51 protein-coding genes (1 of these 51 only partly in view) are annotated in these 57,142 nt (G+C 72.3%); 8 read left to right on the top strand and 43 right to left on the bottom strand.

Annotated elements, in window-relative coordinates; translation table 11 throughout:
* Positions 1–743 carry the 5' portion of a class I SAM-dependent methyltransferase gene (locus ABEA10_RS24745; protein ID WP_345467883.1) on the bottom strand. The gene continues 94 nt to the left of window position 1, outside the view, so only the first 743 of its 837 coding nucleotides appear in the window; the start codon lies at positions 741–743; the stop codon falls past the left edge of the window.
* 33 nt (positions 744–776) lie between these two features.
* Positions 777–1,064: a YciI family protein gene (locus ABEA10_RS24740; RefSeq protein ID WP_345467881.1), complete on the bottom strand. Its 288-nt coding sequence runs from the start codon at positions 1,062–1,064 to the stop codon at positions 777–779.
* A gap of 58 nt (positions 1,065–1,122) precedes the next feature.
* On the opposite strand from ABEA10_RS24740, the gene ABEA10_RS24735 reads away from it, so the two are divergent.
* Complete coding sequence (locus tag ABEA10_RS24735; RefSeq protein ID WP_345467879.1) at positions 1,123–1,791, top strand: Crp/Fnr family transcriptional regulator; 669 nt, start codon at positions 1,123–1,125, stop codon at positions 1,789–1,791.
* A 24-nt stretch (positions 1,792–1,815) separates the two neighbouring features.
* On the opposite strand, the gene ABEA10_RS24730 is transcribed toward ABEA10_RS24735, so the two are convergent.
* Genes ABEA10_RS24730 through ABEA10_RS24720 form a run of 3 tightly spaced genes read right to left on the bottom strand, consistent with a single transcriptional unit; the run spans position 1,816 to position 3,844 of the window.
* Positions 1,816–2,745 (bottom strand): RluA family pseudouridine synthase, encoded by a 930-nt coding sequence (locus ABEA10_RS24730; RefSeq protein WP_345467877.1) that lies wholly within the window; start codon positions 2,743–2,745, stop codon positions 1,816–1,818.
* The gene (locus ABEA10_RS24725; RefSeq protein ID WP_345467875.1) at positions 2,745–3,425 is read right to left on the bottom strand and encodes a signal peptidase II; all 681 of its coding nucleotides are present in this window, start codon (positions 3,423–3,425) and stop codon (positions 2,745–2,747) included. The genes ABEA10_RS24730 and ABEA10_RS24725 overlap by 1 nt, the downstream gene beginning before the upstream one ends.
* A gap of 8 nt (positions 3,426–3,433) precedes the next feature.
* Positions 3,434–3,844, bottom strand: coding sequence for a TraR/DksA family transcriptional regulator (locus ABEA10_RS24720; RefSeq protein WP_425550960.1), 411 nt, complete (start codon positions 3,842–3,844; stop codon positions 3,434–3,436).
* Between the two features lie 686 nt (positions 3,845–4,530).
* Between ABEA10_RS24720 and ileS the strand changes: the two genes are divergently transcribed.
* The gene (gene ileS / locus ABEA10_RS24715) at positions 4,531–7,698 is read left to right on the top strand and encodes an isoleucine--tRNA ligase (RefSeq protein ID WP_345467870.1); all 3,168 of its coding nucleotides are present in this window, start codon (positions 4,531–4,533) and stop codon (positions 7,696–7,698) included.
* Positions 7,699–7,769: 71 nt separating this feature from the next.
* Here ileS and ABEA10_RS24710 read toward each other — a convergent pair whose 3' ends face one another.
* The gene (locus ABEA10_RS24710) at positions 7,770–8,483 is read right to left on the bottom strand and encodes a DUF1707 SHOCT-like domain-containing protein (RefSeq protein ID WP_345467868.1); all 714 of its coding nucleotides are present in this window, start codon (positions 8,481–8,483) and stop codon (positions 7,770–7,772) included.
* 221 nt (positions 8,484–8,704) lie between these two features.
* Here ABEA10_RS24710 and ABEA10_RS24705 point away from each other — a divergent pair, with 221 nt between their 5' ends.
* Positions 8,705–9,271, top strand: coding sequence for a nucleotidyltransferase domain-containing protein (locus ABEA10_RS24705; protein WP_345467866.1), 567 nt, complete (start codon positions 8,705–8,707; stop codon positions 9,269–9,271).
* Positions 9,272–9,373: 102 nt separating this feature from the next.
* Here ABEA10_RS24705 and ABEA10_RS24700 read toward each other — a convergent pair whose 3' ends face one another.
* From ABEA10_RS24700 to mraZ, 19 genes are all read right to left on the bottom strand, one after another.
* Entirely contained in the window at positions 9,374–9,823 is a 450-nt protein-coding gene (locus tag ABEA10_RS24700) for a nuclear transport factor 2 family protein (protein WP_345467864.1), read from the bottom strand.
* 212 nt (positions 9,824–10,035) lie between these two features.
* A complete protein-coding gene (locus ABEA10_RS24695; RefSeq protein ID WP_345467862.1) occupies positions 10,036–11,481 on the bottom strand; it encodes a hypothetical protein in 1,446 nt (481 codons plus the stop codon).
* A gap of 134 nt (positions 11,482–11,615) precedes the next feature.
* Positions 11,616–12,539: a DivIVA domain-containing protein gene (locus ABEA10_RS24690; RefSeq protein ID WP_345467860.1), complete on the bottom strand. Its 924-nt coding sequence runs from the start codon at positions 12,537–12,539 to the stop codon at positions 11,616–11,618.
* Between the two features lie 50 nt (positions 12,540–12,589).
* Positions 12,590–12,871 (bottom strand): YggT family protein, encoded by a 282-nt coding sequence (locus tag ABEA10_RS24685; RefSeq protein ID WP_285566527.1) that lies wholly within the window; start codon positions 12,869–12,871, stop codon positions 12,590–12,592.
* A gap of 21 nt (positions 12,872–12,892) precedes the next feature.
* Positions 12,893–13,414 carry a cell division protein SepF gene (locus tag ABEA10_RS24680; RefSeq protein WP_345467855.1) on the bottom strand — a complete coding sequence of 174 codons (522 nt, stop codon included), beginning with the start codon at positions 13,412–13,414 and terminating at the stop codon, positions 12,893–12,895.
* Positions 13,415–13,514: 100 nt separating this feature from the next.
* The gene (locus ABEA10_RS24675) at positions 13,515–14,228 is read right to left on the bottom strand and encodes a YggS family pyridoxal phosphate-dependent enzyme (protein WP_345467853.1); all 714 of its coding nucleotides are present in this window, start codon (positions 14,226–14,228) and stop codon (positions 13,515–13,517) included.
* Between the two features lie 188 nt (positions 14,229–14,416).
* Positions 14,417–15,883, bottom strand: a complete 1,467-nt coding sequence (gene ftsZ, locus ABEA10_RS24670) for a cell division protein FtsZ (RefSeq protein ID WP_345467851.1) — start codon at positions 15,881–15,883, stop codon at positions 14,417–14,419.
* 293 nt (positions 15,884–16,176) lie between these two features.
* The gene (locus ABEA10_RS24665; RefSeq protein WP_345467849.1) at positions 16,177–16,941 is read right to left on the bottom strand and encodes a cell division protein FtsQ/DivIB; all 765 of its coding nucleotides are present in this window, start codon (positions 16,939–16,941) and stop codon (positions 16,177–16,179) included.
* 69 nt (positions 16,942–17,010) lie between these two features.
* A complete protein-coding gene (gene murC / locus ABEA10_RS24660) occupies positions 17,011–18,408 on the bottom strand; it encodes a UDP-N-acetylmuramate--L-alanine ligase (RefSeq protein WP_345467847.1) in 1,398 nt (465 codons plus the stop codon).
* 26 nt (positions 18,409–18,434) lie between these two features.
* Positions 18,435–19,535, bottom strand: a complete 1,101-nt coding sequence (murG, locus tag ABEA10_RS24655) for an undecaprenyldiphospho-muramoylpentapeptide beta-N-acetylglucosaminyltransferase (protein ID WP_345467845.1) — start codon at positions 19,533–19,535, stop codon at positions 18,435–18,437.
* Between the two features lie 265 nt (positions 19,536–19,800).
* Positions 19,801–21,060: a putative lipid II flippase FtsW gene (gene ftsW / locus ABEA10_RS24650; RefSeq protein WP_425550953.1), complete on the bottom strand. Its 1,260-nt coding sequence runs from the start codon at positions 21,058–21,060 to the stop codon at positions 19,801–19,803.
* Positions 21,061–21,267: 207 nt separating this feature from the next.
* On the bottom strand, positions 21,268–22,680 hold the full coding sequence (gene murD, locus ABEA10_RS24645) for a UDP-N-acetylmuramoyl-L-alanine--D-glutamate ligase (RefSeq protein WP_425550952.1): 1,413 nt from the start codon (positions 22,678–22,680) through the stop codon (positions 21,268–21,270).
* Complete coding sequence (mraY, locus tag ABEA10_RS24640) at positions 22,662–23,723, bottom strand: phospho-N-acetylmuramoyl-pentapeptide-transferase (protein WP_345467840.1); 1,062 nt, start codon at positions 23,721–23,723, stop codon at positions 22,662–22,664. The genes murD and mraY overlap by 19 nt, the downstream gene beginning before the upstream one ends.
* Positions 23,720–25,123 (bottom strand): UDP-N-acetylmuramoyl-tripeptide--D-alanyl-D-alanine ligase, encoded by a 1,404-nt coding sequence (locus ABEA10_RS24635; protein ID WP_345467837.1) that lies wholly within the window; start codon positions 25,121–25,123, stop codon positions 23,720–23,722. The genes mraY and ABEA10_RS24635 overlap by 4 nt, the downstream gene beginning before the upstream one ends.
* On the bottom strand, positions 25,120–26,691 hold the full coding sequence (locus ABEA10_RS24630) for a UDP-N-acetylmuramoyl-L-alanyl-D-glutamate--2,6-diaminopimelate ligase (RefSeq protein ID WP_345468209.1): 1,572 nt from the start codon (positions 26,689–26,691) through the stop codon (positions 25,120–25,122). The genes ABEA10_RS24635 and ABEA10_RS24630 overlap by 4 nt, the downstream gene beginning before the upstream one ends.
* A 41-nt stretch (positions 26,692–26,732) precedes the next feature.
* Positions 26,733–28,475, bottom strand: coding sequence for a peptidoglycan D,D-transpeptidase FtsI family protein (locus ABEA10_RS24625; protein WP_345468206.1), 1,743 nt, complete (start codon positions 28,473–28,475; stop codon positions 26,733–26,735).
* A gap of 218 nt (positions 28,476–28,693) precedes the next feature.
* Entirely contained in the window at positions 28,694–29,620 is a 927-nt protein-coding gene (ftsL, locus tag ABEA10_RS24620; protein WP_345467835.1) for a cell division protein FtsL, read from the bottom strand.
* A complete protein-coding gene (gene rsmH / locus ABEA10_RS24615; RefSeq protein ID WP_345467833.1) occupies positions 29,617–30,684 on the bottom strand; it encodes a 16S rRNA (cytosine(1402)-N(4))-methyltransferase RsmH in 1,068 nt (355 codons plus the stop codon). The genes ftsL and rsmH overlap by 4 nt, the downstream gene beginning before the upstream one ends.
* A 325-nt stretch (positions 30,685–31,009) precedes the next feature.
* Entirely contained in the window at positions 31,010–31,441 is a 432-nt protein-coding gene (mraZ, locus tag ABEA10_RS24610; protein WP_329258285.1) for a division/cell wall cluster transcriptional repressor MraZ, read from the bottom strand.
* A 505-nt stretch (positions 31,442–31,946) separates the two neighbouring features.
* Here mraZ and ABEA10_RS24605 point away from each other — a divergent pair.
* Genes ABEA10_RS24605 through ABEA10_RS24595 form a run of 3 tightly spaced genes read left to right on the top strand, consistent with a single transcriptional unit; the run spans position 31,947 to position 36,735 of the window.
* Entirely contained in the window at positions 31,947–32,927 is a 981-nt protein-coding gene (locus ABEA10_RS24605; RefSeq protein ID WP_345467829.1) for an AAA family ATPase, read from the top strand.
* A complete protein-coding gene (locus ABEA10_RS24600) occupies positions 32,927–34,345 on the top strand; it encodes a DUF58 domain-containing protein (protein ID WP_345467827.1) in 1,419 nt (472 codons plus the stop codon). Before ABEA10_RS24605 ends, ABEA10_RS24600 begins: the two co-directional genes overlap by 1 nt.
* Positions 34,342–36,735 (top strand): transglutaminase TgpA family protein, encoded by a 2,394-nt coding sequence (locus tag ABEA10_RS24595; protein WP_345467825.1) that lies wholly within the window; start codon positions 34,342–34,344, stop codon positions 36,733–36,735. Before ABEA10_RS24600 ends, ABEA10_RS24595 begins: the two co-directional genes overlap by 4 nt.
* Positions 36,736–36,915: 180 nt before the next feature.
* Here the strand turns inward: ABEA10_RS24595 and ABEA10_RS24590 are convergent, their stop codons facing one another.
* The 7 genes from ABEA10_RS24590 to ABEA10_RS24560 form a co-directional block, all read right to left on the bottom strand.
* Positions 36,916–37,311 (bottom strand): DUF3040 domain-containing protein, encoded by a 396-nt coding sequence (locus ABEA10_RS24590; RefSeq protein ID WP_345467822.1) that lies wholly within the window; start codon positions 37,309–37,311, stop codon positions 36,916–36,918.
* 183 nt (positions 37,312–37,494) lie between these two features.
* Positions 37,495–38,766: a DNA polymerase IV gene (locus ABEA10_RS24585; protein WP_345467820.1), complete on the bottom strand. Its 1,272-nt coding sequence runs from the start codon at positions 38,764–38,766 to the stop codon at positions 37,495–37,497.
* Positions 38,767–38,988: 222 nt separating this feature from the next.
* Positions 38,989–39,732, bottom strand: a complete 744-nt coding sequence (locus tag ABEA10_RS24580) for a methyltransferase domain-containing protein (RefSeq protein ID WP_345467818.1) — start codon at positions 39,730–39,732, stop codon at positions 38,989–38,991.
* Positions 39,733–39,845: 113 nt separating this feature from the next.
* Positions 39,846–40,262 (bottom strand): transcription antitermination factor NusB, encoded by a 417-nt coding sequence (gene nusB / locus ABEA10_RS24575; protein WP_345467815.1) that lies wholly within the window; start codon positions 40,260–40,262, stop codon positions 39,846–39,848.
* A gap of 2 nt (positions 40,263–40,264) precedes the next feature.
* Positions 40,265–40,822 carry an elongation factor P gene (efp, locus tag ABEA10_RS24570; RefSeq protein WP_329258263.1) on the bottom strand — a complete coding sequence of 186 codons (558 nt, stop codon included), beginning with the start codon at positions 40,820–40,822 and terminating at the stop codon, positions 40,265–40,267.
* A 35-nt stretch (positions 40,823–40,857) separates the two neighbouring features.
* On the bottom strand, positions 40,858–41,925 hold the full coding sequence (locus ABEA10_RS24565) for a M24 family metallopeptidase (RefSeq protein ID WP_345467812.1): 1,068 nt from the start codon (positions 41,923–41,925) through the stop codon (positions 40,858–40,860).
* Positions 41,926–42,037: 112 nt separating this feature from the next.
* On the bottom strand, positions 42,038–43,084 hold the full coding sequence (locus ABEA10_RS24560) for an LLM class F420-dependent oxidoreductase (RefSeq protein ID WP_345467810.1): 1,047 nt from the start codon (positions 43,082–43,084) through the stop codon (positions 42,038–42,040).
* 133 nt (positions 43,085–43,217) lie between these two features.
* On the opposite strand from ABEA10_RS24560, the gene ABEA10_RS24555 reads away from it, so the two are divergent.
* The gene (locus tag ABEA10_RS24555; RefSeq protein WP_345467808.1) at positions 43,218–43,847 is read left to right on the top strand and encodes a nitroreductase family protein; all 630 of its coding nucleotides are present in this window, start codon (positions 43,218–43,220) and stop codon (positions 43,845–43,847) included.
* Positions 43,848–43,850: 3 nt separating this feature from the next.
* On the opposite strand, the gene ABEA10_RS24550 is transcribed toward ABEA10_RS24555, so the two are convergent.
* From ABEA10_RS24550 to ABEA10_RS24535, 4 genes are all read right to left on the bottom strand, one after another.
* The gene (locus ABEA10_RS24550; protein WP_345467807.1) at positions 43,851–44,636 is read right to left on the bottom strand and encodes an MBL fold metallo-hydrolase; all 786 of its coding nucleotides are present in this window, start codon (positions 44,634–44,636) and stop codon (positions 43,851–43,853) included.
* Between the two features lie 57 nt (positions 44,637–44,693).
* Complete coding sequence (aroQ, locus tag ABEA10_RS24545) at positions 44,694–45,152, bottom strand: type II 3-dehydroquinate dehydratase (RefSeq protein WP_329258244.1); 459 nt, start codon at positions 45,150–45,152, stop codon at positions 44,694–44,696.
* Between the two features lie 222 nt (positions 45,153–45,374).
* Entirely contained in the window at positions 45,375–46,442 is a 1,068-nt protein-coding gene (aroB, locus tag ABEA10_RS24540; RefSeq protein WP_345467804.1) for a 3-dehydroquinate synthase, read from the bottom strand.
* Entirely contained in the window at positions 46,439–46,939 is a 501-nt protein-coding gene (locus ABEA10_RS24535; protein ID WP_345467802.1) for a shikimate kinase, read from the bottom strand. Before ABEA10_RS24535 ends, aroB begins: the two co-directional genes overlap by 4 nt.
* 95 nt (positions 46,940–47,034) lie before the next feature.
* Between ABEA10_RS24535 and ABEA10_RS24530 the strand changes: the two genes are divergently transcribed.
* Positions 47,035–48,225, top strand: coding sequence for an RNA-guided endonuclease InsQ/TnpB family protein (locus ABEA10_RS24530; protein ID WP_345467799.1), 1,191 nt, complete (start codon positions 47,035–47,037; stop codon positions 48,223–48,225).
* Positions 48,226–48,268: 43 nt separating this feature from the next.
* On the opposite strand, the gene aroC is transcribed toward ABEA10_RS24530, so the two are convergent.
* The 7 genes from aroC to ABEA10_RS24495 form a co-directional block, all read right to left on the bottom strand.
* Positions 48,269–49,444 (bottom strand): chorismate synthase, encoded by a 1,176-nt coding sequence (gene aroC, locus ABEA10_RS24525; RefSeq protein WP_345467797.1) that lies wholly within the window; start codon positions 49,442–49,444, stop codon positions 48,269–48,271.
* 93 nt (positions 49,445–49,537) lie between these two features.
* Positions 49,538–49,825: a PIN domain-containing protein gene (locus ABEA10_RS24520; RefSeq protein WP_345467794.1), complete on the bottom strand. Its 288-nt coding sequence runs from the start codon at positions 49,823–49,825 to the stop codon at positions 49,538–49,540.
* 27 nt (positions 49,826–49,852) lie between these two features.
* Entirely contained in the window at positions 49,853–52,825 is a 2,973-nt protein-coding gene (locus ABEA10_RS24515) for a glycine--tRNA ligase (protein ID WP_345467792.1), read from the bottom strand.
* Positions 52,826–52,911: 86 nt separating this feature from the next.
* Positions 52,912–53,598, bottom strand: a complete 687-nt coding sequence (locus ABEA10_RS24510; protein WP_345467790.1) for an SseB family protein — start codon at positions 53,596–53,598, stop codon at positions 52,912–52,914.
* Between the two features lie 149 nt (positions 53,599–53,747).
* Complete coding sequence (bar, locus tag ABEA10_RS24505) at positions 53,748–54,854, bottom strand: barbiturase (RefSeq protein ID WP_329258226.1); 1,107 nt, start codon at positions 54,852–54,854, stop codon at positions 53,748–53,750.
* An 11-nt stretch (positions 54,855–54,865) separates the two neighbouring features.
* Positions 54,866–55,813, bottom strand: a complete 948-nt coding sequence (locus ABEA10_RS24500) for a carbamate kinase (protein ID WP_345467786.1) — start codon at positions 55,811–55,813, stop codon at positions 54,866–54,868.
* Positions 55,814–55,898: 85 nt separating this feature from the next.
* Positions 55,899–57,071, bottom strand: a complete 1,173-nt coding sequence (locus ABEA10_RS24495; protein ID WP_425550951.1) for a pyridoxal phosphate-dependent aminotransferase — start codon at positions 57,069–57,071, stop codon at positions 55,899–55,901.
* Positions 57,072–57,142: the final 71 nt, after the last annotated feature.

Below are 57,142 nucleotides of genomic sequence, written 5' to 3'. Positions count from 1 at the left end.
CGCGCCCGGGAGGCGAGGGCGGGGCCCATCTGGTCCAGGGCGAACCGTACCGGCCCCCAGGCGCCGACGAAGGCGGCCGCGTCCTCCGCGTCACGCCCCCACACCTGGGCGGCGTCGACGGGCGTGGAGGTGACGTCCGTCAGGCCGGCGCCGGTGAGGAGCCGGCGGACGTGGGCGGGGTCGGCCAGCGACTCGGGTCCGGTGTCGCCGGGCCCCGGCGCGGGCCCTGAGCGCCGCTGACCGCCCACCGCGGCGAAGACCGTCCCCAGGTCGCTGTCACGGATGTGCCGCAGGCTCAGGAAGGCCACCCGCCCGCCGGGCCGCAGCGCGCGGGCCACGTTGGCGAACGCGGCGACCGGATCGGCGAAGAACATGACGCCGAACCGGCTGACCGCCACGTCGAACGCGCCCTCGGGGAACGGGTGGACCTGGGCGTCGGCCTGCTCGAAGGTCACGTTGGCGACGCCCTCCTCGGCCGCGGTGGCGCGCGCCCGCTCCAGCATCGGCGCCGACAGGTCCACCCCGGTGGCGTGCCGGCCGCGCCGCGCGGCCAGCCGGGTGAGCTGGCCGTTGCCGCAGCCGATGTCCAGAACACGGTCGCCCGCGCCGATGGCCGCGGCCTCCAGCAGCGGCTCGTTGAAGCCGCTGTTCACGGCGTCGTAGCGGTCCTGGTTGGCGGCCCAGTGGCCCCCTTCGTACCCGTTCCACGCCTCGGCCTGCGCCGTGTTGACGATCGTCGTCATGGGACTCCCCGTCGCATCGTTATGAACAGACGTTCATGAACGTATGTTCATATACTCTCGATCGTCAAGTGCCAGAGGTGTCCAGCGGCGGTATCCGACCACGGTCACGCCGGGAGTGGAGTAGTAGGGATCAGCGGCGATGATCTCCCGCAGGCCGGGCTCGTCGGTACGGAAGATCAGCAGCGCTCCGGAGCCGTCGGCCCACGGTCCGGCCATCACCAGGGTCCCCTCGGCGTACAGGCGGGCCAGCCGCTCCCGGTGGGCCGGCCGCGCGGCGAGCCGGCGTTCGTCGTCGTCGAAGGCGAGTTCGAGTACGTACATGCGCCGCACGTTAGGGCCGCGTTGCCCGCCGGGGCTGTATCGGCCGATACTCCGATTCATGCCGGATGACGTCGCGACGCTGCGGGCCGTACCCCTCTTCGCCGGTCTCGACCGGCGGCGGCTCGCCTCGCTGCTGGGCCACTCCACCGCGCGCACCGTCGCCGCCGGCACGGTCGTCGCCCTGCGGGGCGACCCGGCCGGCCATCTCATCGTCGTGGAGGCCGGGGCGCTGACCGCGGTACGCGAGACGGCGCGGGGACGGCGGCTGCGGCTCGGGGAGTTCCCGGCGCCGTGCACGGTCGACAAGGCCGCCGTCCTGGCCGGGCGGACCCACACCGCCACGTGGCTCGCGGCGGGCCGCACGCGGATCCGGCTCGTCCCGGCGGGCGACCTGGTCACGCTCATCGACGAGGTGCCCGGCGTGCGTCACCACGTCCTGAGGCACCTGGCCGGCCGGCTGCACGAGCGCCAGGACGACCTGGTGCGGGTCGCGTTCGGCGACACGACCGCACGCGTCGCCGGCTGGCTCGCCCGCGCCGCCGTACGGCCCGGCGACCGGGTGATCCTCCCCGGGTCTCAGACCGGACTCGCCGAGAGCGTCGGGGCGTCCCGCGTGGCCGTCAACCGCGCGCTCGGCGCACTCGCCACGGCGGGGCTCCTGCGGACCGAGCCCGGCGCGGTCGTCGTCCTGGCGCCCGAGGCCCTCGCGGCGATCGCGGCCGAGTGACGAGCGCCGGTCACCGCGCGCGGGTCAGGACTCGCCGGCGGCGACGTCGAGCGCGTGGGCCAGATCGTCGGGGTAGGGGCTCTCGAACTCAACCCAGTGCCCCTCGACCGGATGGTCGAATCCCAGGCGCACCGCGTGCAGCCACTGCCGCCGCAGCCCCAGCCGCTCCGCCAGCGTCGGGTCGGCGCCGTACGCGAAGTCGCCCGCGCACGGGTGGCGTACGGCCGACATGTGCACCCGGATCTGGTGGGTGCGGCCGGTCTCGAGCTTGATGTCGAGCAGGCTGACGGCACGGAACGCCTCGATCGTGTCGTAGTGCGTCACCGAGGGCCGCCCGCCCGCGACGACGGCGAACCGGCCGTCGCCCGAGGGGTGCCGGTCGATGGGCGCGTCGATCGTGCCCCGCAGCGGATCCGGGTGCCCCTGGACCAGGGCCTGGTAACGCTTGTCGACCGTGCGCTCCTTGAAGGCGCGCTTCAGCGCGGAGTAGGCCGGCTCGCTCTTGGCCACGACCATCGCGCCGGTGGTGTTGGCGTCGAGGCGGTGGACGATGCCCTGGCGCTCGGCGGCGCCGCTGGTCGCGACCGTGTGGCCCGAGCCGAGCAGCCCCTCCAGCACGGTGGGTCCGGTCCAGCCCGGGGTCGGGTGGGCGGCGACGCCGATCGGCTTGTTCACCACGACGATGTCGGCGTCCTCGTACAGGATCGTCATGCCCGGCACCGGCTCCGGCCGCGGCTTGGGCGCGGCCGGCGGAGCGGGCAGGGTGACCTCGAGCCAGGAGCCCGCCTGCATGCGGTCGGACTTGGCGCCGGCCTGGCCGTCGACGAGCACGTCGCCGGCGGCGATCACCTCGGCGGCACGCGTGCGCGAGAGCCCGAACAACCGCGCGAGCGCCGCGTCGAGGCGCTCGCCCTCGAGCCCGTCGGGCACGGGCAGACTGCGATGCTCGCCCATCAGCGCCTGGCGTCCGGTCGGGTGCCGCCGTTCTGATCGTCACCGGCCACCGGGACGTCCTTCCGTTCCGCCACCGGCGCCTCCGCGGACGCGTCCGGCTCGGCGGATCCATCCGGGTCGGCGGGCTTGTCGGACCTGTCCGGCCCATCAGGCTCGTCGGGCTTGTCGTCTCGCTGCACCGTGCCGTCCACCTGCAGGCCCCGGGAGGCGAGCAGGACGGCCAGCACGCCGCCGCAGACGATCGACGCGTCGGCCAGGTTGAACACCGGCCAGTGCGGCAGCTCGATCCAGTCGACCACATGGCCGCGGAACACTCCGGGCGAGCGGAACAGCCGGTCGGCGAGGTTGCCCAGGGCACCCCCGAGCAGCAGGCCGAGCGTGACCGCCCACGGCAGGCTGCGCAGCCGCCGCGCGTACCGCAGGATGGCCACGACCACACCCGCCGCGATCACGGTGAACACGAGTGTCATACCGGTGCCGATGTTGAAGGCGGCACCGCTGTTGCGGATCACCCGCAGGGTCAGCAGCCCACCGAGCAGTTCGACGGGCTGCGGCCGATCGGGCAGCGTCGCCACCACGATCGCCTTGCTGATCGCGTCGAGCGCGAGCGTGGCGACCGCGATGGCGACGAGCACGCCGATACGCCGTGGCCGGGTGCCGGCGTCCTGCCCTGGGTTCATGGCGTCGCTCAGCGACGCTCCTCTCTCTGTTTGCATATCACGCATAGGGTCGCACGCGGGAAGGCCTGCAGGCGCGCCTTCCCGATGGCCTGCCCGCAGGACTCGCACACACCATAGGTGCCCTGTCCGATCCGGTCGACCGCGCGCTCATTCTGCGCGAGCAGGTCCCGTGCGTTGTAGGTGAGCGCCATCTCGTGCTCACGCTCGAACGTCTTGGCCCCCGCGTCGGCCTGGTCGTCGCCGGCCCCCTCCGTCACGTCGTTCATCCGCTCGGCGATCTGCGACTCGGCCGCGGCGATCTCCGAGCGCAAAGCCGTCATCTCCAGTTCCAGCCGGTCACGTACGTCGGCGAGCTCGCTCGCCGTCCAGTGACCTTCCCCCTGGCGGACCGGCAACCGCTTGGCGGTCGCCGGGGAGATCTTCCGTCCCGTCGCGGACGCGCGCCGTGCGCCGGTGCGTGTCGCGCGAGGCGCCTCAGCCGTGGGATTCCTATCCTTCGGGCCGGCAGTGCCGTCCATAGTCGGGCCCCCCTTGCGCCGATCATCTCTGGCAGTGCGGGAAGCATAGGTCGCGTGTCATCGAGACGGCAAATGACCAGGTCTTGTAACACGCCGCATATGTCCTAATACACGCGGTTAGCAAAGCTCGCACAGACCTGCGGCTTGCCCAATCTTGACGTGGAACGCCGGTCCAGACGCCGTCGTTCCACCGGTAAACACCCGGTTTTACGCTGATCACCGGCTGAGACACCGCCGTACGCCCGCCCGGTCCCCTCGGATCATGCCCGGCGCCAGGCCCGGTCGGGAAGAACTCATCACCCTGCGTGCGTTATCGTCCCTATCGGCAAGGCGTTGATGGGGACACCTGCCGCCGTACGCAGCCATGAGCGACCCGGAGACGGTGCGAGTCCGGGGGTGTGCCCGGCGATCTGATCACCCCGTAGCCGCCGGCAGAACGGTCACCACGACCCAGTAGATCCGGCCGCCGAGAAGAATGAGCGGGTCGCTCCCCTGTTTCCGGGGCGGCCAAGGAGGGTGGTACCGCGGGGCCCACGTGCCTCGTCCCTCCGGTCCACGTGTCCAATCCGTGTCGCCGGAGGAATCCCATGGCCGAAGAGCTACGAGCGCGCCGGATGCGCGCCCTCCCCACGCAGGTCGACCTGCCCGCGCTGGAGCGCGAGGTGCTCACGCGCTGGCGCGAGGGCAAGGTGTTCGAGCGTTCCCTCGAGCAGACCGCCGCCGGAGACCCCTGGGTGTTCTACGAGGGCCCGCCGACCGCCAACGGCATGCCCGGTGTGCACCACGTCGAAGCGCGGGTGTTCAAGGACCTGTTCCCCCGGTTCAAGACCATGAAGGGCTTCAACGTCCGCCGCAAGGCCGGCTGGGACTGCCACGGCCTGCCGGTCGAGGTGGCCGTCGAGCGCGAACTGGGCCTGACCGGCAAGAAGGACATCGAGGAGTACGGCGTCGCCGAGTTCAACGCCCGGTGCCGCGAGTCGGTGCTCCGCCACGTCGACGCGTTCGAGGCGATGACCGAGCGCATGGGCTACTGGGTGGACCTCGCGCAGGCGTACCGCACGATGGACCCCGAGTACGTCGAGTCCGTCTGGTGGTCGCTCAAGGTCATCTTCGACAAGGGCCTGCTGGTCCGCGACCACCGCATCAGCCCGTACTGCCCGCGCTGCGGCACCCCCCTGTCCGACCACGAACTCGGCCAGCCGGGCGGCTACGAGACCGTGACCGACCCGACCGTGACCGTGCGCTTCCCGCTCGCCGAAGGGCCGCTCGAGGGCGCCGACCTGCTCGTGTGGACCACGACGCCCTGGACCCTCGTCTCCAACACCGCGGTCGCCGTCCACCCGGACGTGACGTACGTGGTCGCGGCGCGCTCCGGCGAGCCCGGACGCGTGATCGTCGCCGAGCCGCTGTTCGCCCGCGTCCTCGGCGAGGGCTGGCACATCGTCTCCCGGCACACCGGATCGGAGCTGGCCGGCACCGCCTACCGGCCGCCGTTGGACCTGGTCGAGGTGCCCGACGCCCACCGGGTGCTGACCGCCGACTTCGTCACCACCGAGGACGGCACCGGCCTGGTGCACCTGGCGCCCGCGTTCGGCGCCGACGACTTCAACGCCTGCCGCGCCGCCGGGCTGCCCGTCGTGAACCCGGTCAAGCCGGACGGCCACTTCGACCTCACCGTGCCGCTCGTCGGCGGCGTGTTCTTCCGCGACGCCAACCCGCGCCTCATCGAGGAGCTGAGGGAACGCGGCCGGCTGTTCCGCGCCGAGGAGTACGAGCACAGCTACCCGCACTGCTGGCGGTGCCACACGCCGCTCCTGTACTACGCGCTGCCCGCCTGGTACATCAGGACCACCGAGATCAAGGACCGGCTGCTGGCGGAGAACGCCGCCACCAACTGGTTCCCCGAGACGATCAAGGAGGGCCGGTACGGCGAGTGGCTTCGCAACAACGTCGACTGGTCGCTGTCGCGCAGCCGCTACTGGGGCACTCCCCTGCCGGTGTGGCTGTGCGCTGCGGACCACGCGACGTGCGTGGGGTCGCTGAAGGAGCTCGGCGAGCTGGCCGGTACGGACCTGAGCACGCTCGACCCGCACCGCCCGTACGTCGACGACGTCACCTTCGCCTGCCCCGAGTGCGGCGAGGAGGCGCGGCGCGTGCCCGACGTCATCGACGCGTGGTACGACTCCGGCTCGATGCCGTTCGCCCAGTGGGGCGCCCCGCACCGGCAGAAGGAGACGTTCGAGGCGTCCTACCCCGCGCAGTACGTCTGCGAGGCGATCGACCAGACCCGCGGCTGGTTCTACTCCCTGATGGCGGTCGGCACACTGGTCTTCGACCGCTCGTCGTATGAGAACGTCGTCTGCCTCGGGCACATCCTCGCCGAGGACGGCCGCAAGATGAGCAAGCACCTCGGCAACGTCCTGGAGCCGATCCCGCTCATGGACAAGCACGGCGCCGACGCGCTGCGCTGGTACATGGCGGCGGCCGGCCAGCCGTGGGCGGCCCGGCGGGTCGGCGACGCGGCGCTGGAGGAGATCGTCCGCAAGGTGCTCCTCACGTACTGGAACACCGTCTCCTTCTTCGTGCTCTACGCGAACGCCTCGGACTGGACGCCCGAGACGCCCGCGCCGGCGCCCGCCGACCGTCCGCTGCTCGACCGCTGGGTGCTCGCCGAGCTGCACCGGACCGTGCACGAGGTGGACGAGGCGCTGGAGGGCTTCGACACCACGGCGGCCGGGCGGCGGCTCAGCGAGTTCATCGACGACCTGTCCAACTGGTACGTCCGGCGTTCCCGCCGCCGGTTCTGGGAGGGCCCGGAGGGAGCGCCGGCCAACGCCGCCGCCTTCGCGACCCTGTACGACTGCCTGGAGACCCTGACCCGGCTCATGGCGCCGATGGCCCCGTTCCTGACCGACTACGTTTGGAACGTGCTACGCCGGGACGACGCCCCGGACTCGGTGCACCTGGCGAGCTGGCCCACGGTGGACGAGTCCCTGGTCGACCCGGCGCTGAGCGAGCAGATGGCGCTCGTACGGCGGCTGGTCGAGCTGGGCCGCGCGGCGCGGGCCTCCTCCGGCGTCCGTACGCGCCAGCCGCTCGGCCGCGCCCTGGTCGGCGCGCCGGGCTGGGACACGCTGCCCGCCGAGCTTCGCGCGCATATCGCCGACGAGCTGAACGTCCAGGGGTTCGACACCCTGGCCTCGATCGGCCGCGACCTCGTCGAGTACGTCGTCAAGCCGAACTTCCGTGAGCTCGGCAAGCGGTTCGGCAAGCAGACGCCGCAGGTCGCCCAGGCCATCACGTCCGCCGAGCCCGCCGGTCTCGCCCACGCGCTGCGCGAGTCGCTCACGGCGACGGTCGAGGCGGCCGACGTCGGCAAGGTCGAGTTGGCCCCGTCCGACGTGATCGTGACCGAGCGGCCGCTGAGCGGCTGGGCGGTGGAGAGCGCCGCCGGGGAGACGATCGGGCTGGACCTGACCGTCACGCCGGAACTCCGCCGCGCCGGCCTCGTACGCGAGGTGATCCGCCTGGTCCAGGACGCCCGCAAGAACGCCGGCCTGGAGATCACCGACCGGATCGAACTGTGGTGGCGCACCACGGACGCCGACCTGGACGAGGCGCTGGCCGAACACGGCGCCGAGGTGGCGGGCGAGGTCCTCGCGAACGCCTGGCACGACGATGAGCCGGAGGAGGAGCTGCCGCCGAACCGGGACGACGCCCTGCGGCTGACCTTCTGGCTGCGCAAGGCGTCCTGACGCGTCGCGGGAGGGCGGGGTCGCTCCGGGCGGCCTCGCCCCGCCGCGCACGGCCGTCACAGCGTGGCGGTTCAGCCGCGCCGGCGGCGGCGCAGTTGGCGCTGCTGGTCGCGGAACTCGCGGTGGATCTCGCGCTGTTTCGCGCGGAACTCCCGGTGGATACGGCGCTGCTCCTCGTGGAGCGTGCGATGGTCCGGCTTGCCGGACAGGTCGGTGCCGTCGGCGGTCCGGCGCTTCACGTCCACGCCGCCGAGCAGGTTGAAGCCGGTGAGCCGGACGACCGGGGCGCTCGCGTCGACCGTGTCCTCCGGTGGCACCGACGTGCCGCCGAGGACCGCGGCGATCGAGTTCACCACGCGCACGCCCGGCGGAACGGTGATCTGCACGCCGCCCATGACGTTGACGATGTTGATCGTGACCTCACGCCGCGACAGGACCGCCTGCCGGAGATCGAGCTCGACGCCGCCGCACACCGCGACGACGTTGGTCTGGGACTCGATCAGCCAGCGTCCCCGGCGGTCGGCGCCGCTGAAGATCGCGACGATGTTCGGCGTGCCGGACTGGGGCGGGGGCAGGTCGTCACGGACGGCCGGTCCGACCTCGGGCGGGCGCACGCCGCCGGTGGCCGGCAGGTCCGCCACGATCGGGGCCAGCTCGGCGTACGTCTTCGCCTGGTAGACCGCGTCGAGGCGTTCGGCGTGTTCCTCGGCCGTCAGACGGCCCTCGGCCAGTGCCTCACGCAGCTGTTCGGCGACCCGATCACGGTCGGAGTCCGAGGCGCGCATGCGTGAGGGGTCAGGCTCGGAAGGCTTTTCTGAGAGCTCCACAGGGGCATCATTCCGCACAGGGCAGGACAAGCCAACGTGGAGACCGCGGCGACGGTCGTCGAGGGTGTTCCGCCGGCCCGGCATGGCGTGCGGGCGGCGCCTTGGGGCGGGCGCTCGCCGGGGCAGGGCTGAGATATCGGGTTGCCGCGGGCCGTCGCGGCCCGTTAGCGTCCGCGGCCGTGGACACCTCTCGCGCCGGACGGCAGCTTCGGTTGATCGCCGAGGTGCTGGCGGCGAGTGCGGGGTGCGGGGTCCCGGTGTGGCTCCGGGGCGGCTGGGCGATGGACTTCTTCCTCGGCGAGGTGACACGGGATCACCGTGACATCGACTGGTTCGCCTGGGTCGATGACGCGGAGCGCCTGGGAGCGGAGCTGGCCGGGCGCGGGTACCGGCGAGTGGCAGGCCTGCCGCCGGAGCAACAGGTCGACCTGGTCAAGGACGGAGAGGACCTGAGCTTCAACCTGCTCCGCCGCGACGCGTCGGGCCGGGTGGTGGTCGGCGGCGGCCTGTGGGCGGGCTCGCCGTGGCCGCAGGACCTGCTGGAACCCCACACCGGCCGCATCGGGGATCTCCTCTGCCCGATCATCGCGCCCCGCGCGCAGATCGAGATCAAGCGGATGATGCCGGTCTGGGTACCGGGCAGCCCGCGCCGCCCCAAGGACGCCGAGGACATCGCCCGCCTTGAAGCGGCCCTCACCCCGGACCGAACACCGGGGCTTCGAACGCTGTCGTTCGAAGATGGATAGGCGAAGGGCGGGCCGCGGTGCGGTCCCGCCGTCGGTGAGTGCCGGTCGTAGATCCTCGAGGTCTCGTCTGGATGAGCCGCTCCGTAGTGCTTCCGCTTCGGACTACGGCCGGCCGCTCCCGGGTCCTCCCCCTTTTTCCTCGCCGAAGACCATGCGGTGCCCGCGGGCCGTGTCCATGTACTCACGGACTCGGTGGATCAGCCCGTTGCGGAGTTCGAAGACGAAGCAGTAGTCGTTGGCGTAGTAGTTGCCGTTGGCGAGCGTCGCCGTCATGGTCTCCTCCACGATCACGCGCTCACCGTCGGCGTAGATCCCGTGGAAGGTGACGGTGACGTCCCGCACGAAGAAGCGGGGAAAGTCCTCGGCGAGGAAGCGCACGATCGCCTTCCCGCCGATCATGTGGCCTGAGCCTTCAAGTGCGACGGCGGTCGCGTTTCCCAGCGGCGCCAGCCACTCGGCGTCCTCGGTGAAGACTTCGGAGATCCGATCCGCATCGTGGCCGGCGAAGGCCTTCCAGGCATCCATGACGATGTCCCGGCCGTGCTGTGACATGCCCGCGATCGTAGGCGGCCGCAGTCGAGAGGGGCTGGCGGGTTCACGACATCACCGCCTGGCGCTAGGCCGTGTCTCAAAGCCCCGCTGTCCTACTGGGACTCTGAGACACGCCCTAGGACAGACGGCTGTGCCCGGCGGGTGCTGTGGCTTGGTGCCTCACGTACGCGAAAGGACCCGGCGGAACCGGGTCCTCTGCGGTGTCGGCGAGCTCAGTCGTCCGAAGAGTCCTTGTCGGGCTGGCACACCAGGCAGGGGGTGCAGCCGCGTTCCTTCGCCTCCGCGCGGGGCAGCGACTCAAGGTCGTCGGCGTCGTCCGCGATGTCCTCGATGAGGGCGCAGGTGGGGCGGTGGTAACGCTTGGTGCCGCTCAGAATGCGGACGAGCGAGTCGTCCGATGACGCGTCGGTGTCCGCGTCGGCATCGGCGTCGGCGGACTCGGCGTCGGCGGCCGGCTGCTCGGGCTCGTCCTCGTGGTCGGTCGCGGAGCCGTCCGCCTCGGCGGCTTCTTCGGCGGGCTCGTCGGTCTCGGTCTCGTCGGCCTCGTCGGAGTGGTCGGTCTCGGCCACGTCGGTCTCGGCCGGATCCTCGTCGACGGAGGCCTCGGCCGCCGGCTCGTCCTCCGTCCCGGACGGCTGTTCCGCCGTCTCGGAGTCCTCCACCGCCTCCGGCTCCTCGGCGGCCTCCGACCGCGTCGGGGTCGGCTCGGCGTCCTCGGGCTCGGCGACGGTGTCCTCGGGCTCGGCGGGCTCCTCGGAGGGGGCCGCGTCGTCCTCGGCCGGCGTCTCGTCGGTGGTCGTGGCGTCGCCCCGGTCCAGCGGCTCGAAGAACGACCGGCTGCGCGCCTGCGGTCGTTCGGCGGCCGGCTCGGCCGGGGTCTCGTCGACCTCCGGCTGCGCCTTCGCGTCGGTCTCGTGGGGGGCGTCGGCCTCGGGGGTCTCGGTGAGCTCGGCCTCCGCCGGGGACTCGGCGGCGGGCGCGGTCTCGTCGTCGTCCAGCCGGGTGACGGGCAGATCCGTGCGTGTCACCGGGGCCGGGTCGTCGTCCCTGGGGCGAGTGAGCTCGGCGGTCTCCGCCACGGTCTCCAGGGACTCGGTGGTGCGGGTGTCATCGGCGGGAGCGGGCGTCTCCGCGGTGGACTCGGCTTCCGTGACCGCCGCTCGCGCCGCCAGTGCCGTGTCGGGGAGACAGGCCGTGCAGGCGGTGAAGCCCTCCTCGCGCGCCTCGACGTAGGTGAGCTCCTCTTTGTCGCGGCCCGCCAGCTGGCGGCAGGTCTCCAGGTGGTAGCGCTTGCGGCCGGGGACCACGTAGACGCTCGTCTCAGCGGGCACGTCGACCGCGGTCGTCGGCGCCACCGCGACCGGTGCCTCCTCGCCCGCGCCCACGCGCGCCTTCGCCTTGGCCGGACGGGCGGTCTTGGACCGCGCCGCGGACTTCTTGGCGGAGGTCTCCGCATTGGCGCTGCCGAACAGCTCCTTGCGGCGCAGGAACACCCCGATGGCGAGGCAGAGGGCGGAGATGATGCTGATCCCGATCGAGACGTAGATCAGCTTCAGTCCGTCAAGCCCCGCAACCTCGTGTCCGGTGTTGCCCGTGACGATGCCCGTGACTAGGAGGGCTATCGCCAGGACGACGAGCACACCACTCAGGATGATCACGCAGGTCTCCCTCTAACCGACCGTCGTACGGAGATGCGCAGCAACGCTAGCGCAACTTCGGCCGATTCGGTCGCCTCCAACCGGCTACCACTTCGTTCGAGGCGGGACATTCGCCTCTCGTGACGCTAGCGCGGTCAGCGGCGGTCGTGCGGCGGGTTGTCGGCGGTGTGGAAACCTCCCGTGGCGTGCTGGGCGTGCTGCGGCTCGGGCTGCTGCTGCGGGAAGGGGTTCTGGCCGGTGTTGGCCGGTCCGACCGACGGCTGGCCGTTGCGCACCTCGGCGTGCTGCGGTACGGCGGGCTGTGCGGGCTGCGGGCCCGTGTTGCCCGGGCCGACACCGAACGGGGCGCCGTGGTTGGCTCCGGCCTCCAGTTCGCGCAGCTGGCCCTCGAGGTAGGCCTTCAGACGGCTGCGGTATTCACGCTCGAAGGCGTTGAGGTCGTCGACCATGCGCTCGAGCTCCTCGCGCTGCTGCACGAGGGAGCCCATCGCCTGGCGGTGGCGGTCCTGGGCGTCGCGCTCGAGGGACTCGGCGCGGGCGCGGGCCTCGCTGACGATCTGCTCGGACTGCCGCCGTGCCTTGCCGAGGATCTCCTCCGCCTCGCGGCGGGCGCGGCCCAGCGTCTCGTCGGCCTCGCGGCGGGCGTCGGCGATCGCCTGGTCGGCCGTCTGCTGCGCGAGCGCGAGCACGCGGGCGGCCGTGTCCATGTTGTCCTCACCCGGGCTGCTCACCGGGGCTGGCGGCTGCGGCGCGGCCGGGGGCATGCCAAGGCTGCCCAGCACCGGCTCCGGCTCCGGCTTGGGCTCCGGGGGCTTGGGCGGCTCGGGCATATGGGTCATCTCAGGCTTGGGCTCGACGATGGGAGCGGCCATAGCCGGAACCTTGCCACGAAGGCACTCGGCGAGCTTGGCCCGCAGCTCCTCGTTCTCCTGGATGAGCCGGTCGAGCTCCGCCTCGACCTCGTCGAGGAAAGCGTCGACCTCCTCTTCGTCGTAGCCCGGCCGAAGCCGGGTGGTACTGAACTGCTTGTTCCGCACATCCGCGGGTGTCAGCGGCATCTGGTCTCCTTGGCGCGCTTGGAGTCTGTCCCCGAACGGACGGTACCCGATCAGAGCGGCTGGACGACGATGATCAAGAACCAGACCATGAAGAAGAGGACCGTGAAGCTCAGGTCGAACGCAACGTTACCCAGCCGAACGGACGGGATGAAACGGCGTAGCAGTCTAAGGGGTGGATCGGTGACCGTGTAAGTGGTCTCCGCCAACACCAGCACCACCCCGGTAGGCCTCCACGACCGGGCGAACGCCTGAAGCGTCTCGAGTACCAGCCTGCCGATGAGGAAGAGCAGGAACAGGTAGAGCGGGATGCTCAGGTAGCTTCCAAGGTTCACGAACACTCTCGCATGTGGCTGTCAGCTCTGATTGAAGAACCCTCGTTCTGCCATACGGGCCTTGTCTTCGGCGGTCACCTCGACATTGGCTGGGGACAACAGGAACACCTTGTTCGTAACACGCTCGATGCTTCCGTGCAGGCCGAATATGAGACCAGCCGCGAAGTCGACGAGACGCTTCGCGTCGCTGTCGACCATCTCGGTGAGATTCATGATCACCGGGGTCCCTTCCCGGAAGTGCTCTCCGATCGTGCGGGCCTCGTTGTAGGTCCTGGGATGAAGCGTAGTGATACGAGCGAGGTCTGACACCGCCGACTCGGCAAGAGGCGGCCGACGCTCCGAGACGAAGGCCTTGTGATCGTCTTCGACCTGGTCCAAGGCTCCCGTGGACTGCTGCGCGGATGACTCGTCGTCCGCACGCTCCACCCGGCGACGGTCCGCGGCATCGTCGTCGTAGATGTCGTACTCGTCGTAGTCATCATCGTAGCGATCGTCCTCCACAAGGCCGAGGTAGACCGCCATCTTGCGCATCGCGCTGGCCATACGCCCCCTCCGTCGTCCACCGACAAGAGATCCCTGCGGGAAGCTTCCACTGGTCGATCGTTACGTTTGAACACGGACGCCAAGGTCCACTGTGGGGACATTACCTGACGATTGCCCGTCGGCCTCCGAGCAACGCCGTACCAATCCGCACGTGTGTCGCGCCACTCACGATCGCGTGCTCCAAATCACCACTCATGCCCGCCGATACCGTTTTGGCGGCCGGATAGGTGGCGCGCAGAGAAGCGGAGATCTCCCCGAGCCGGGCGAATGCCGGGGCCGGGTCGGCACCGAGCGGCGCCACCGCCATCACGCCCCCGAGTTCGAGCCCCTCGGCTGCGGTGAGCGCCTCCGCGAGCGCGAGCACTCCGTCGGGCCGTACGCCGCCGCGACCGCCCTCCGCCGTACCGGCGCCGGTCTCGTCCAGGGAGACCTGGATGAGGCAGCGCGGCGAACGCCCGGCGGCGGTCGCCGCCCGTGACAGCGCGTTCACCAGGCGCTCCCGGTCCACCGAATGGATCACATCGGCGTACGAGACCACCGAGCGGGCCTTGTTCGTCTGCAGCTGTCCGACGAAGTGCCAGGTCAGGTCGAGGTCACGGCACTCGGCCGCCTTGGCGGCCGCCTCTTGGTCGCGGTTCTCCGCGACCTCGGTGACACCCAGCTCGGCGAGGAGCCGTACGTCGGAGGCGGGGAAGGTCTTGGTGACGGCCACGAGCGTGACCTCATCCGGCGCACGGCCTGCGGCGTGACACGCCTTGGCGATGCGCTCGCGTACGGCGGCGAGGTTCGCGGCCAGCTCTTCGATGCGGTTCATCCCTCTTCAGACCCTCCGCGCGGGGACGGCGGAAGAGTATCCCGCCGGTCCCCCGGCCCCGTCAGGCGGGTCGGCTCGGGCCGTGAGCAAGATCATGCGAATCGGACGCGGACCCGCCCCTGCGATACGTCCGGCGGCGGGACGGCGTGCGGCGGGCCCGGAGGAGCGGCCCGCCGGCGCGGTCGGCGTTACTTCAGGAAGTCCGGCACGTCGAGGTCGTCGTCCTCGTCGAACACGACGGGACGGCGACGGGACGCGTCGGTGTTCAGGCGCGCCGCGGGCGGCTCGGTCGCCGGCCGCGGCACCTTAGGGCCCGCGACGGCCTCATTCGAGGCCGCGCGGGGCGGGGCGGCCGACCCTCCGGCCGGACCGCTCGTCGAGCCACCGTCCGATCCGGAGTCGCGTGCGGCCTCGCCGGGCTTTCCCGCGCCCGGCGGGTCGTGCTTGGGCTCCGCCGGCTTGGGCACCTCGGCCTTGGGCGGGGCGGGCGCCGGGACGGCCGGCGTCTGCGGCTTGCGTTCCTCCGCGGGCTCGGCACCCCGGGCCGGCGGGGAGGGCATCGGGGTGACGCGCGGCGGCGGCGTCTGCGGCGGGACCACGGGCCGGGGGGCCGCCACCGGCGGCGTCGCGACGGGCGGAGTGGCCACGGCCGGTCGCGCGGGAGTGTTGCGCTTGGGCTCGGACTGTGGACCGGGCTTGCTCTCCGGGCGGATCTCGTCGAAGCCCGCCGCGATGACCGTCACGCGGACCTCGTCGCCGAGCGCGTCGTCGATGACGGCGCCGAAGATGATGTTGGCGTCGGGCGCCGCGGCGTTGGACACGAGCTGCGCCGCCTCGTTGATCTCGAACAGGCCGAGATCGGAGCCGCCCGAGATCGACAGCAGCACGCCGTGGGCGCCGTCGATGCTGGCCTCCAGCAGCGGGCTGGAGATGGCCATCTCGGCCGCCGCGACCGACCGGTCGTCACCGCGCGCGGAGCCGATGCCCATGAGAGCCGAGCCGGCCCCGGACATGACGGACTTCACGTCGGCGAAGTCGAGGTTGATCAGGCCGGGCGTCGTGATGAGGTCGGTGATGCCCTGAACACCGGAGAGAAGCACCTGGTCGGCCGCCTTGAAGGCGTCGAGCACGCTGACCTGGCGGTCGGAGATCGACAGCAGCCGGTCGTTCGGGATGACGATGAGGGTGTCGACCTCGTCGCGCAGCGTCTCGATGCCGGCCTCGGCCTGCATGGCGCGGCGCTTGCCCTCGAAGCTGAACGGGCGCGTCACAACGCCGATCGTCAGAGCGCCGAGCGAACGGGCGATGTTGGCCACCACCGGCGCCCCGCCCGTGCCCGTGCCGCCGCCCTCGCCCGCGGTGACGAAGACCATGTCGGCGCCCTTGAGCACCTCTTCGATCTCCTCGCGGTGATCCTCGGCGGCCTTGCGGCCGACGTCGGGGTTGGCACCGGCACCGAGACCGCGGGTGAGCTCGCGGCCGACGTCGAGCTTGACGTCGGCGTCACTCATGAGCAGCGCTTGGGCGTCGGTGTTGATAGCGATGAATTCGACGCCCTTGAGGCCCTCTTCGATCATGCGGTTGACGGCATTGACGCCACCACCGCCGATGCCGACGACCTTGATGACCGCTAGGTAATTCTGCGGTGCTGCCACAACGAGGGGCCCTTCCGCTCGCTCTATCTCTATGACCATCGGCCGCCCGTCAAGGCGACCGTCATGTTTCTTACCGGGGCCGGAACCCTCACCCTCAAGTTGAGACTTACAGTTATGTCAACCTAAGGCTGATACGGACAGTAGGGGTGCACCACTGCAGGGTCAACTAACCCGGCCCCAAGCCGATCGGCGTGTCGCGCGACATCCCACTAATCCTGTTTCGTCCCCCGCCACATGCCGAATCTCCCCGTCATGCGGCCGACCCAAGTGTGGCGCGTGCGAAGGGCTCACCGCTACTCGGTGGTGACAACCTCCGGCGCGCTCACGTCGATGGTCTTGGTTCCGCGGTGCGAAGCCGCTTTCAGCAGCCCGCGGAGCAACCGTAGCTTGTCCTCGGTGCGTTCCGGCGCACCCCACACGATGGCGGCGCCCTCTTTGAGCCGCAGCGTGACCGCCTCGGGTGAGCGCGCCTCGACGCTCGCGACACGCCGGGAGAGCCAGGCGGGCAGGGCGCGGATGACGGCCAGGCCCGACCGCAGCGACGGGTCGCTCTGCACCGGGTTGGCCACGTCGAGCTCCGGCAGGCCGCGCGGGCGCGCCGCCGACGTGAGAACCGTCACTCCGTACCGGTCGATCTGCAGGAACCGGTTGTCCTGCTGGACGGCGGCCACCGGGGTGCGCTCGCGCACGACGATGCGGACCGTGGCCGGCCAGCGCCGCTCGACCCGCGCGGTCTCCACCTCCTGGACCGCCTCGACCCTGTCGCGTACCGCCCCGGTGTTCAGCTTGATGAGCGGCTCGCCGAGGCGTACGCGGGCGACGGCGATCACGCGGTCGCGCGAGACCAGCCGCTCCCCCACCACGTCGATGTGCCGGGCCACCAGCAGCCGTGAGCCCAGCAGCACCCACGCCGCCGTGCCGAGCACCCCGGTGACGAGCAGCGCGACGAACAGCGCCTTCCAGCGGCTCGACCGGCTCCGCCGCCGCAGCGGATGAGTCCGTGGCGCGTCGTCCCCGCCGTCCGGGGGGACGGGCGGATCTTCGGTCTCGCTGGTCACCTGGCCCTCCTCACCTGCTCGGACGCGCCGCCGCCCGGCCCGGCGCGGGACCCGTGCGCTGACCGTCTCTCAGGCGCCGAGCAACCGGAGGATCTTCGGCCCGAGCGTGGTCACGTCTCCGGCGCCCATGGTGATGATGACGTCCCCGGGGGCGGCGATCGCCGCGACACGCCCGGGCACGGCGTTTCCGTCGGCCTCGTAGGTGACCCGTCCGTGCGGGACCGCCTTGGCGACCAGTTCGCCCGTCACCCCGGGGATCGGGTCCTCGCGGGCCGGGAAGACGTCGAGCACCACGACCTCGTCGGCCAGTCCGAGCGCCGCGCCGAACTCGGCCGCGAAGAACTTGGTGCGGCTGAACAGATGCGGCTGGAACACCGCGACGATGCGGCCCCCGCCCAGCTCACCGACGTAGTCGCGGGTGGCGCGCAGGTCGGCGGCCAGCTCGGTGGGGTGGTGGGCGTAGCTGTCGAAGACCTTGACGCCCGCGGCCTCGCCCTTGGGCTCCAGACGGCGGCGCGCGCCGGTGAAGCCCGCCAGTCCCGCGGCGATGGTCTCGGCGTCCTCGCCCAGCTCGACGGCCGTGGCGTACGCCGCGGTGGCGTTCAGCGCGTTGTGGCGCCCCGGGACGGAGAGCTCCAGCGTGCGCCCGTCCACGGTGAAACGCGAGCCCAGGCCACGCGGCGAGAAGTCCGCCACCCGGTAGGCGGCGTCCTCGGCCTCGCCGTACGTGCGGACCGTCAGCCCGCGGCGCGCGCCCTCCTCGCCGAGCTCGCGGGCGACCGGGTCGTCGGCGCAGACCACGAGCAGCCCGCCGGGTTCGATGCGCTCGACGAAACGCGCGAAGGTCTCCTTGACCTTCGCGAAGTTCGCGTAGTTGTCGAGGTGGTCGGCCTCGACGTTGGTCACGATGGCGGCGCTCGGGGCGAAGTTCAGGAACGAGCCGTCGCTCTCGTCGGCCTCGGCGACGAACAGGTCGCCGGACCCGTCGGCGGCGCCCAGGCCGGTGGTGACGAGCTGGCCTCCGATGCAGTACGACGGGTCGGCGCCCGCGTGCTGCAGGGCGACGGTCAGCATCGAGGTGGTCGTGGTCTTGCCGTGGGTGCCGGCGACCGCCACGGATCGGCGGCCGTCCATCAGGGACGCCAGCGCGGCGGCGCGGTGCAGGACGAGCAGGCCGCGCTCGCGTGCGGCGGCCAGCTCCGGGTTCGTCTCACGGATGGCGGTCGAGACGACCACCGTGGTGGCCGCGCCGACGTGCTCGGCGGCGTGGCCGACGTACGTCGTCGCCCCCAGCTCGCGCAGGTCCGCCAGCAGGTCGGAGTCCTTCGCGTCACTGCCGGAGACCGGGATGCCGCGCCCCAGCATGATGCGGGCGATGCCCGACATGCCGGCTCCGCCGATGCCGACGAAGTGGACGCGTCCCAGCCGATCGGCCGGCACGACCTCGACCGGCGTGACCAGACTCATCTTTCTCCCTGCGGTTCGGGCGCCGCTCAGGCGCCGGGGTTCATTCGCCCCGCCGCCACGACCCGGGCGACCATGGCGGCGAGTGCGACGTCGGCGTCTCGCCGGCCCATGCGCGCGGCGGCCTCGGACATCTGGGCGACCCGCTCGGCGTCGGACAGGACCGGCAGCACGTTGGCGCGGATCCAGTCGGCGCTCAGCTCGGCGTCCTCGACCAGCAGGCCGCCGTGGCCCGCGACGATCGGCTCGGCGTTGAGGCGCTGCTCGCCGTTGCCGATGGGCAGCGGGACGTACGCCGCGGGCAGCCCCACCGCGGTCATCTCCGCGCAGGTCATCGCGCCCGCCCGGCACATCGCGAAGTCGGCCGCCGCGTAGGCCAGGTCCATCCGGTCGCAGTACGGAAGCATGATGTACGCGGGGTCGTCGGGCGTGACCTCGGGCTCGCTGGCGTTCTTGGGGCCGACGATGTGCAGGATCTGGATGCCGGCGGCCCGCAGGGAGTCGACCGCCGCGGTGAGCGCGCGGTTGAGCGAGCGCGCGCCCTGCGACCCGCCGAAGACCAGCAGGGTCGGCAGGTCCGACCGCAGTCCGAAGTGCGCTCGCGCCTTGTCGCCCATGGCCAGCCGGTCGAGGGTGGCGATCTCTCGGCGCAGCGGGATGCCGACGACCTCGGCGTGCGGCAGCGGCGTGTCGGGCGCGGCCACCGCGACGTGCTCGGTGAACCGCGCGCCCAGGCGGTTGGCCAGGCCGGGCCGCGGATTCGCCTCGTGCACGATGATCGGCACCTTGCGGCGGCGGGCGGCGAGGTAGCCGGGAGTCGCGACGTAGCCGCCGAAACCGACCAGCACGTCGGCCTGGACACGGTCGAGCACGGCGGCGGCCGTGTTGATCGCGCCGGCGAGGCGGCCGGGCACGGTCAGCAGGCGCGGCGTGAGCGTGCGGGGCAGCGGCACCGGCGGGATCAGCGCGAGTTCGTAACCGCGCTGGGGCACGAGTCTGGTCTCCAGTCCGCGCTCGGTGCCCAGGCAGGTGACCTGGACTCCGGGGTCCTCACGGCGCAACGCGTCGGCGAGGGCCAGGCCGGGTTCGATGTGTCCCGCGGTCCCGCCTCCGGCCAGGACAACCCTCATACTCCTGCTCCTGCTCGTGCTCATCGGTCGCTCACCCTCGTCACTCGCTCCGCGGCCGGCCTCGTACCTCGGCCACCCACGCCGCTCGCTCCTACGGGCTCACTCCTGCTCATCGGTCGCTCACCCTCGTCACTGGCTCCGCGTGGCCGGCCTCGTGCGTCGACCGCCCACGCCGCTCGCCTCTCCGGGTTCACTCGCGCTCAACGGTCGCTCACCCTCGCTACTCCCGCTCATCCACTCGCTCACCCTCGGTACAAGCACATGCTCAGCGCTTGGCCAGGCCCAGCCAGCTTAGAGCCAGCGCGGCCGGACCCGGACCACGCGCTGCCAGGGCCTGCCGGGCGCCGGGCTCGCGCTTGGCGAACGACAACAGCATGCCCAGAACGATCAGCGTAGGGATCAACGCTGACCCACCGTACGACACCAATGGCAGAGGGATACCCGTAATGGGCAGGACGCCGATCACCGCACCGATGTTCACGATCGCCTGGACCGCCAGCCACGCGGTGGCCCCGGCGGCGGCGAGCTGCATGAACGGGTCCTTGACGCGCCGGGCGATCCGCAGCCCGGCGTACGCCAGCAGGCCGAACAGGCCGAGCACGATGAGCGTGCCGATCAGGCCGAGCTCCTCCCCGATGATGGCGAAGATGAAGTCGGTCTCGGGGTTGGGCAGGAAGTTCCACTTGGCGCGGCCCTCGCCCAGCCCGGTGCCGAACCAGCCGCCCGACGCGATGGCGTACAGGCCCTGGATGCCCTGGTAGTTGTACGTGAGCTGGTTGCCGGACTGGTCGAGGAAACCGGTCAGGCGCTGCATGCGGTACGGCTCGACGACGATGAGGATGGCCACGATCACACCCGTGACGCCGGCCATGCCGACGAAGAGCCGCCCGGGGGCGCCCACGACCCACAGGAGGGCCAGGAAGATCGTCAACAGGACGAGGGTGGTGCCCAGGTCGTTGCCGAGCATGACGAGCATGACGAGCACGCCGGCGCCGGGCAGCAGCGGGATCAGCAGCTGCCGCCACTCCGTGAGCTGGCGGAGCCGCTCCTTGCGCGCCAGCAGGTCGGCGCCCCACAGGATCAGCGCGAGCTTGGCCGGCTCGGACGGCTGGAGCTGGAACGGGCCGCCGAAGCTGATCCAGCGCTGCGCGCCGTTGACGCTCTGGCCGAGACCGGGGACCAGCACCACGACCAGGGCCAGGCCGGACAGCAGCATCAGCGGGTAGGCCAGCGTGCGGAAGACCTTGGCCGGCATCCGGCTCGCCAGCCACATCATCGGCAGGCCGATCGCCACCCACAGCGCCTGCTTCTCGAACAGCGTGTACGCCGAGCCGGTGTTCTGGTACTGCCGGACGCTGGAGGCCGACAGCACCATCACCATGCCGAGCGCGAGCAGCAGCATCGAGCAGCCCAGCACCAGGTAGTAAGAGGTCAACGGCCGGTCGAGCAGCCCCGCCATCCCCGAGAACCAGCCGCGCGGCCCGGACTCCTCCTCCTCCGCCCGCACCCTCACCTCGCTGCTCATGGGCCCTCCTTCGTCGGAGGAGAGACCATGCGCGCGTGTCTTCTGACTCGCTCGCTCCGCTCGCTCATGGGCCCTCCTTCGCCGGAGGAGAGACCATGCGCGCGTGTTCTTTGGTTCGCTCGCTCCGCTCGCTCATGGCTCACTCTCTTCGCCGCCCACGGTGCCCACCGATCACCTCCGCCCTGGCGGGCGGGCTCGCTCCGGCCGTCAGGGCGCGAGGCGCCTGACCGCGGCGGCGAAGGCCTCGCCGCGCGCCGGGTAGCCGGCGAACATGTCGAAGGAGGCTCCGACCGGCGCGAGCAGCACCGTGTCGCCGGGCCGCGCCAGGGCGGTGGCCGCGGCGACGACACGGTCCATGGCCCCAGTGTCGGTGTCGGCGACATCCACCACCGGGACATTCGGCGCGTGTCGCGCAAGTGCCGTCGCGATCTGTGCCCGGTCGCGTCCGATGAGTACCGCGCCGCGCAGCCGGCCGGCGCACGAGCGGACGAGCTCGTCGACGTCGGCGCCCTTCAGCAGGCCGCCGGCGATCCACACGATCGAGGGGTACGCGGCCAGCGACGCGGCGGCGGCGTGCGGGTTGGTGGCCTTGGAGTCGTTGACGTAGGCGACGTCGCGGACGGTGGCGATCAGCTCGATCCGGTGCGGGTCGGGCGTGAACCGGCGCAGCCCATCGCGTACGGCCTCGGCCGGCACGCCGAACGCCCGGGCCAGGGCCGCGGCCGCCAGGGCGTTGGCCACGTTGTGCGGGGCGTAGGGGCGCACGTCGGAGAGTTCGGCCAGCTCGGCCGCCTCGCGCGCCGGGTCGTCGGTGAAGGCGCGGTCGACCAGCATGTCCTCGACCAGGCCGAGCTGCCCGGCGCTCGGCGAGCCCAGCGTGAACCCGACCGAACGCTCGGCGCCCGCGCCGAGCCGGGTGGACCACTCGTCGTCCGCGTTCACGACGGCGAGGGTGCCCGGGGCGAAGATCTTGGCCTTGTCGGCGGCGTACGCCTCGAGGGAGCCGTGCCAGTCGATGTGGTCGGGTGCCAGGTTGAGCACGGTCGCGGCGTAGGGGCGGACCGAACCGGACCAGTGCAGCTGGAAGCTGGACAGCTCGACCGCCAGCACGTCGTACGGCTCGGCGCCGTCGCCGGTCACGGCCTCCACGATCGGGGTGCCGACGTTGCCGACCGCGAGCGTGCGGTGCCCGGCGGCCTCGAGCATGCACGCGAGCATGCGCACGACCGTGGTCTTGCCGTCGGTGCCGGTGATGGCGAGCCAGGGCGCGGCGCCGGGGCCGCGCAGGCGCCAGGCGAGCTCGACCTCACCGATGATCTCCACGCCGGCCTTCGCCGCGGCGGCGAGCAGCGGCGCGTCGGGGCGCCAGCCCGGTGAGGTGACGACGAGGTCCGTGCCGTCCGGCAGCGTCTCGCCGTCACCGAGGCGCACGGTGACGCCGGGCAGCGCGAGCTTCTCGCGCAGGGCCTCGTCGTCACGCGCGTCGACGACCGTGACCCGGGCGCCCCGGGCCGCGAGCACACGCGCCGCCGCCCGGCCCGAGATGCCCGCGCCCGCGACGCAGACCGCCCGGCCGTCCCATCCGGTGGCGTGTGCGCCGGTCAATGGCCCGGCATCCATTCGATGTAGAACAGCGCCAGCCCGGCGGCCACGCACAACATCGAGATCAGCCAGAACCGCACCACGATCGTGGTCTCCGCCCAGCCGGAGAGCTCGAAGTGGTGCTGCAGGGGCGCCATCTTGAACACCCGTTTACCGGTCATCTTGAACGACCCGACCTGGATGATCACCGAGAGGGTGATGATCACGGGCAGGCCGCCGAGGATGATGAACAGCAGCTGGGTGCGGGTCATCACGGCCAGGCCGACGATGACGCCGCCGAGGCCGAGCGAGCCGGTGTCGCCCATGAAGATCTTGGCGGGCGGGGCGTTCCACCACAGGAACCCGACCAGGGCGCCGAGCACGGCCGAGGCGACGACCGCGAGGTCGAGCGGGTCGCGGACGGTGTAGCAGTTCGGGGCGAGGCCGATCAGGGTGCAGCTGTTGCGGAGCTGCCAGTTGCCGATCAGGACGTACGCGCCCAGGACCGATCCGACCGCGCCGGCGGCGAGGCCGTCCAGGCCGTCGGTGAGGTTCACGGCGTTGGACGTGCCGGCGATCATCAGCAGCGCCCAGCCCACGAAGATGTACGGCCCGATCGACGGGCCGAAGTCGCGCAGGAAGGATAGGTGCGTGGTGGCGGGCGTGATGTCGTAGCCGTTGGGGAAGCGCAGGGACAGCAGCGCGAACACCGCGCCGACGATGATGATGCCGATCATCTTGGCGCCGCTGCGGAGACCGAGGCTGCGCTGCTTGAAGACCTTGATGTAGTCGTCGACGAACCCGACGACACCGAGTCCGGTCATGAGGAGCAGCACCAGCACGCCGGACACCGTCGGCCGCGTCGTCGTGGCCAGGTGCGCGATGAGGTACCCCACGAGCGCGGCCACGATGAACACGGTGCCGCCCATCGTGGGCGTGCCGCGCTTGCCGAGGTGGGCCTGCGGACCCTCCTCGCGGATCATCTGGCCGTAGCCGAGCCGGCGCACCAGCCGGATCCACAGGGGGGTGCCGAGCAGCGCGATGATCAGTGAGAGGGCCGAGGCGACCAGGATGGTCCTCACGCGTCGTCGCTCCCCTCGACGGGTACGGCCGCCAGCACGGCCTCGGCGACCCGTTCGAGCCCGGCGACGCGCGATCCCTTGATCAGCACGACGTCACCCGGCCGCAACCGCTCGCCCAGCGCGGCCACCGCCGCGCCGACATCCTCGACCTGCACGCCTTCTCCTGTCCATGTGCCCACCTGCTCGGCGCCCCTCAGCACGGCCCCGGCGGTGTCGCCCACGGCGACGAGTCCCGCCAGGCCGCCACGGGCGGCGTAGGCTCCGATCTTCTCGTGCTCCTCGACCGTCGACGCGCCCAACTCCGCCATTCCGCCCAGAACCGCATACGCGCGCCCGCCGCGTGCCATGTGGATGACGGTGTCGAGGGCGGCGCGGACGGACTCGGGGTTGGCGTTGTAGGCGTCGTTGACCACCGTGACCCCGTCGGGTCGCTCGGTGACCTCCATGCGCCAGCGGCTGGCGGGCTCCGCCTCCGAAAGCCCCTCGGCGACGTCCGCGACCGGCATGCCCAGGCACCGCGCGGCGGCCGCCGCCGCGAGGGCGTTGGCGACCGCGTGCGCGCCGTGCAGCCGCAGCCGTACGGCGGCCGAGCCCTCGGGCGTCACCAGGGTGAACCGGGGCCGGCCCGTCTCGTCGAGCGACTCGTCGACCGCGCGCACGGTCGCGTCCGGCGCCCGGCCGAACGTCACGATCCGCGCCGGAGTGCGGGCGGCCATCGTGCGGACGAGCGGGTCGTCGGCGTTGAGGATCGCGGTGCCCCGCGCGGACAGCGCCTCGACCAACTCGCCCTTGGCCCGGGCGACGACCTCGCGGCTGCCGAACTCGCCGATGTGCGCGCTGCCGACATTGAGGACGATGCCGATGTCGGGGGGCGCGATCCCGGTGAGGTGCCTGATGTGCCCGAGGCCGCGCGCGCCCATCTCCAGGACGAGGTAGCGGGTGCCCTCGGTGGCCCGCAGGACGGTGAGCGGATGGCCGATCTCGTTGTTGAACGACCCGGGCGGCGCGATGGTCGGGCCCAGCCGCGACGCGAGGTGGGCGAGGAGGTCCTTGGTGGAGGTCTTGCCCGCCGAGCCGGTCAGGCCGGCCACGGTGACCTCCGGCAGCCGGTCGACGACCCCGCGGGCGAGCGCGCCCATCGCGGTGAGGACGTCGTCCACGATCACGGCCGGCGCGCCGACCTCGCGCTCGGCGAGCACCGCCACGGCGCCCGCCGCCACCGCCTGGCCGGCGAAGTCGTGTCCGTCGAGGCGCTCGCCGCGCAGCGCCGCGAACAGCGCGCCGGGCTCGGCCTTGCGCGAGTCGATGACGACCGGTCCGGCGACGACGGCCTCCGGGGACGCCCCGTCCAGCTTGCCGCGGGTGATCTCCGCTATCCGCGCGAGCGAGAGTGGGATCAAGACTGCTCCTCGTCGTCGGCCGCTGCGGCCGTGGTGTTCGCGACATCGCCGAGGGCCCCGGCGCGGCGCTCGCGCAGCGCCCGCCGTACGACCTCCCGGTCGTCGAACGGGAAGACCTCACCGGCGATGTACTGCCCCTGTTCGTGACCTTTGCCCGCGACGAGCACCACGTCGCTCCGCCGGGCGCGGCCGATCGCGAGCGCGATCGCCGCCGCCCGGTCGGGCTCCACGACGATGTGCGCCCGTTCGTTCTCCGGCACGGTGAGTACTCCCCCGACCATAGCGTTGAGTATCGCCCAGGGGTCTTCGGTGCGGGGGTTGTCGTTGGTGAAGACCGCCACGTCGGCCCGGCGCGCCGCGATCTCTCCCATGATCTGGCGTTTGCCCTTGTCGCGGTCGCCGCCGCAGCCGAGCACGATGGTGAGGGTGCCCTTGGTCAGCGGACGGAGGGTGCCGAGCACGGCCTCGACCGCCCCGGGCTTGTGCGCGTAGTCGACCAGCGTGGTGAAGTCCTGTCCCTCGTCCACCGGCTCCAGACGGCCGGGGACGCCTCCGAGGCTCCCGATGCCGCGCACCGCCGCCTGCAGGGGGATGCCGGCCTCCACGAGCGCCACGATCGCGCCCAGGGCGTTGGCGACGTTGAACGGGCCCGGCAGCGGCACCCGCGCCTCGGCCTCGACGCCGCCCGGCCCGATCACCCGGAAGGTGCTGCCGTACGGCTCGAGGCGCACGCCGGCGGCGCGCCAGTCGGCGCCGGGGTCGCCGTCGGCGGAGAACGTCGTCACCGGGACCTTGGCGACGTGGGTGAGGCGGCGGCCCCAGTCGTCGTCGACGTTGACCACGCCCAGGCGGCTGAGCTCGGGGGTGAACAGCCGCGCCTTGACGGCGAAGTACGCCTCCATGGTGCCGTGGTGGTCGAGGTGGTCCTGGGACAGGTTCGTGAACAGGGCGACCTCGTAGAAGGCGCCGCCGACGCGGCCGAAGTCGAGGGCGTGGCTGGAGACCTCCATGGCCGCCGCCGTCACCCCGCGCTCGCGCATGAGCGCGAGCAGCGCGTGCAGGTCGGTGGCCTCCGGCGTGGTCAGCGTGCTCGGGAGGGTCTCGCCGGCGACCCTGACCTCGATGCCGCCGATCAGGCCCGTCTCGTGGCCCGCCGCCCGCAGGCCCGCCTCCAGCAGGAACGTCGTGGTGGACTTGCCGCTCGTGCCCGTGACGCCCAGCAGGGCCACGTCGCGTACCGGCCGCCCGTACACCCAGGAGGCCACCTCGCCGAGCACCGCGCGCGGATCGTCGACGACGAGCACGGGGATGCCGGCGCGCTCCGCGCGGATCCGGCCCTCGTGGTCGGTGAGGATCCCGGTGGCCCCCGCGGCGGCGGCCTGCTCGGCGAAGACGGCGCCGTGGAAGCGGCTGCCGGGCAGGGCGGCGTACAGGTCGCCCTTCAGTACCTTCCTGGAGTCGTGTGTCACCCCGGTGACCATCCCCCGTATCGGCTGTCCCTGCTCGCTCAGGCCGAGCAGGGACACGAGCCCGGACAGCGAGCGGGCGGGCACGGACTTGGGGCGCATGGGATCGGGTCTGTTGGACACGGCGGAGAGAGTACCGCCGGTCACCGGTGGTCTGCGTAGATTCGGATCTTCGGAGACTTGCTGCCGGACGGCGGAATCCGGCGGCTCTGCAGTGCGAAGCTCATGACGTCCTTGAACACGGGCGCCGCGACCTCGCCCCCGTAGTACCCCTTCTGCGGCTTCTGTAGCACGACCTCGACCACGAGCTGCGGGTTCTCGGCGGGCGCGAAGCCGACGAACGTTGAGGTGTAGCCTCCCCCGGTGTAGCAGCGGCAGTCGGGGTTGACCTTCTGCGCGGTGCCGGTCTTGCCCGCCACCCGGTAGCCGGAGATCTGCGCCTCGGGCGCGGTGCCGTCCTTGCTCGTGACGCCCTCGAGCATCCGGGTCAGGTCACTCGCCGTGGACTGCTTGATCACCCGGCGCGAGGACGGGCGGGCCGACGGGGTGAGCGTGCCCTTGTCGTCAAGGGTGCCGGCGATGATGTTGGGTGTCACGCGCACGCCGCCGTTGGCGATCGTGGCGTACACGCTCGCGACCTGCAGGGCGGTGACCGACACCGACTGGCCGAAGGCGATGGCGTAGCGGTCGGTGCCCCACCACTGGTCGACCGGCTTGAGGATGCCCTCGCTGTCGCCGGGCAGGCCGATCCCGGTGTCCTCGCCGTAGCCGAACGCCCGCATGTACTGGTACAGCTGCGTCGCCGTGACGCGCTCGCTGGCCAGGATCGTGCCGATGTTGCTCGACTTGGCGAGCACGCCGCCGAAGGTGAGGTGCTCGATGCCGTGGGCCTCTGAGTCGTGGAAGGTGCGGTCGTACCGGGTCAGGGTGCCGGGCACGGTGAACGGGGTCGCCGGCGTGACGCCGCCCGCCTCCATCGCCGCCGCGGCCGTGATGACCTTGCTGGTGCTGCCCGGCTCGAAGCCCTCCTGGACCACCCGGTTGCCCCAGTTGGCCTCGGGCGACTTGAGGTAGTGCGCCGGGTCAAAGGTGGGCGTGGTGGCCATGGCGATGACCTGGCCGTTCCGCGGGTCCATGACGATGACGCTGCCGCTCTGCGCGCCGGTGGCCTTGACCTGCTTGGCGATCGCGTCCTGGGCCTTCCACTGGATGTCGCGGTCGAGGGTCAGCCGGATGCCCTTGCCCGGGATCGGCTTGCTCATCTCGTCCTCGCCCATGGGGATGCGCTGGCCGGTCTCGCTGAGCTCGACCTTCTGCCAGCCGCTCTTGCCCTTGAGCATGGTGTTCATGCTCGACTCCAGGCCCGCGCCGCCGTCACCGTTGCTGTTGACGAAACCGGCGACGTTGGCGGCGAGATCGCCGCCGGGGTAGACGCGGCGGTACTCCTGCAGCGAGCCGATGCCCTTGAAGCCCATCTGGGTGACCATGCGGGCCCGGTCGGGCTCGACGTGGTGGACCAGCTCCACGTAGCGGTTCATCTTCGAGCTGGGCGTGAGCTTCTTGAGCAGCTCGGCCTGGTCGAGCCCGAACATCGACGCCAGCGTGGAGGCGATCCGCTGACGCTGGCCTGCCTCGACCATCACCGGGTCGGCGTAGATCACCCGCGCGTCGACGGTCATCGCGAGCGGCTGGCCGTCGGCGAAGCTGATCGGCCCGCGGACGGCGGGCAGGTCGATGCGGTTGAGCCGCTGGCGCACCGCCGCTTCGGCGTAGCCCTTGGACTCGATGCCCTGGAGCTGGACGAGACGGCCGGCGAACAGCGACAGCACGAAAGCGACGAGCACCAGGCCGACGTTGAGGCGCTTGACCGGGTCACGGCGGATCATCACGCCCCGCGGCCTCGGGGGCCGTCGCGGCGGCGGAGACGCGGGACGCGGCGGCCTGCGCCGGGGCGGCGGCTTGGTCGCGGCGCCACGGCCACCGCCGGTGCGGGGCGCGGAGTTGCGCGGACCGGCGGGACGGCCGGTCTGGCCGCTCTTTCCCGGGCCCGCCCCCCGCGGCCCGCCGGGGGGCGGGGCGGCCGGGCCGCGGCCACGGCGTGCCGTCACCGCGTGCCGCCTCCCTTCTGGCCGGTGCCGTCCGACGCCTTTCCGGGGGAAGCGGTCGGGGCTGAGGTCTTGGGAGTGGGCGCGCCGGCGGGCGGCATGATCGCGCCGGGGGCTCCGGCGACGCCCGCGCCGGCGGCCGCCGCCATCGCCTCGTCGGAGACGCCCGGCGGGCGGGTGCCGCCCTGGGTGACCTGACCGGTGCGCGCGTCGATGAAGGCGGGCCGCCGCCCGTCCACCATGCCGAGCCCGCGCGCCTTGTTGTGGATGACCGACGGGCTGTCCTCCCGGTTGATGTCCTCCTGCAGCGCCTGCTTGCGCTCGCCCAGCTGCTGGTTGCCGCGCTGCAGCTCGCTCAGGGTGAACGCGTCCTGGGCGAGCACGGTGTTGAGCAGCAGGAGGCTCACCAGGGCGCCGCCGAGCAGGCCCACGACGAGCAGCACAAAGGGGGTGCGCGGCGGCGGCGCGACCCGGCGTGCCGCGGCCTTCGAGGACGGCTTGCGGACCGCCGCCGACCGGCTCCGCTCCGTGGTGGTCGCCGGGCGCGCCTTGACGGCGCTCCTCTTGGCGGCCGTGCCCTTGACGGCCGTGCCCTTCGCGGCGCCGGGCTTCGCGGCACCGGTCTTGGCGCCGCCGGTCCTCGCGGAGCCGGTCTTCGTGGCGCCGGTCTTCGTGGCGCCGGACTTGGCCGCACCGGACCTGTCGCCGGTCTTCGCGGTGGCGTTCTTCTTCGGCCTCGGGGCGCCGGGCCGGGCGGTGCCGGTCTTCGCCGGGCGCTGCTTGACCGCTCCGCCCGTGTCCGCGTCACCCTGGGCCTCGCGCGGCTCGGGCGTGCGGCGGCGGCGCGCCGGCCGCGGGGCCGGCGTGTCGTCGTCCCCGCGCCGGCGGCGGGTGCGCGTCTCCTGCGGCGGAGTCGTCATGGTCATGTGGTGCCTCCTGCTTGCCTCCGCCCGCTCGGCGGGTCTTCGTCGAGCGGCCTCGCGCCGCCTCGCGGACGTCCCTCACGCTCACGGGTCCGCTCGACGGCGCGAAGGCGCGCCGATGCGGCCCGTGGGTTGGTCGTGGTCTCTTCGTCGGACGGTTGCTCCGCGCCTCGGGTGAGCGGGCGGAACCGCGGCTGTCGTTCCGGCAGGGGAACCGGCAGGTCGGGTGGTGTCGTGTCGGTGGTCCGCGCGGCGAAGGCCCGCTTGACGATGCGGTCCTCGAGCGAGTGGTAGGACAGGACCGCGACGCGGCCGCCCACCACGAGGGCGTCGAGCGCGGCCGGCAGGGCCCGCTCCAGCGCGGGCAGCTCGCCGTTGACCTCCATGCGCAGGGCCTGGAAGGTGCGCTTGCCCGGGTGGCCTCCGGTGCGGCGCGAGGCGGCGGGGATCGCGTCACGGACGACCTCGACGAGCCTGCCCGTCGAGGTCAGCGGGGCGCGCCCCCGCTCCCGTACGATCGCCTCCGCCACGCGCCGCGCGAACCGCTCCTCGCCGTAGTCGCGCAGGATGCGCGTGAGGTCCGAAGCGGAGTATGTGTTGACCACCTGCTCGGCGGTGAGCTCCTGGGTGCGGTCCATCCTCATGTCGAGCGGTGCGTCATAGGAATAGGCGAAGCCACGCTCGGCCTCGTCGAGCTGCGGGGACGACACCCCGAGGTCGAAGAGCACGGCGTGGACACCGGAGACGCCGAGCTCGGCGAGAACCCGCGGGATCTCGTCGTACACCGCGTGGACGAGGTGGGTGCGCCCGGCGTAGGCCTGGAGCCGCCGGCCGGACCGCTCGATCGCGCTGGTGTCGCGGTCGAGACCGATGAGCGTGGCGCGTGGGTGGGCTTCGAGCACGGCCGCGGCGTGTCCGCCCAGGCCGAGGGTCGCGTCGACGAAGAACACGTCCTCATCGGAGGGCGTCGACAGGGCCGGCCCCAGCAGTGCCAGGATCCGGTCGAGCATGACCGGCACGTGCCCCGTCGCGCGTGGTCCCCCCTCGCGCTCTTCGTCGCCTCGCATCGAAAACCTCTCACATGACGCCACTGCTCGCGGACGGCGCTGATGCCGCGCTCGCCTGCTGCTCCGCCGTGCCGGCGACGCGCATAGAGCACCCCGCGGACGGCCGACGCGGACTCTCACCCGGGCGTGATCGCCCCGGGTGCGCTCTGCGGCTCACCGCTCAATGGCTTTTCGCCGGCCCCCGTTACGGACTTCGCCCGGCCAGGTCCCCATCCGCTGTTCCGTGGAGGAAGATGTGCTACGGCCATCTGGCACCGGGGAAGGTGCGCCAGTTGGGAGCGGGTGGAGACCTCGCCGAACGGATCCGCGACCGGCGATGGTGCGGTCAGAGAATCCCGGGCAGCACCTCCTCGGACAGATCGGAGAACTGCGGCTCCTGCTCCGACAGGTAGGTCTCCCACGCGGTCGCGTCCCAGATCTCCAAGCGCGTGTTGGCTCCGATGACGGCGCAGTCGCGGCTCAGGCCGGCGTACGCGCGCAGGGCCGGCGGAATGGTGATCCGCCCCTGTTTGTCGGGAACCTCGTCTGAGGCGCTGGCGAAGAAGACCCGGCTGTAGTCCCGCACGGCCTTGGCGGTGACCGGTGCCGTACGAAGCGCCTCGGTGATGCGCTGGAACTCCGCCTCAGGAAAGACGTAGAGACAGCGCTCCTGACCCTTCGTGATCACCAATCCCCCCGAGAGCTCCTCGCGGTACTTCGCCGGCAGGAACAGTCGTCCCTTGTCGTCCAGGCGCGGCGAATGAGTGCCGAGGAACATCCGGCCTCACCTCCGCCCCCCGTGAGGCGATGCACCCTGCCCCACGGCGCCCCACTCTACTCCACTCTGCCCCACGGTCAACGACCAAAACGCCTGGCTCGCGGCGTTTCACAAGACAAAGCCGCAGGTCAGAGAGGTGGAGCAGAGTGGGGCGTCCACGAGGCCCCCGCTGGGGGGTCACGAGGAGGCCGCGGCGCATTGTGAAGGCGGAAGGCGCCGAATGACGTGAAACGCACGGACTGCGCGCGCACGATGGAGTGAAGTGGGGAATCCGAAATGGCGCGTGAATCCAATAACACCCGGATGCGGCCGTTAGCCGGATCGAGGGTTACCCTCCTGCACGGAGCATCGCACCAACCAGCCCAAAAGACGTACTGTCGGTGCAACACAACAACATGAACAAACCGGATGGAGCTCCCCATCCGCATCCGTGTGCGACGAGGCCGGGCCGGCGCGGGACCGGCGGCGGGCCGCGTGGCCGCGCGGATGGCCCGAGGAGGGGTTAGTGGCAGTCAGCACACACGGTGACGTCGGACGGGGGCTGGAAGGCCTCGCGAAGATCTCGGGCCGGATCTCCGGGGCCATCGAGTCCGTCATCGAGGGCAAGCCGGACGTCATACGCCTCGCGCTCACCGTTCTTCTCGCCGAGGGCCATCTGCTCATCGAGGACGTGCCCGGGGTCGGCAAGACGATGCTCGCCAAGGCGCTCGCCCGCTCCATCGACTGCTCGGTGCGGCGGATCCAGTTCACCCCCGACCTGCTGCCGAGCGACATCACCGGCGTCAGCGCCTACAACCAGGAGCGGCGGGAGTTCGAGTTCAAGCCGGGGCCGGTCTTCGCCAACATCGTGGTGGGCGACGAGATCAACCGCGCCTCGCCGAAGACGCAGTCCGCGCTCCTGGAGTGCATGGAGGAACGCCAGGTCACCGTGGACGGTCACACGTACGACCTGGATCGGCCGTTCATGGTCATCGCGACCCAGAACCCGGTCGAGATGGAGGGCACCTACCCGCTGCCCGAGGCCCAGCGCGACCGCTTCACCGCCCGCATCTCGATGGGCTACCCCGAGCCCGGCGCGGAACTGCAGATGCTCGACGTGCACGGCCGGACCTCGCCGCTGGACGACCTGTCCCCGGTGGCGCGGGCCGGTGACGTACGGGAGCTGATCGAGCTCGTCCGCAACGTGCACGTCTCCTCCTCCGTGCGCAACTACGCCATCGCCCTGGTCACCGCCACCCGTGAGCACCCCGAGCTGCGGCTCGGCGCGTCTCCGCGGGCGACCCTTCACCTCGTACGCGCCGCCCGCGCGTACGCGGCGCTGGAGGACCGGGACTACGTTCTGCCCGACGACCTGCAGTACCTGGCCGTGCCGGTGCTCGCCCACCGGCTGCTGCCGACCGCCGAGGCCCAGGTCGAACGCCGTCTGCCCGAACACGTGGTCGCCGAACTGGTCGCCCACGTGCCGGTGCCCGACCCCCGGCGCTAGTGGACGCGGGCACCGGACGGGCCGGGTTCAGGCCGGGGCGCGCCGTCCGCGGGGCGCTCGGCTCGCTGACCACTCGCGGACGGTCGTTCGTGGCGGCGGGCATCACCGCGATCGCCTGCGCGTTCATCCTGGGCGAGCGCGACCTGCTGCGGGCGGGGGTGCTCATCCTCATCCTGCCGGTGCTGTCGGGGCTGGTCGTGTCGCGGACGCGCTACCGGCTCTCGTGCACGCGCCGCGCCGACCCGTCGCGGCTGCCCGTGGGGCACGAGGCCCAGGTCGGCATCGTCCTGCAGAACATCTCGCGGTTGCCGACCGGGATCCTGCTCGTGGAGGACCAGGTCCCGTACACGCTCGGCGACCGCGCACGCTTCGTCGTCGACCGGATCGAACCCGGCGGCGGGCGGGAGATGGTCTACCGGCTCCGCCCGGACGTACGGGGGCGTTACCAGGTCGGACCGCTGCTGGTACGGCTCGCCGACCCGTTCGGCCTGGTGGAGCTGGCCCGGTCGTTCGCGACCTCGAACCGGCTGACCGTCACGCCGCCGATCGTGCCGCTGCCGCACGGCCGGCTGACCGGCTCGTGGACGGGCGGCGGCGAGAGCCGGGCCCGTACGATCTCCACCGCCGGAGAGGACGACGTCGCGCCGCGGGAGTACCGCCACGGCGACGACCTGCGGCGGGTGCACTGGCGCTCGACCGCCCGGCGCGGCGAGCTGATGGTCCGGCGCGAGGAGCAGCAGTGGCAGAGCCGCGGCACCCTGTTCCTCGACACCCGCCGGAGCGCGCACTGGGGCCAGGGGGCCGCCTCGTCCTTCGAGCAGGCGGTCTCGGTCGCGGCCTCGATCGGCGTGCAGCTCGGACGCGAGGGACTCGGCCTGCGGTACGTCACGGACGAAGGTGAGACGTTCTCCCCCACCGCCGTCTTCGAGGGGGCGCTGCTGGACTCGCTGGCGGTCGCCCGTACGTCCACCGGGCGGTCGCTGCGGACCGGGCTGGCCGCGCTGCGCACGGCGGCGCGCGACGGCGACGGCCTGGTCGTCGGCGTCTTCGGCCGGCTGACCGCCGAGGACGTCCAGGACGTGGCCCGGTCCCGGCAGGGCACCGCCACGTGCGTCGCGGTGCTGGTCGGAGACGAGGAGCACGCGGCGGCACGGGCGGCCTCGGTGCTGCGGGCCGCGGGCTGGCGGGTGCTGACCGTCGACTCGGCGGCCTCGCTGCCGGCCGCGTGGGCCGGCGCGGACCAGGCGTCGGAGAACTCCGAGCTGCGCGCGGTACGGGACCGCACGGGTGTCCGGCTGCCCGCGGCGGGTCCTCCGGGTACGCCGGCGAACGGCGGGGTGCCGGGCGGCAGTGCGGCGGGCGCGGGCGACGCCGCCGGGGCCGGTACGGACGGAGCGAGCCGGGGAGAGTCGTCATGAGACTGCGGCTGACGATCGTGGCGTGTGCGGCCACACTGCTGGCGACGGTCGGGCTGTACCCGCTGTACGAGTCCGGCGGGTGGTTCGGCACCGGGTTCGGCGCGGTCCTGGTGGTCGGCGTCGCCGGGGCGCTCACCCGGCGGTTCCGCGTGGCGGCCGCGCTGTGCCCGCTGATCGGGCTGGCCGTCCTGTTCCTCTACCTCACCGTGGTGTTCGCCGCCGGGCAGGCGCTGCTCGCCGTCGTCCCGACGCCCTCCTCGACGGCGCGGCTGGGCCGGCTGCTCGGCGAGGGCTGGCACGACGCGAACGCCTACGCGGCGCCGGTGCCGATGCTGCCCGCCATCAACATGCTGACGGGCACGGGAATCGGCCTGGTCGCCATCCTCGTCGATTTCCTGGCGGTGCGCGTCCGCCGGGCGGCGCTCGCGGGACTCCCGCTCCTGGCGATCTACAGTGTGCCGGCGGCGGTGCGCCAGCAGACGACGGGCTGGCTCGCCTTCCTGCTGAGCGCGGGCGGGTACCTCGGACTCCTGGTCTCCGACGCACGGGACCAGCTCACCGGCTGGGGCCGGGCGGTGTTCACCCGCCGCTGGTCGGCCACCGTCCCCGTAGACGAGCGCCCGGACTCCGGACCGCTCGCGGCCGCCGGGCGCCGCATCGGGCTGGCCGCCGTGGCGATCGCGATCGTGCTGCCGTTCGCGGTGCCCGGCATCGAGCCGCGCGGGCTGCTCGGCATCGGCGGGGACGGCGGCTCCGGATCCGGGAGGGGCTCCGGCTCGATCACCGGCCTGGACTCCCTCGACCCGCTCGTGAGCGTACGGCGCCAGCTCGTACGCGAGGGGGACGCCGAGGTGCTGAGGTATCGCACCACGGACGGCTCCGCACCGGACTACCTGCGGATGTACTCCCTCGACCGGTTCAACGGCGAGACCTGGTCGACCGGGCCGCTGCGCGCCGGGCGGGACGAGCGGGTGGCGGACAGGCAACTGCCCGCCGAACCGGGCGCCGGTGCCATCCCCGCGCGGGCGGTGACCACCGACATCAGCATCGACTCGCGGGTGCACGGACTGGACGTGCTGCCGATGCCGTACCCGCCCACCAAGGTGAACATCAAGGGTGACTGGCGGGTCGATCCCCGGTCGCTGACGGTCTTCTCGACCCACGACTCGGCGGGCGGCCGGTCGTACACGGTCTCGAGCATCCGCCCCGAGCCGACGTACCAGGAACTCGTCACCGAGAGCACTCCGCCGGACTCGATCACCTCGCGGTATCTCGCGGTGCCCGACTCGGTCGGCGACGACATCACCAAGCTGGCCGCCCAGCTGACGGCGGGCGCCTCGACGCCGTACGGGAAGGCGGTCAAGCTGCAGGACTGGTTCACCCGGCCGGGGAACTTCACCTACAGCCTCAACACGCCTCCACCACAGCGCGGGGGCGCGCTGCAGGACTTCCTGTTCACCTCCCGTACCGGCTACTGCGAGCAGTTCGCGTCGTCGATGGCGGTGCTGGCCCGCGTCCTCGGCATCCCGGCGCGCGTCGGCATGGGGTACACGGCCGGCTCCCAGCAGTCGGACGGCGAGTGGGTGGTGCGCACGAAGGACGCCCACGCGTGGCCGGAGCTGTACTTCACCGGTGTCGGCTGGCTGCGGTTCGAGCCCACGCCCGGCGGGGACGGCGGCCAGGGCAGCGCCACCGTGCCGTCGTACACGGCCCCGCAGCTGCTCCCCGGCTCGCCGGGCAGCGACCCGGAGACGCAGGTGCCGACGACCGGCACCGGCTCGGGTTCGGTCTCCACGTCCGCGCCGACCGTCACACGGCACCGCACCGACACGCTCGCCGACGAGCGCGCGGCGCCGGGCGCCGCGCCCGAGGAGCACACGTCGCACCTGCCGGTCGCGTGGCTGCTGATCGGCCTCGTGGTGGTGCTCCTGCTGCTGACGCCCGCCACGCTGCGCCGCCTGACCCGCGCGCGCCGCTGGCGCCGGGCGAAGACGGACGTCGCGGTGGCCCACGCGGCCTGGGACGAACTGCGCGCGGACGCGGCCGACCACGGGTTCCGCTGGCCGGCGAGCGAGACACCGCGGGCGACGGGCCGGCGGCTGGCCGAGGCCCTCAAGCTGGACGGGGCGGCCGCGGAGGCACTGGCGCGGCTGGCACGGGCGGAGGAACGGGCTCGGTACGCCCCCTCGGCCGAACCCCTGACGGCACCCCGTGACGACGTGCGCCTGCTGCGAACGGCGTTCCGCGCCCGGGCGAGCCTGCGCGTACGGTGGCGCGCCCGCCTGTTCCCGCCGTCGGCGACCAGGAGCCTGCGAAGGGCGGGCACCCGGATCATGGACGTCTTCGAGTGGCTGGATGTGGCCACACCACGCCGCCGCCGCCCGACCTGACCGGCCACGGAGAGTTAGGGGGCCGCACGGACAGGCGGGCTCACGCAGGCGTGTCGGTCGTGGCGCGCGACTCTTGCGGAGGGAAGGTCGTCGCGTCGGGGATCGCGGTCGGGTTCGGGCGCGGGTGGGCAGCCTTCAGCGCGGGGCGTCGGACACGCGTCCGGGGTCGGGCGGGGGCGGTCAGGGGCCTTCGTGGCGGCGGCGCCAGCGCTCCTCCATCCGTTCCATGAAACTCGCCTTCGGCGCGCGGGACGGCTTGGCACGTTTCCGGGGGTCGGGGTCCGCTCCGATGCCGGTCATGCGCTTCCAGCTCGTCAGGCCCCAGGCGCAGCAGAACACCATGAGGAGGAAGCCGGCGACGCTGATCACGATGCTGATCGGCATCGTGTTCAGGATCGGCCCCGCCATCACCACGATCAGGCCGAGGACGAACCCGATCGCGGCCTTCCAGATCCTGCGCTTGTAGTGGACCTTCGGATCGGTCGAGCGGACCGCGGAAACGAACTTCGGGTCCTCGGCATACAGCGCACGCTCGATCTGGTCGAGCTGGCGCTGCTCGTGGTCAGAGAGCGGCACGGCGCCTCCCAAGGACAGCCCCGCGAAGGGTATACCCACGCCGGACGGAGACATGGCTATCGGTGATATGCCCAGAATACGAGCCGCGACGACCGTGGAAAAGAAAACGCTCCCCCGGAGACGCGCCGATCGCCGAGTCAATCAGCATGTTCACCGTCCGTGGTCACATAGGTCACACTGCCCTCACTTGTCACGAGGCAACTCCTTACCGTAGTACGCCTTGCGCTCACCGTCGGGGCGCATGAGTGCGGCGGGGCGTACGGCGCCGGTGCCGAACCGCCGGGCCGCCAGGTCCATGACCTGCTCGGCCTCGCGCCAGCCCGTCTCCGGCTCGCCCAGCGCGAGCTGGCGTGTGGCGTCCTCGGCGGAAATGAGATTTTCGACACGTACGCCGACGAGCCGCAGCGGTGTGTGCTCCAGCCCGGACGCCTCGTACAGCGCGCACGCCGTCGCGTAGATCTCGCGCGCCAGGTCGGTCGGCTCGCGGAGCGTGCGGGCGCGGCTGATCGTGGTGAAGTCGGCGCGGCGGAGTTTGACCGCGACCGTGCGCCCGACGTGGCCGGCGCCGCGCAGCCGCGCCCCCACCCGGTCGGACAGGCGCAGCAGCTCGCGCCGGATGCTCTCGGGGTCGGCGATGTCGACGTCGAAGGTCTCCTCCGCGCCGATGCTCTTGTCCTTGGCCGCGGAGACGACGGAGCGTTCGTCCCGGCCCCACGCGAGGTTGTGCAGGTGCTCTCCGGCCGCCTCGCCGACCTCGCGCCGGAGCGTGTCGAGCGGGGTCGCGGCCAGGTCGCCGACCGTCCGCAGGCCCAGGCTCCGCAGGGTCTGCTCGGTGCGCTCGCCCACTCCCCACAGCGCGGCGACGGGAAGCGGATGCAGGAACTCCACGACGCCGTCGGCGGGCACGACGAGCAGCCCGTCGGGCTTGCACCGCGTGGAGGCCAGCTTGGCGACGAACTTGGTGCTCGCGACGCCGACCGAGCACGTGATGCCCTGCTGCTCGGCGACCTGCCGGCGGATCAGCTGCCCGATCTCGGCGGGCCGTCCGAGGCGGCGGAGCGCGCCCGTGACGTCGAGGAAGGCCTCGTCGAGCGCGAGCGGCTCGACCAGCGGCGTGATCGAGCGGAAGATCTCCATCACGCCCGCCGAGACCGCGGCGTACTTGTCGTGCCGGGGCGGCAGGACGACCGCCTGCGGGCACAGCCGCCGGGCCCGGGTCATCGGCATCGCCGAGTGCACGCCGTACTTGCGCGCCTCGTAGGACGCGGCGGCCACGACACCGCGCCCGCCGGCGCCGCCGACGACCACGGGCAGGCCGCGGAGTTCGGGGTGTTCGAGCAGCTCGACGCTCACGAAGAAGGCGTCCATGTCGACGTGCAGGATGCCGCAGCCGGTGTCGTCCGCCGGCGGCCCGGGCGGCGGACCCGGCCGGTGCAACTGCTGCTTGCGGCTCATCCCGGTCCCCCACGCCGCACGCGCGCCGGCGCCCCGGCGTACGGAACGCCGCTCCCCCGCCGGTGCGAGCGCCGCTCACGGCCCGTCTCCGGCTCCCGTACCCAGGCCGTCTCGGTGTACGGAACGCCGGTCCGCGGCCGGTACGACCGCCGCTCGCGGCTCATCTCGGTCTCCCGCGGCGACCGGTGATCCGTACGGCCGACGTCGGCGTGGACGGGGGCGTCATCGTCGGCGGGCGAGGGCGTGGAGCTGGGTGGCCACGTCCTTCAGCACCGGATGCATCGCGACCGCGCGTTCGAGGGCGAGGAGGTCTTCGGCGGCGCCGCGCTCGCCGTCGATGAGGCCGCTCGGGACCAGGTCGGCGAAGACACGGATGCCGTGCACCTCACCGACGCCCAGGCCGGAGCCCGCGATGAGCTCGGCCAGCATGCCGGAGGTGAACCGCCGGGGCATCGGGTCGTGCTCGCCCCACCGGCCCTGGGCGCTGGACAGCAGCCGCCGCGCGTCGTCGAACCGTCCCGCGAGCGCGCGGTGCAACACGGCCGCGACCTGGTTGGCCGCCAGGACGCTGACCGCGCCTCCGGGGCGTACGGTGCGGGCGATCGAGGCCATCACCGCGGCCGGGTCGTCGACGTACTCGAGCACGCTGTGGCACAGCACCAGATCGGCGCTGTCGGGGCCGACCGCCTCCAGCAGCCCGTCGGCGTCGCCCTGCAGCGCGCGGACCCGGACGCCCGCCTCGGCGGCGCGGCGCTCCAGGCCGGCGAGGGCGTCGGGGCTGGAGTCGACGACGGTGACGTGGTGGCCCAGCTCGGCGAGCGGCACGGCCAGCCCGCCGGTGCCGCCCCCGGCGTCGAGTACGTCGAGGACGGCCCGGCCGGACGCCTTGGCGCTCTCGTCGAGGACCTCACGCAGGATCTCCCACACGACACCGCGCGCCGGGCGCGTGCGCGGACGCTCGTTCATCGTGCCTCCCCCCATGCCGGACGGCATGGGCGGGCCGCGCACCACCGGCCCGGCGAAGCCGCGTGGACGGTGGGTCCCTGCCTCTTTCGCCTCACAGCGCCCAGCTTAAACGGCTACAACGACAACGAGGGCTTGAGTTCGAGCAGGCGTGACAGCAGGCCGTTGACGAAGCGCGGCGACTCGTCGGTGGACAGCTCGGTGGCCAGGGCCACCGACTCGCTGATCGCCACGCCGTCGGGCACCTCGTCGTTCCAGAGCAGTTCGAAGGCGCCCAGCCGCAGGATGTTGCGGTCGACCATCGGCATGCGGTCGAGGGTCCAGCCGACGGAGTACGTCGCGATCAGCTCGTCGATGCGCTCCCGGTGCTCGGCCACGCCCTCGACCAGCCGGCCGAGAAACGCCTGTTCGGCGAGCGGCTGGCTCGCGTCCGCGGCGCGCCGGGCGAGCACGTCGGCCGGCTGCTCGCCGCGGACCTCGGCCTCGTACAGGACCTCCAGGGCCCGCCTGCGCGCCTTGCTGCGTGCGGCCACGGTCAGCCGCGGCCCAGGTAGTCGCCCGACCGGGTGTCGACCTTGATCTTCTCGCCGGTCGTGATGAACAGCGGGACCTGGATCACCGCGCCGGTCTCGACCGTGGCCGGCTTGGTGCCGCCCGTCGAGCGGTCGCCCTGCAGACCCGGCTCGGTCTCGGTCACCTCGAGGACGACCGCGGCGGGCAGCTCGATGTAGAGCGGCGTGTCGTTGTTGAACGCGATCACGGCGTTCTGCTCGGGCAGCAGGTAGTCGGCCGCGTCGCCCACGGTGGCGCCGGGGATGTGCGGCTGGTCGTAGGTCTCGGTGTCCATGAAGACGAAGTCCTCGCCCTCACGGTAGAGGTACTGCATCTCCCGCTTGTCGACGTTGGCCACGTCGACCTTGGTGCCGGCGTTGAAGGTCTTGTCGACGACCTTCCCGGAAAGAATGTTCTTGAGCTTGGTGCGGACGAACGCGCCGCCCTTACCTGGCTTGACGTGCTGGAACTCCTGGACGGTCCACAGCTGGCCGTCGAGGTTCAGCGTCATGCCGTTCTTGAGGTCGTTCGTCGTCGCCACGTGCGATGTTCTCCTGCGTCGGCGGCCTGCCGCGTCTAGATGACGAGCAGTTCCTTGGTCGTCTTGGTGAGCAGCTCCGCGCCGTCCGTACGGACGACCAGAGTGTCCTCGATGCGGACTCCGCCGCGCCCCGCGAGGTAGACGCCGGGCTCGACGGTGATCGGAACTCGATCCGTCAGTTTACCGGTCTTGTCGTACCCGAGGAGCGGTGCCTCGTGGATCTCCAGGCCGACGCCGTGTCCGAGGCCGTGCGGGAAGTCGTCGGCGTACCCGGCGGCGTCGATGACGTCACGCGCCGCGGCGTCGACGTCCTTGGTGGCGGCCTCCGGGACCGCCGCCTCGACGCCCGCGCGTTGCGCGGCCGCGACCAGGTCGTAGATCTCCCGCAGCGCGCCCACGGCGGGGCCGACGGCGACGGTGCGGGTCATGTCGGCGTGGTAGCCGCCGTACAGCGCGCCGAAGTCCATGGTGACGAAGTCGCCGGACTCGATCACGCGGGCGGCGGGCACGTGGTGCGGGATCGCGCCGTTCGGCCCGCTCGCCACGATCGTGGCGAACGCGGGCCGCTCCGCGCCCAGGTCGACCATTGACCGCTCCAGCGCGACGGCGATCTCCCGCTCGGTACGGCCGGGCCGGATGAAGGGCAGCACCGCGTCGAACGCGCGGTCGGTGATCGCGCAGGCCTCGCGCAGCAGCGCGATCTCCTCTTCGTCCTTGACCTGGCGCAGCTCCTCGACGGCACGGCCCAAGGGCACCAGCTCGATGCCCTCCAGCTCCTCGGCGAGCGTGCGGTGCGCCTCCACGGTCACGTCGTGCGCCTCGAAGGCGAGCCGCCCGGACGCCCGTGAGCCGAGCGCGCCGGCGGTGTCGCGGTCGACGACGCACTCCAGCTCCGGGCAGACGCGCGCCGCGGTGCCCGCGTAGCGCCCGTCGGTGCCGAGCACGGTGGTGCCGTCGGCGCCCACGAGGAGAGCGGCGTTGGAGCTGGCCAGACCGCACAGGTAGCGGACGTTGACCAGCCGGGTGACCAGGGCGAAGTCGGCTCCCTGGTCGGCGACGAGCGCTGCCAGGCGCGCGCGGCGTGTCTCATGGATCCCGGGCATGTCCCGACTGTACGCGCCGCGGCGCGCCGGGGCACACCGGGAGGGCCTCCGCCGCCGGCGCCTCAGAGGCTGCCCGGAGCCCCCGCCCGTCGCGAGCGGCGTCCCGGGCCGCTCAGACGGAGGCCGCCAGCTCGCGCACCTTCTCGATCAGCTTGACGCGGCTCGCGTGGTCGCTCGCGATCGGCGTGACGTTGAGCGTCGTGACACCCGACTCCTTCAGCGCCGCGAGCCGGTCGCGCACGAAGCCCTCGGTGCCGATCAGTGAGGTCTTCTGCAGCAGCTCGTACGGGACCTTCTCGGCGGCCTCCTGCTTCTTGCCGTCGAGGTAGAGGTCCTGGATCTCCTTGGCCTCCCGCTCGTAGCCGTAGCGCCGGGCGAGGTCGTTGTAGAAGTTACGGCCCCTGGCGCCCATGCCGCCGACGTAGAGGGCGAACATGGGGCGCGCGAAGTCGAGGTAGCCCTCGACGTCGTCGCCGATCGCCAGGGGAGCCTGCGCGACGACGTCCAGCTCACCGAGCGCGGGGTCGCGCTTGGCCTTGCCCTTGGCCAGGGCCTCGCCCCACACGCTGTCCGCCTTCTCCGGCACGTAGAAGATCGGCTCCCAGCCCTCGGCCAGCTCGGCGGTCATCTCGACGTTCTTGGGACCGAGCGACGCGACGATGATCGGGATGCGCTCGCGCACGGGGTGGTTGATCAGCTTGAGCGGCTTGCCGAGGCCCGTGCCCTCATCGGCGGGGAGCGGCAGCTTGTAGTACTTGCCGTCGTAGGACAGGCGCTCGCGGCGCCACACCGCGCGGCAGATCTCGATGATCTCCCGGGTACGGCCGACGGGCGCGTGGTACGGCACGCCGTGCCAGCCCTCGATGACCTGCGGGCCCGACGCGCCGATGCCGAGCACGAACCGGCCCTCGGAGACGTAGTCCAGCCCCGCGGCGGTCATCGCGGTCAGGGTCGGGGTGCGCGAGTAGATCTGGAGGATGCCCGAGGCGATCTGCAGGCGCTCCGTACGCGCGGCGATGAAGCCGAGCTGGCTCACGGCGTCGTAGCTGTACGCCTCCGGCACGAACACGATGTCGAGCCCGGCCTTCTCGTAGTCGGCGAGCTCATCGACGGTCTCCCTGAAGCCCCCCGCGTAGTTGAGGGACATCCCGATACGCATGCCGTGGCACCTCTCTGCCGTTCCACCCGGAAACCGAATCACGTTCAGTAATAGCGTAATAGGGAGCCTTCTCCACGATGACCGCCGCAGTCAAGGTGGTGGACCCCACGCGGGCTCCTGAGATCATGCGCGCATGACCCCCGACGAGTTGCTCACCACCACCCGCACCGTACGCAGGCGGCTCGACCTGACCCGGCCGGTCCCGCCCGAGCTGATCCGCGAATGCCTGGAGATCGCGCTGCAGGCGCCCAGCGGCGGCAACAAGCAGGCCTGGCACTGGATCGTCGTCACCGACCCGGTCCAGCGCACGGCCATCGGCCGGGTGTTCACGCGGGCGGCGCGGGAGTACCTGGCATCGGACCACGCGGCGCCCAGACTGTTCGCCGACGACCCGGAGCGCGCACCGGTCCAGCGGCGCATCGGCGAGGGCGTCGCGTACCTCGCCGAGCACATCGCGGAGGTGCCGGTGCTGGTCATCCCGTGCCTGCGCGTGACGTCCGTGCCGAGCGGCGGCCAGGCCGGGCTGTGGGCCTCGCTGCACCCGGCGACGTGGAGCTACATGCTGGCCGCCCGCGCCCGGGGACTCGGGACCGCCTGGACGGCGCTGCACCTGGCGTACGAGCGGGAGGTCGCCGGGCTGCTCGGGCTGCCGGAGGACATCCGCCAGGGCTCGCTGATCCCGACGGCCTACTACACCGGAGAGACGTTCCGCCCCGCCCCCCGCCGGCCGCTGGATGAGGTCCTCCACCTCGACCGCTGGTGAGGCTTACCCGCCGGAAGTGACCAGCGTCAGGCCGTCGTCCGCGGTCTCCCAGTCACTCAGGTCCGCGGCCAGCGCGGAGGGCGACATGTGGGTCAGCAGCAGGCGGCGGCAGCCGAGCCGGTGCCGGTTCGCGGCCAGAGCGTCCAGATCGAGGTGCCAGCGTACGGGCGCCGGGCTGTATCCCTCGCAGAAGAAGACGTCCGCGCCCGCGGAGGCGTCGATGAGCGCGTCGGTCCACTCGGTGTCCCCGGAGTAGGCGACCGTGCCGCCCTGCCCGGCGTCCTCGACTCGCAGGGCGTAAGCCGGAGCGCCGGACGCATGCCGCACCTCGAAAGGCGTCGCGGTGAACCTTTCGGTGGAGAAGGGACGCCGGTCGGCGTGCTCGCGGACGTGCACCGCGAACCTGCGCCGGACGCCGCTCGACCCCGGGAACAGCGTCTCCATCGCCTGCTCGAGGCGTTCCCGTGTCCCGGGCGGTCCGACGACGGTCAGATCGGTGGTCCGGCGGCGGAACTGCCCGTCCAGGATGAGGAACGGCAGGCCACCGAAGTGGTCCCCGTGCAGGTGACTGACCAGGACCGTCTCGATCGCGTTCGGGTCCAGCCCCTGACGGCGCAGGGCCACGAGACTGGTGGCCCCGCAGTCGACCAGCGTGTGGGCGCCGACCCCGGGATCACCGAGCGCGATGCACGTCTGGAACCGCTCCCCCGACCCGAACGCGTCCCCGCTGCCCGCCACCGTGATCCGCATCGCATCGCCTCCGCGCTCCACGCCGTCGAGGACGATCATGCCGGGCGAGCGCCGCCGCAGGTAGCCCCGTGTTCCCTAGGACGCCATGGCCGGCCGCTATGACACCACCTCAGGCGCCGACTCGGCGAGGAGTTCGGCGACCGCCTGGAGGGCGAGGACGTAGGAGAAGGTGCCGAAGCCCGCGATGGTGCCCGAGGCCACGGCCGCGACGACCGAGGTGTGACGGAACTCCTCGCGGGCCGCCGGGTTGGAGATGTGGACCTCGATGAGCGGCGCCGTGCGCTGGGCGATGGCGTCGCGTACGGCGTAGGAGTAGTGCGTGAAGGCCGCGGGGTTCAGCACCACCGGGATGCGCCCGTCGGCGGCCTCGTGGAGCCAGGTGATCAGCTCCGCCTCGTCGTCGGTCTGGCGCACCTCGGCGTGCAGGCCCAGCCTGCGGGCCGTGTCACGGCACAGGGCGGCCAGGTCGTCGAAGGTCGTGGCCCCGTACACGTCGGGCTCGCGGCTGCCCAGCCGGCCGAGGTTGGGTCCGTTCAGGACCAGCACTTCGCTCACTGGCCGTTCGCCCTCCTCACTCGCTCCGCGGCCGGACTCGTCCCTCGCCCGGCCACTCCACTCGCTACGTCGGGCTCACTCGTGCTCACTGGCCGTTCGCCCTCCTCACTCGCTCCGCGGCCGGACTCGTCCCTCGCCCGGCCACTCCACTCGCTACGTCGGGCTCACTCCGGCTCATCGGGTTGGCCGGGTGCTCGGTCATCGGGTTGGCCGGGTGCTCGGTCATCGTGCCACCCGTTCGTAGGCGGATCTCAGCAGGTCCTCGTCCGGGTCCTCCAGACGGCCCGGCGCGGCGAGGCCGTCCAGGACCACGAACCGCAGGCGGGCGCCCCGCGCCTTCTTGTCGACGCGCATCGCCTCACGCAGCTCCGGCCAGGCCTCGGCGGCGTACGACGTCGGCAGGCCCACCGCGGTGAGGATCTCCCGGTGGCGCTTGACGACGTCGGCGCCCAGCCGCCCGGCCAGGCAGGCCAGCTCGGCGGCGTACACCATGCCGATCGCGACGGCGTCGCCGTGCCGGAAGCGGTACGCCTCGACCTTCTCGATCGCGTGGCCGAGCGTGTGACCGTAGTTGAGGATCTCCCGCAGGCCGCTCTCCCGCAGGTCCTCCGACACGACGCGCGCCTTGATCGCGATGGCGCGCTCGATGAGCTCGAGGGTGTGCGGCCCGTCGGGGCGGCCCGCCGCCTCCGGGTCCTCCTCGACGAGCTCCAGGATGCGCGGATCGGCGATGAACCCGGCCTTGATCACCTCGGCGAGGCCGGCGACGTAGTCCTCGCGCGGCATGGTCACGAGCGTGGCCAGGTCGCACAGGACCCCGGCGGGCGGGTGGAAGGCCCCGACGAGGTTCTTGCCCTCGGGGATGTCGATCGCGGTCTTGCCGCCGACGGCCGCGTCGACCATGCCGAGGAGCGTGGTCGGCACCAGCACGGCGCGTACGCCGCGCAGCCAGGTCGCGGCGGCGAACCCGGCGAGGTCCGTCGTGGCCCCTCCGCCGACGCCGACGATCGCGTCCGATCGGGTCATGCCCAGGCCGGCGAACGCTGACCACAGCCCGGCCAGCACGCTGACGTCCTTGCCCGCCTCGCCGTCCGGCACCGGCAGGAGACGCGCGTCGTACCCGGCGTCGGCGAGCGCGTGGCAGACCGGCCGCGCGATCTCCGGCAGCCCCTCGGCGTGCACGACGGCGACGATCCCGGCCTCGCCGAGCAGCGAGGGCAGCTCGCCGAGCACCCCCGTGCCGATCACGACGTCGTACGGCGTGTCGCCGCCGACCGCGATTCTGCTCACTCGAGTCCCTTGACGATCTCGTCGACGATGTCGGCGGGCTCGCGTTCGTCCGTGGCGACCCGGACCGTGGCGAGACCCTCGTAGATCGGCCGGCGCTCTTCCATCAGCTTGCGGAACTGGCTGCGCGGGTTGAGCACGAGCAGTGGCCGCGCCGAGGCGAGGCCGACCCGCTTGACCGCGTCCGACAGCCCGACCTCCAGGTAGACGACCGGCAGCTCCGCCAGGTCGGCCTGCGTGCCGGGGTCGAGGATGGAGCCGCCGCCGAGGGCGAGCACCCCCTCGTGCTCGGCGAGCGCGGCCTGGACGGCCGCGCGTTCGAGCGCGCGGAAGCGCTCCTCGCCGTCGTCGATGAAGATCTCCGCGATCGGCTTGCCGGCCGTGGCCTCGACGTCGTGGTCGGTGTCGCGGAAGGCGACGCCGAGCCGCTCGGCGAGGAGTTGTCCGACCGTGGTCTTGCCCGACCCGGGCGGGCCGATGACGACGGCCTTGGGTTTCATCGGCTGCGCGACGTGGAAACCCCGGCCGTCAGGCAGCCGGGGAAGAAACGTCGCTCCCTCCTTGGAATGTCGGTGGTGGTGGTTAGCGTCGTGGCATGCGATTTCGGCTCCAGCCCACGCCCGCTCAGGAGGCGGCGTTGCTGGAGCACTGCGCCCACGCCCGATTTGTATGGAATCTCGCGTGTGAGCAGCACCTGCATTGGCGGCCGGGGCGGGCGAGCGCGCCGGGGTATACCGAACAGTCCCGCCAGCTGACCGAGGCCAGGAAGGAGTTCGCGTGGCCGGCGGCGGGGTCTCAGACGGTGCAGCAGCAGGCGTTGCGGGATTTCGCCCAGGCCGTGGCGAATTTCTTCGCCGGCACGCATCGGCGTCCGACGTGGCGTAAGGCGGGCTTCCATGAAGGGTTCCGGATCGTCGGCCGCCGTGGCGCCCACTGGGACGTACGGCGGCTGTCCCGCAAGGTCGGAGCGGTGTGGGTGCCGAAGGTGGGCTGGGTGCGGTTCCGCTGGTCCCGTCGGATCCCCGAGACCGTCAAGTCGTTCCGGGTCAAACGGGACCGTGCGGGCCGCTGGCACGTCTGCTTCGCGGTGATCCCACCGGCGATCGACGGTCCGGGTACGGATGCGATCGTCGGTGTGGATCGCGGTGTGGCCGTCTCGGCCGCCCTGTCCACCGGCGAACTGTTGACGGTTCCGGGTCTGCGTGACAGCGAGACCGGGCGCCTGCGACGTCTGCAACGCCGGCTGGCACGTGCCACGCGGGGGTCGAACCGGCGTATGCAGGTCAAGACCGCGATCGCCTGGTTGAAAGCCCGCGAAACCGACCGACGCAAGGACTGGGTCGAAAAGACCTCCACCGATCTGGCCCGCCGCTTCGACCTGATCCGCCTCGAAGATCTGAAGATCGGCGCCATGGTTCGTTCCGCACGCGGCACCATTGCCGCGCCGGGGGTGAACGTTCGGGCCAAGGCCGGGCTCAACCATTCCATTCACGCGGCCGGATGGGGCCAGTTGGCGGCCCGCCTGGGCCAGAAGGCCGCCGACCGGGTCGAGAAGATCCATCCCGCCTACACATCCCAAACCTGTCATGCCTGTGGGCATCGCGCAGCGGACAACCGTGAGAGCCAAGCGGTTTTTCGCTGTCGCGCCTGCGGGCACACCGATCACGCGGACGTGAACGCGGCCAGGAACATCGCGGCAGGACGTGCCGTGACAGCGCGGGGAGCCCTCCAGCCATTGGGCGGGGCCATGAACCGCGAACCTCAACCTGTTCCCTCCTACGTGTAGGGGATCGGGTTGGAACCCCCCGCCCTCAGGCCGGGGGAGGACGTCAATTGATCACCAGTGAGGATAGGTAGCCCTGCAGGTTCCTGGCGGTCTCCTCGACGGAGTCGCCGCCGAACTTCTCGACCGCGGCCTCGGCGATGACCAGGGCCACCATCGCCTCGGCCACCACGCCCGCGGCCGGGACGGCGGTGACGTCGCTGCGCTGGTTGATGGCCTTGGCCGGCTCGCCGGTCAGCACGTCGATCGTGGACAGTGCGCGCGGCACCGTGGAGATGGGCTTCATGGCGGCGCGGACCCGCAGGGTCTCGCCGGTCGTCATGCCGCCCTCGACGCCGCCGGCGCGGTTGGTGACCCGCCGGATCTCGCCGTCGCGCACGATCTCGTCGTGCGCCTGCGAGCCACGCCGGGCGGCGGTGCGGAAGCCGTCGCCGACCTCGACGCCCTTGATCGCCTGGATGCCCATGAGGGCGGCGGCGAGGCGGGAGTCGAGGCGCCGGTCCCAGTGGACGTGGCTGCCCAGGCCCGGCGGCAGGCCGTGCACGACGACCTCGACCACGCCGCCGAGCGTGTCGCCGTCCCGCTTGACCTGCTCGATGTGCTTCACGATCGCGGCGCTGGTGTCGGGGTCGAGGCAGCGGACCGGGTCGGCGTCGATGCGCTCGAGGTCGCCGGACTCGGGGATCACGCCCTCGGGGACGCTCACCTCGCCGAGCGCGACCACGTGGCTGAGGACCTCCACGCCGAGCACCTGGCGGCAGAAGGCGCGCGCGACCTCGCCGATCGCCACCCGGGCGGCCGTCTCGCGGGCGCTGGCGCGCTCCAGGACCGGCCGGGCGTCGTCGAATCCGTACTTCTGCATGCCGGCCAGGTCGGCGTGGCCCGGGCGGGGCCGCGACAGCGGCGCGTTGCGCGCCTGCTCGGCGAGCACGTCGGGGTCGACCGGATCGGCCGACATCACCGTCTCCCACTTGGGCCACTCGGTGTTGCCCACGCGGATCGCGATCGGGCCGCCGAGCGTGCGGCCGTGGCGGATGCCGCCGATGATCTCGACTTGGTCCTGCTCGAACTTCATGCGGGCGCCGCGCCCGTAGCCCAGGCGCCGGCGGCGCAGCGCCTCGGCGATGTCGGCCGAGGTCACGGCCACACCGGAGGGCAGCCCTTCGAGGATCGCGGCGAGGGCCGGGCCATGCGACTCCCCCGCGGTCAGCCAGCGCAACATGCGGTAAATACTTTCATGTAGGGGCGGCGTCCCATGCAGGTGTCCAGCATATGGGCACCGGTCAGGCGTTCTCGCGCCGGTCGCGCCGCGGCGTTACAGCGGATTGCGGATGCTCAGGCCGGAGAACCGGGTGAAGTCACGATCGACGGTCCACAGCTCCCGCACTCCGTGAGCGACGCACAGCGCGGCGATCCTTCCGTCGTGCACGAGCGGGCCGGCGATCTTGCCCTCCATGAGCATCGGCCGTAGTGCGTCCCAGTAGCTGGCCCCCTCACCGAGCGTCACCAGCGACGGCGAGGCGAGCCACGCCTCGATCTGATCGATCGCCTGCTCGGCGGTGCTGGGAGGGGCATAGATGTCCCATACGCCAATACTCAGCATGTCGCTTTCGACACCGACGGTGACGGCTCAGGCGATCTCGCGCCAGTCGAGGATGTCGGTGACCAGGTCGCGGATGCCGGCGAGCAGGCCGAGGCGGTTCGCGCGTACGGTGGCGTCCTCGGCCATGACCAGCACCTTGTCGAAGTAGTCGTCGATGGGCTCGACCAGCGCCTCGGCCACCGCGGCGAACTCCGGCAGCGGCAGCGGGCCGCCGCGCAGCTTGTCCGCGACGCCCGCGAGGGCGGTGCCCAGCGCGCGCTCCGCGTCGTCCTCGAACAGCGCCGGGTCGTAGGACGCGGGCGTGTCCGGCGGCACGATCCGCAGCACCCGCTGGAGCGCGGCGGTCAGGCGGGCGAACCCCTCCGACTCCAGCAGCCCCTCCAGGTCGGCGGCGTCACGCGCGACACGCGCGGGCGTGGCGGCGTGCGGCATCACGGCGCGCACCACGTGCACCGGGCGGCCGGCCTCCAGGAGCGCCTGCTCCAGCCGCCGCGCGGTCAGCCGCTCGGCCTCGCGCACCGCCTCCGGGCCCACCTCCACCGGCTGGAAGGCGGCCGCGATCGCCAGGCCCTCGTCCACCCGGATGCCGGCCAGGCGGCCGTGCGCCCGAAGGATCGCGGTGAGGCCGAGCGCGGCCCGGCGCAGGCCGTACGGGTCGGAGCTGCCGGTCGGCGCGGCGCCGACGGCGAACAGGCCGGCGAGCAGGTCGAGCCGGTCGGCGACGGCGAGCAGCGCGCCGGGCAGCGAGACCGGGAGCGCGTCGCCGGATGAGCGGGGCAGCTCCATCTCCACGAGCGCCTCCGCGACCGGCTCGGCCTCACCGGCGCGGCGGGCGTACTCGCCCGCCATCGTCCCGGCGAGGCTGGAGAGTTCGATCACCATGTGCGAGGCGAGGTCGAACTTGGCGAGGCGCGCCGCGCGTTCGAGCGTCGCCCGGTCCTGCTCGCCCAGGCCGACGCGGTCGGCGAGGGCCAGCGCGATCGAGCGGATGCGGCCGGCGCGGTCGGCCATCGACCCGAGACGCTCTTCGAAGGTCAGCGCGGCCAGGCCGGCCGTCATCTCCTCCGGCGGCGTGCGCAGGTCGGCCTCGAAGAAGAACGCCGCGTCCTCGAACCGCGCTCGCAGGACCGCCTCGTTGCCCGCGCGGACGGCGCCGAGGTCGCAGGCGCCGTTCGCGACCGCGACGAAGTGCGGCAGGAGACGGCCGGCGGCGCTCACCGGCAGGTACCGCTGGTGCTTGCGCATGACCGTGGTGAGCACCTCGGCGGGCAGCTCGAGGTGGCGCTCGTCGAAGGAGCCGAGAAGGGCGACCGGCTCCTCCACGAGGTTCACCACTTCGGGCAGGACGGTCTCGTCGGGCGCGCCGCCCGCCGAGGCGGCGAGCTCGGCCGCGGCCTCGGTGATGCGCCGCGTGCGGACCCGCGCGTCCGGCTCGATGCCGTGCGCGCGCAGGGTGTCCAGGAAGCGGCCCGCCTCCGCCACCTCCACGACCGGCAGGTCCGCGGTGCGGTGCACCCGGGTCGAACGCCCGCTCTCCAGCGTCGAGACCGTGAACGGCACGACGTGCGGCCCGAGCAGGGCGGCGATCCAGCGAATCGGGCGGCTGTAGGACAGGCCGGGGGCGTTCCAGCGCATGTTGCGGTCGGCGCGCAGCGCGGTGACGACGCCGGGCAGGACGCCGGCGAGCACCTCCGCGGCCGGCCGGCCCGCGACCGTGCGGACGAGGCCGACGTACTCCCCGCCGTTCACGGTGATCTCGCGCAGGTCGGCGACGTCGGCGCCCTGGCCGCGGGCGAAGCCGATGGCGGCCCTGGTCGGCGCACCGTCGGCGTCGTAGGCCGCCGACCGGCGCGGGCCGCGGACGGTCCGCTCGGCGTCGTCCTCGCGCGGCCTGACCTCGTCGACGACGGCGACGACGCGGCGGGGCGCGGACATCACCCGGATCTCACCGTGCCGCAGCCGGGTGCCGGCCAGCAGTTCGGTGAGGGCGTCGCGCACGGCGCCTGCGACACGCTCGGTCTCGGTGGCGGGCAGTTCTTCGAAGCCGATCTCGAACGCCAGCGTCGACGGCTCGCCGATCTCGGGGAAGGCCTCCGCGCGGCGCTCGGGCGCCGGGCGCGTCGCGGCGTCGCCGAGCGGATGCCCGAGCTCCTCGCGGCGCTCGGCCCACAGCCGCGCGACGTCGTGGGCGAGGGCGCGCATGCGGGCGAACGCGCTGGCGCGCTCGGTGGTGCCGACGGCTCCGCGCGCGTCGAGCACGTTGAAGGCCTGCGAGCACTTCAGGACGTACGTGTGCGCGGGCACCGGCAGGCGCGCCTCGATCATGCGCCGCGCCTCGGCCTCGTACGCGGCGAAGAGCGCGCGGCCCGCCTCGACGTCGGCCTCGTCGAGGTAGTAGCGGCTCATCTCGTACTCGGCCTGCCCGAACGCCTCGCCGTAGGACAGACCGGGCGCGTACGCGATGTCCTTGAAGTGCCCGACGCCCTGGAGCGCCATGATGATGCGCTCCATGCCGTAGGTGATCTCGACCGAGACCGGGTCGAGGGGCATGCCGCCGGACTGCTGGAAGTAGGTGAACTGGGTGATCTCCAGGCCGTCGAGCCAGACCTCCCAGCCCAGGCCCCACGCGCCGAGCGCCGGCGAGGCCCAGTTGTCCTCGACGAACCGCACGTCGTGGGCGCGCAGGTCGACGCCGATGGCCTCCAGGCTGCCGAGGTAGCGCTCCTGCGCGTCGCCGGGCTCGGGCTTGAGGATCACCTGGTACTGCGTGTGCGTCTGGAGCCGGTTGGGGTTGTCGCCGTACCGCGAGTCGTCCGGGCGGACGCTGGGCTCGACGTAGCCGACCTTCCACGGCTCGGGCCCGAGGACCCGCAGCGCGGTGGCGGGGTTGAGCGTGCCGGCGCCGACCTCGGTGTTCATCGGCTGGACGATGGCGCATCCCTGCCCGGCCCAGTATTCGGTGAGGCGGATCAGGGCGTCCTGCATCGTCAGCGTCGGCATGTCCCGAGCCTAACGAGGCCTGACCAGGCACGCGCGCCCGCCGCCCGGCGCGCCGGAAGACCGGAGGCCGGGCGGCGGAACCGGGATCAGGAGAAGACGACGCCGAGTTCGACGCCGCCGGAGACACGGCCGCTCAGGCGTTCGGACAGGCGGTCGGCGGCCGCGCGCAGGACCACCTGCTCGTCGGCGTCCTGGGCGAGACGCAGCCGGATCGCCAGGTCGCTCTGCGTGCCGGGGCGTACCTGGATGCCGGTGATCCCCGGCAGGTCGCCCGCGGCCTCCTGGACGGCGGCCAGGACGTCCGGGTCCTCGTGGGGGGCGGTGATCGTGCCGCCCTCGGCGAGGACGCGCAGCCTCGGGCCCTCGATGGCGTACGGCACCGGGCCCGCGACGTCGATGACCAGGGCGTCGGCGGCCTCGTCGAGGGCGGCCTGGCAGGCCTGCACGGCGCGCACCGCGACGGGACGCGCGTCCGCCTGCCAGCGGGCGAGACTCTCGGCCGAGGTGAAGGCCAGCACGCCGCGCCGCCCGTCGTCTCCGACGAGCGTCGGCAGCGCCATCTCGCTCTCCTTCTCACGGCGCGAACCGTCCACCGTCTCGTCTTCGGTCAGGACGGCGACCACGGGGACGAACAGGCGTGCTCCGGGGAGGGCGGCGAGGACGGCGTGCTCGCCGTGCCCACCGGCGTAGGCGCGCAGCGCCGCCTCCAGCTCGGCGGACGCCGTGCCGTCATCGTCGGGGAAATCCGGCTGGGGAATGGTTCTTTCGGACACGACAGACCAGCGTAACGGCCGGGGCCGCGCGCTCCGGCCTGGCGCGGCGGCTGACATCACCGGCATGTCGCGATCTGAACCCTGTTCTCGGACCGTGTGGCCGGGGCCGCCCCCGCCCTCCGGCGGCTGACCGGGCGCCGGTCGCCGGCTCAGCCGAGGTCGGCGATCGCCGCGACCGGGCCGCCGCCCGAGGGGCCCTGGTGCACGGCCGCCACCGAGACGAACACGGCCGGGTCGCCCGTCACGGATGCGGCGACGCCGCCGACGCACGCCTTGATCTGGCGGTGCCAGTGCACGTCGGAGTCGTCGAGCATGATGTTGCGGCGCCCGCGTACCGACCCGCCCGGGTCCGCCTCGCACTTGAGGAACACGTTGACGAGCCGGCCGTCCAGGTCGCCGTGGTGCGGACGTTCGGGCAGGTCGATGCCGGAGGAGCGGATCGCCGCCCAGATGCCGTCGGCGTCCAGGGCGTCCTTCATCACGCTGTGGCCGATGCGGTAGCGGCCGCCGATGCCGCGGACGTTGCCGACCACGACGATCTGGGCCCGGTCGAGCTCGACCCCGGAGGAGCAGGAGGCGACCGAGGAGTACAGCGACAGGTCCTGGTGGATCCGCTCCGCCTCCGGCATCGCGATCTCCCCGAGGGCGACCGCGATGCCGAGCGCGGTCGTGGAGTTGGAGATGTCCATCGACTTCAGCGTGTCCTCGGTGACGACGTCGTGGCCGCGCCGCTTGGCGTCGTTGATCGTGTCGAGGGTGAGCAGGGGCGTCTTGGTCTGCACGTAGTGGACGTCGGCGGCGTCCTGGATGCCGGCCGCCTTCATGGCGTCGCGTACGCCGCCGGCGACCTTCTCCACCATGGCCGGGCGGCCGATGTCCTCGGGCAGGATCACCTCGCTCATGGCGACGCCGACCGAGACGCGGGGCTCGTCGGTCACCGGGGCGGAGGACGGGTCCACGGTCGCGAAGATCGTCGCGTGCGGGCTGAGCACCCCGTCCGTACCGCCGGACCACACGAGCGGCACCTGGGCGACCTCCTCCGGCGTACGGCTGCCCCGGGCGACGAGCACCTCGCGGAACGCCCGGTCGGCGAGGATGCGCGTGTAGTCGTTGACGCCGCCGTTGCCTTCGGTCTTGCCGATCACGGCGAGGACGCGATCGGCCTCGATCACACCGTCGTCGATCAGCCGGGCCAGCCCCGACGCGTCCGTGACGCTGTCGATGGCGACCTTGCGTACCTCAATCGGGTCCGGCATGTCCTCACCCTTCACAACTCGATGACTGTTCCGGCCTTGCCGTCCGCGGCGTCGCCGATGCGCTCCAGCGATGTGATCGCCGCCCGCTTACCGCCCTCCTCGACGAAGCGCACCACCGCCTCGACCTTCGGGCCCATGCTGCCCCCGGCGAACTCCCCCTCGGCCGCGTACGCCCGCAGCCGGGCGGGCGTCGTACGCCGGATGGGCCGCTCGTCCGGGGTTCCGTACCCGGTCATGGCGTACTCGACGTTCGTGGCGATGACCATGGTCGTGGCGGAGACGTGGCGGGCGAGCAGCTGCGCGGCGAGGTCCTTGTCGATGACCGCCTCGACCCCGCGGAAACCGCCGTCGGCGCGTACCACCGGTACGCCGCCGCCCCCGGCCGCCACGACGATGAATCCCGCCGCGAGCAGGGCGTCCACGGCGGGCGCGTCGATGATCTCCCGCGGCTCCGGGGAGGCGACGACCCGCCGCCAGCCCTTGGCGCCGAACGACCGCCAGATCTCGCCGTGCGCGCGGCCCTGCTCGGCCGTCTCGATCGGGAAGTAGCGGCCGACCGGCTTGGCCGGGGCCGTAAAGCCCGGGTCGGCGGCGTCGACCAGGGTCCGGGTCGCCACGACGGCCACCGGCCGAGCCGAGCCGCGCGCGGCCAGGGCGCGGTCCAGCGCGTTCAGCAGGAGGACACCGATGGTCGCCTGGGTCTGCGCACCGCACCAGTCGAGGGGCACGGGCGGCACCACGGAGGCGGCGAGCTGGTTCTTGATCAGCAGGTTGCCGACCTGGGGCCCGTTGCCGTGGGTCAGCACGACCTGGGCGCCGCCGGCGACCAGGTCCGCGACCGGCTCGACGGCCGCCTTCACGGCACGCCGCTGGGCGTCCGGAGTGGCGCTGCCGTCCGGCCCCGTCATCGCGTTGCCGCCGAGGGCGATGAGGACGCGCTCGCCGTTCGCGGTGGTCACGAAGGCGAACCTATTCTCTGACCTGCGGTGTGCTCATGGGCAGAGTATGCCCAGCGAGCGCGTCTCCTTTGGCAGGTGTGGACGTTCAGCCGGCCACGCGGGCGAGGCGCGCGGCGGCGTCGTCGATGACCTCGTCGCGCTTGCAGAAGGCGAACCGTACGTACGGGTCGCCGGCGTCGGAGTCGTAGAACACCTGGGTGGGGATGGCGACGACGCCGGCCCGCTCGTGCAGGACGCGGCAGAACTCCAGCCCGTCGGTGAAGCCGAACGGGCGCACGTCGGCCTGGACGAAGTAGGTGCCCTGGGTGTGCAGCGGGGTCAGCCCGGCCGCCTGGATGCCGGCGGTGAGCCGGTCGCGCTTGGACTGCAGCGAGGTCCGCTGCGCCTCGACCCACTCCAGCTCGGCGCCCAGCCCGTACGCGACCGCCCGCTGGTACGGGGCGCTGCTGGTGAAGGTCAGGTGCTGCTTGACGGTCTGCACGGCGCGGACGAAACGCGGGGGCGCGGTGATCCAGCCGGTCTTCCAGCCGGTGACCGAGAACGTCTTGCCGGCCGAGGAGACCGCCACCGTGCGCTCGCGCATACCGGGCAGCGTGGCGATCGGCACGTGCTCGGCGCCGTCGAAGGTCAGGTACTCGTACACCTCATCGGTGACGGCGACGAGATCGTGCTCGCGGCACAGGTCCGCGATGATCTCGAGTTCCGCGCGGGAGAACACGGTGCCGGTCGGGTTGTGCGGGGAGTTGAGCAGGATCAGGCGGGTGCGCGGGGTGACGGTGGCGCGCAGCTCGGCGGGGTCGAAGGTGAACCGGTCGCCGTCGGGGCGCAGCGTGACCGGGCGGCGCACGGCCCCGGCCAGCGCGATGATCGCGGCGTAGGAGTCGTAGTACGGCTCGAACACGACGACCTCGTCGCCGGTCTCGCAGAGCGCCAGGAGCGTCGAGGCGATCGCCTCGGTCGCGCCGACGGTCACGAGCACCTCGTCCGCGGGGTCGTAGGAAAGGCCGTAACGGCCGGAGCGCTGGGCGGACACGGCCTCCCTCAGCTCGGGCACGCCGGGTCCGGGCGGGTACTGGTTCGCGCCGCCGCGGATCGCCTCGACGGCGGTCTCCAGCAGCTTGGCCGGACCGTCGGTGTCGGGGAAGCCCTGACCGAGGTTGACCGCTCCGGTACGGACCGCCAGGGCGGTCATCTCGGCGAACACGGTGGTGCCGAAGCCCCGCATCCGGGACACCAGCGGATCGATGTTGACCGTCACGCGGCTCAGGGTAACAACGCGGACAAGGCGGCCCCGGGGCGATACGTCCCGTCTGTGCCACAGTGGAGCGA

The organism is Actinoallomurus oryzae (genome assembly GCF_039541955.1).
GTDB classification, from domain to species: Bacteria; Actinomycetota; Actinomycetes; order Streptosporangiales; family Streptosporangiaceae; genus Actinoallomurus; species Actinoallomurus oryzae.
Note: the sequence above shows the minus strand (reverse complement) of the source record. Positions and strands in the feature narration are given on the sequence as shown.

Bases quoted from the DNA above. Each gene is read 5' to 3' on its own strand.
- ABEA10_RS24740 (WP_345467881.1), bottom strand. From the start codon at position 1,064: ATGTACGTACTCGAACTCGCCTTCGACGACGACGAACGCCGGCTCGCC.
- ABEA10_RS24735 (WP_345467879.1), top strand. From the start codon at position 1,123: ATGCCGGATGACGTCGCGACGCTGCGGGCCGTACCCCTCTTCGCCGGT.
- ABEA10_RS24730 (WP_345467877.1), bottom strand. From the start codon at position 2,745: ATGGGCGAGCATCGCAGTCTGCCCGTGCCCGACGGGCTCGAGGGCGAG.
- ABEA10_RS24725 (WP_345467875.1), bottom strand. From the start codon at position 3,425: ATGAACCCAGGGCAGGACGCCGGCACCCGGCCACGGCGTATCGGCGTG.
- ileS (WP_345467870.1), top strand. From the start codon at position 4,531: ATGGCCGAAGAGCTACGAGCGCGCCGGATGCGCGCCCTCCCCACGCAG.
- ABEA10_RS24710 (WP_345467868.1), bottom strand. From the start codon at position 8,483: ATGCGCGCCTCGGACTCCGACCGTGATCGGGTCGCCGAACAGCTGCGT.
- ABEA10_RS24700 (WP_345467864.1), bottom strand. From the start codon at position 9,823: ATGTCACAGCACGGCCGGGACATCGTCATGGATGCCTGGAAGGCCTTC.
- ABEA10_RS24690 (WP_345467860.1), bottom strand. From the start codon at position 12,539: ATGCCGCTGACACCCGCGGATGTGCGGAACAAGCAGTTCAGTACCACC.
- ABEA10_RS24680 (WP_345467855.1), bottom strand. From the start codon at position 13,414: ATGGCCAGCGCGATGCGCAAGATGGCGGTCTACCTCGGCCTTGTGGAG.
- ABEA10_RS24675 (WP_345467853.1), bottom strand. From the start codon at position 14,228: ATGAACCGCATCGAAGAGCTGGCCGCGAACCTCGCCGCCGTACGCGAG.
- murC (WP_345467847.1), bottom strand. From the start codon at position 18,408: ATGAGTCTGGTCACGCCGGTCGAGGTCGTGCCGGCCGATCGGCTGGGA.
- murG (WP_345467845.1), bottom strand. From the start codon at position 19,535: ATGAGGGTTGTCCTGGCCGGAGGCGGGACCGCGGGACACATCGAACCC.
- ftsW (WP_425550953.1), bottom strand. From the start codon at position 21,060: ATGAGCAGCGAGGTGAGGGTGCGGGCGGAGGAGGAGGAGTCCGGGCCG.
- murD (WP_425550952.1), bottom strand. From the start codon at position 22,680: ATGGATGCCGGGCCATTGACCGGCGCACACGCCACCGGATGGGACGGC.
- ABEA10_RS24630 (WP_345468209.1), bottom strand. From the start codon at position 26,691: ATGCGCCCCAAGTCCGTGCCCGCCCGCTCGCTGTCCGGGCTCGTGTCC.
- ABEA10_RS24625 (WP_345468206.1), bottom strand. From the start codon at position 28,475: ATGATCCGCCGTGACCCGGTCAAGCGCCTCAACGTCGGCCTGGTGCTC.
- ftsL (WP_345467835.1), bottom strand. From the start codon at position 29,620: ATGACCATGACGACTCCGCCGCAGGAGACGCGCACCCGCCGCCGGCGC.
- rsmH (WP_345467833.1), bottom strand. From the start codon at position 30,684: ATGCGAGGCGACGAAGAGCGCGAGGGGGGACCACGCGCGACGGGGCAC.
- mraZ (WP_329258285.1), bottom strand. From the start codon at position 31,441: ATGTTCCTCGGCACTCATTCGCCGCGCCTGGACGACAAGGGACGACTG.
- ABEA10_RS24595 (WP_345467825.1), top strand. From the start codon at position 34,342: ATGAGACTGCGGCTGACGATCGTGGCGTGTGCGGCCACACTGCTGGCG.
- ABEA10_RS24585 (WP_345467820.1), bottom strand. From the start codon at position 38,766: ATGAGCCGCAAGCAGCAGTTGCACCGGCCGGGTCCGCCGCCCGGGCCG.
- ABEA10_RS24580 (WP_345467818.1), bottom strand. From the start codon at position 39,732: ATGAACGAGCGTCCGCGCACGCGCCCGGCGCGCGGTGTCGTGTGGGAG.
- ABEA10_RS24565 (WP_345467812.1), bottom strand. From the start codon at position 41,925: ATGCCCGGGATCCATGAGACACGCCGCGCGCGCCTGGCAGCGCTCGTC.
- ABEA10_RS24560 (WP_345467810.1), bottom strand. From the start codon at position 43,084: ATGCGTATCGGGATGTCCCTCAACTACGCGGGGGGCTTCAGGGAGACC.
- ABEA10_RS24555 (WP_345467808.1), top strand. From the start codon at position 43,218: ATGACCCCCGACGAGTTGCTCACCACCACCCGCACCGTACGCAGGCGG.
- ABEA10_RS24550 (WP_345467807.1), bottom strand. From the start codon at position 44,636: ATGATCGTCCTCGACGGCGTGGAGCGCGGAGGCGATGCGATGCGGATC.
- ABEA10_RS24535 (WP_345467802.1), bottom strand. From the start codon at position 46,939: ATGAAACCCAAGGCCGTCGTCATCGGCCCGCCCGGGTCGGGCAAGACC.
- ABEA10_RS24530 (WP_345467799.1), top strand. From the start codon at position 47,035: ATGCGATTTCGGCTCCAGCCCACGCCCGCTCAGGAGGCGGCGTTGCTG.
- aroC (WP_345467797.1), bottom strand. From the start codon at position 49,444: ATGTTGCGCTGGCTGACCGCGGGGGAGTCGCATGGCCCGGCCCTCGCC.
- ABEA10_RS24520 (WP_345467794.1), bottom strand. From the start codon at position 49,825: ATGCTGAGTATTGGCGTATGGGACATCTATGCCCCTCCCAGCACCGCC.
- ABEA10_RS24515 (WP_345467792.1), bottom strand. From the start codon at position 52,825: ATGCCGACGCTGACGATGCAGGACGCCCTGATCCGCCTCACCGAATAC.
- bar (WP_329258226.1), bottom strand. From the start codon at position 54,854: ATGCCGGACCCGATTGAGGTACGCAAGGTCGCCATCGACAGCGTCACG.